The organism is Mycobacterium sp. (assembly GCF_035314905.1).
Classification (GTDB): Bacteria; Actinomycetota; Actinomycetes; order Mycobacteriales; family Mycobacteriaceae; genus Mycobacterium.
In genome coordinates this window covers 1-57443 of sequence record NZ_DATFYW010000096.1, presented here as the reverse complement: position 1 = coordinate 57443, position 57443 = coordinate 1, and the positions used below count along the sequence as shown (strand labels likewise).

The following is a 57443-nucleotide window of genomic DNA, read 5'->3' as shown; positions in this document are numbered from 1 at the left end:
CAGCTCCGGGTGGAACTCGTCACCGAACTGGTAGCCGGGACCGCCGCGGCCCGTGCCGGTCGGGTCGCCACCCTGGATCATGAACCCGTCGATGACGCGGTGAAAGACCGCGCCGTCGTAGAACGGGCCGGAAGTGCCGCCGGAGGCATTCTGGGTGGTGTAGTCGGTGGTGCCCTGCGCGAGGCCGACGAAGTTGGCGACGGTCTTGGGGGCGTGGTTACCGAACAAGGCGATCTTGATGTCCCCGCGATTGGTGTGCAGGGTCGCCGTCGCGGTCTGGATGAGGCTCGTCACGGGATGCCAGTGTGCCACGCCGAGTTGAGCAGTCGACGCGGCACCGTCAGATACGCTCAGGGTCCGGCGGCAGGAAGGTGAAACGTGACTACCAAGACGCGACTGACCCCAAGGCAGCGCCTGACCCGCGGCCTCGCCTACACCGCGGTCGGCCCGCTTGACATCACCTGCGGCACAGTCGGTCTGGGGCTGCAGACCGCGCACTCGGCCGGCAGCGGGCTGCGCCGGCGCTACGCCAAGGCCCGGATCGCGCACCGGGTCAGCGCGGCGCAGGAAACCGTTGCCCGGGAGCTGGCAGCGGCCCAGGAGGTCGTTGCGGGTCTGCCGCAGGCGTTGCAGGAGGCACGCAAGCCGGGGAGCCGGCGGCGCCGCAGGCTGATCATCTTCTCGGCCGCCGCGGTGGTGACGCTGGCGGGCGGCGCGGTGGCGTTCACGATGATCCGGCGGTCGTCTGAACCCGAACCGTCGCCGCGGCCGCCCAGCGTCGAGGTGACGCCCAAACCCTGAGGCGCCCGTTATCGCAGGGGGATGTCCTTGCCGCGGTCCTGCTCCGGGCGCGGACCGAAGTAGCGCCGGTCTGATTCGGCGATGGCGACGTCGTTGATGCTGGCTTCACGTCGGCGCATCAGGCCGTTGTCGTCGAAGTCCCACAGTTCGTTGCCGTAGCTGCGGTACCACTGGCCTGCGCTGTCGTGCCATTCGTATTGGAAGCGCACGGCGATGCGGTTCTCCCGAAACGCCCACAGGCTCTTGCGGAGGACGTAGTCGAGTTCCTTCTCCCATTTGGCGGTGAGGAACTCGACGATCTCGCTGCGGCCGGTGATGAACAGGTCGCGGTTGCGCCAGGCCGAGTCTTCGGTGTAGGCGAGGCTGACTCGGTGCGGGTCTCGCGTGTTCCACGCGTCCTCTGCGGCTTGGGTTTTCGCGACGGCACTGTCGAGGTCGAAGGGCGGGAACGGGGGCCGCGGTTCATCCATCGTGCTTGTGTCCCTCGAGACTGTGTAGCCCTCGAGACTGTGGAGCCCAGGAGACTCGAACCCGACATCTGGCTTGCCCTTCATCTGCCTTGCCCTTCACCGCACACCCGCCAGCCGACGAGGACCTCGCAACCGGCGGGGTCGTCCGTCAGCCCCAACTCTCGTACTCGAAGCAGATGCAGTGATGGTCGCCGGACATGTCATGGCACGCGCCCTCGCCCCGATCATGCAGGTGAGCTTGTTTCGGGTCGCCATGAACATTCAGATTGTGATCCTCTTTCGGGTGACCGCAGTTACGGCAGTATTCCGTCACCTCACTCATGGTCATTCCTTTCTTGTATGAATCGAGCCTATGCCTGTTGTCGACGGTGCCGGCCGCCTCAAGAAATTTGACGGGGAACGTTCATCGAGTGCGCCGCAACTCAGGACCGGGCTTGACCCTGCGGGCGGTAGACACCACCTGTTGTGGAGCCTAGGAGACTCGAACTCCCGACATCTGCCTTGCAAAGGCAGCGCTCTACCAGCTGAGCTAAGGCCCCTCGGTGCGACCAGCGGACTGGTCGACAGCCACATGCCACACCTCGACGCGACGCCGTGAGCGCCATACCAGCACGACGAGCGCGAGCGCGACAATCAGCAGGACCAGCCTCATGGTGTAGCCTTCCGTGGGCCTAGGAGGACTCGAACCTCCGACCTCTTCGTTATCAGCGAAGCGCTCTAACCGCCTGAGCTATAGGCCCGTACTCGCGTACGACCGACCGACGAGACTACCGCAATCGCGGGCCACCCCCAAACGGCTAATCGCGATCGGCCAGCGTCACCTCGACGCCGCCAACAAGGTCAGTGGTCAGGTTGTAGATGAACGCGCCGACGGTCGCCATCGCGCTCAACAGCACGATGTTCACCAGGCCGATCAGCGCCGCGCCGCCGAAGATCGCGCCGCTGGAGACCAGCTCGGTGGTGCTCGTGTTCGTCAGCAGGTCACCGACATTGTTGTTGAGCTTGCTCCACACACCCATCCCGCCAAGGACCAGGTAGAGGAACGCCACCGCGATCATCCAGACGAAGAACAATGCCACCGAGAGCACCAGCGACACCTTGAGAACGCTCCAAGGGTCGACGCGCCTGACCTGCATGCTGGCCCTCAGCGGTCCCCGCGAGCGGCTGCCCACCTGCACGCGGCTCGTCGAGGCCGACGAGCCGGCGGGTTCGTCTCCCTGGCGGTCGGGCTGGGCTTGGCGTGGCACCGCGGGACGGGGGATGGGGCCCGACAAGTCGGGGAGTTCGCTGCGGTAGGTCTCAGTGCGCGACGGAGGCGGCGGGGTGGCATCCGACTCCGAACTCGGCGCCTGAGCCGCCGATCCGGAGATGAACCTGTTGATCCGATCGTCCGTACCGGAACCGGTCGTCGAGGCGTCCGTCGCCGTCCTGCGCGCCTGCTGGGCACGTGCGGCGGGGGTGCGCTGCCACGGGGGCACGTCACCTCGGTCGGCGACGGGGCCGGAGGTCGAGATCGGGCCCGTCCCGGGCGACCGCGGGCCGCCCGGCCGCCCGTTCCCGTTGCCCGGGTCGTTCGGTGAGCTCACTGAAGCTCCTTAATGGTCATGTCGCGTCGGTATCCGGCCGCGCGATGGTGTCCGTACTGTCACCTTCCTCGGCGTTCCGAGCAATGGCAACCAGTGTGTCGCCATCGCCGAGGTTCATCAACCGAACGCCCTTCGTTTGACGCCCGGCTTTGCGAACCTGCCGCGCGGCGGTCCGGATCACGCCGCCAACGGAGGTGATGGCATACAGCTCGGTGTCATCGTCGACAACCTGCGCTCCAACCAGATTGCCACGCCGGCGGTCGTGCTGAATGGTCAGCACGCCTTTGCCCCCGCGGCCCTGCACCGGATACTCCTCGATGGGCGTGCGCTTGGCGTAGCCGCCCGACGTCGCGACCAGCAGATATGTGTCCGCGCGAACGACGTTCAGCGACAGCAGCCGGTCCTCGGCGTTGAACCGCATACCCTGCACGCCGGAGGTGGCCCGGCCCATCGGCCGGAGCGCCTCGTCGCTGGCGGTGAACCGGATCGACTGGCCATTCGCCGACACCAGCAGCAGGTCGTCGTCGGCCGAGCACAGCACCGCCCCGACAAGCTCGTCTCCGTCGCGCAGGTTGATCGCCACGATGCCACCGGAGCGGTTCGAGTCGAAGTCGGTCAGCCGGGACTTCTTGACCAGGCCGTTGCGGGTGGCGAGCACCAGGTACGGCGCGTCGGCGTAACCGCGGATCTGGATGACCTGCGCGATGCGCTCCTCGGGCTGGAACGCCAGCAGGTTGGCAACGTGCTGTCCTCGCGCGGTGCGGGATGCTTCGGGCAGCTCGTAGGCCTTGGCGCGGTAGACCCGGCCCTGCGTGGTGAAGAACAGGATCCAGTCGTGGGTCGAGCAGACGAAGAAGTGCGCGACGATGTCGTCCTGCTTGAGCCCGGCGCCCTGCACGCCCTTTCCGCCGCGCTTCTGGCTGCGGTACAGGTCGGTCTTCGTGCGCTTGGCGTAGCCGGTCTCGGTGATCGTGACGACGACGTCCTCGCGGGCGATCAGGTCCTCGTCGGTGACCTCGCCGTCGGCGGCGATGATGCGGGTGCGCCGGTCGTCGCCGTGCTTGTCGGCGATCTCGGCGAGCTCGTCGCGGACGATGCCGCGCTGACGTTCGGGCTTGGCGAGAATGTCCTCGAGGTCGGCGATCTCGGCCTCGATCTTCGCCAGGTCGTCGATGATGCGCTGCCGCTCCAACGCCGCCAGGCGCCGCAGCTGCATGTCGAGGATCGCCTGTGCCTGGATCTCGTCGATGTCGAGGAGTTCAATCAGGCCGCTCCGCGCCACGTCGACGGTTTCCGACGCACGGATCAGCGCGATGACCTCGTCGAGCGCGTCGAGCGCCTTGACGAGGCCGCGCAGGATGTGGGCACGCTCGTTGGCCTTGCGCAGCCGGTAGGTGGTCCGGCGGACGATCACGTCGAGCTGGTGGTTGACGTACAAGCGGATCAGCTGGTCGAGCCGCAGTGTGCGGGGAACGCCGTCGACGATCGACAGCATGTTGGCGCCGAAGCTCGTCTGCAACTGGGTGTGCTTGTAGAGGTTGTTCAGGACGACCTTCGCGACCGCGTCGCGCTTGAGCTCCACGACAATGCGCACGCCGACCCGTTCGCTGCCCTGGTCCTCAATGTTGGCGATTCCGTTGAGCTTTCCGTCGCGGACCTGGTCGGCGATCGATGTGATGAAGTTGTCGTGGTTGACCTGGTAGGGCAACTCGGTGATCACCAGCGAGGTGCGGCCCTTGTTGTCTTCCTCGATCTCCACCACACCGCGCATGCGGATCGAGCCGCGGCCGGTGGTGTATGCGTCGGTAATCCCCTGTGTGCCAACGATCAACCCTGCGGTTGGGAAGTCGGGGCCCTTGACACATGCGGTCACCGCGGCCAGGGTGGATTCCTCGTCGGCGTCGGGGTTTTCGAGGCACCAGAACACCGCCTCGGCCAGCTCGCGCAGGTTGTGCGGCGGGATGTTGGTAGCCATCCCGACGGCAATGCCGCCGGAACCGTTGGCAAGCAGGTTCGGGAACCGGCTGGGCAGTACGGTCGGCTCCTGGACCCGGCCGTCGTAGTTAGGTATGAAATCGACGGTCTCCTCATCGATTTCACGTAGCATCTCCATCGCCAACGGCGTGAGCCGGGCCTCGGTGTACCTCATCGCCGCCGGCGGGTCATTGCCCGGCGAGCCGAAGTTACCCTGGCCGTCGACCAACGGATAGCGCAGCGACCACGGCTGAGCCATCCGAACCAACGTGTCGTAGATCGATGCGTCGCCGTGGGGGTGGTAATTGCCCATCGTCTCGGCGACCGACCGGGCCGACTTGGCGTGGCTGCGGTCCGGCCGGAAGCCGGAGTCGAACATCGCGTAGAGCACGCGTCTGTGCACCGGCTTCAGGCCATCGCGTACCTCGGGCAGCGCGCGCCCGACGATCACGCTCATCGCGTAATCGATGTAGCTGCGCTGCATCTCCTGCTGGATGTCGACGGGTTCGATCCGGTCGACCGAGTCGTCCGGCGGCAGCGTTGTATCAGTCATGTGATCCTCGTTCGGCTTTCGGCACTAAACGTCCAGGAAGCGGACGTCTTTGGCGTTGCGGGTGATGAAGCTGCGCCGGGCGTCGACGTCTTCGCCCATCAACACCGAGAACAGCTCGTCGGCGGCGGCGGCGTCATCGAGGGTGACCTGGCGCAGCACCCGGGCGGTGGGGTCCATGGTGGTTTCCCACAGTTCCCGGGCGTCCATCTCGCCCAGGCCTTTGTAGCGTTGAATGCCGTCGTCCTTGTTGATCTTCTTGCCGGCTTTGAGGCCTGCCTCGAGCAGTGCGTCCCGCTCGCGGTCGGAGTAGGCGAACTCCGGCTCGGTGCGTTGCCACTTGAGCTTGTACAACGGCGGCTGGGCCAAGAACACGTGACCGTTTTCGATCAATGGTTTCATGAACCGAAACAGCAGCGTGAGCAGCAGCGTCGAAATGTGCTGGCCGTCGACGTCGGCGTCAGCCATCAAGACGATCTTGTGATAGCGCAGCTTGGCGATGTCGAACTCGTCGTGGATGCCGGTACCCAACGCGGTGATGATCGCCTGCACCTCGGTGTTTTTCAGCACCCGGTCGATGCGGGCCTTTTCGACGTTGATGATCTTGCCGCGCAGCGGCAGGATCGCCTGAAACATCGAATCGCGGCCGCTTTTGGCCGACCCGCCGGCTGAATCACCCTCCACGACATACAATTCCGACCTGCGTGGATCGGTGGATCGGCAGTCGGCCAGCTTGCCGGGCAAACCGCCGATGTCAGTGGCGCTCTTGCGACGCACCAACTCACGGGCCTTGCGCGCCGCGATCCGCGCCTGCGCCGACGAGACCGCCTTGTTGACCACCACCTTGGCATCAGCCGGGTTGGACTCAAACCAGTGGTTCAGCTGCTCGTTGCACACCCGCTGCACAAACGACTTCACCTCGGTGTTGCCCAGCCTCGTCTTGGTCTGCCCCTCAAACTGCGGTTCGGCCACCTTCACCGAAATCACCGCCGCCAAACCCTCCCGGATATCATCGCCGGTCAGGTTGGGATCTTTGTCCTTGAGGAGCTTACGGTCCTTGGCGTACTTGTTGACCACCGACGTCAACGCGGCCCGAAATCCCTCCTCGTGAGTGCCGCCCTCGTGGGTGTTGATCGTGTTGGCGAAGGTGTGCACCGACTCCGAATACCCGGCGTTCCACTGCATCGCCACCTCTACCTCGTGACCCGGGCCCTTGCCGGAGAAATCCACCACGCTGCCGTGAATCGGCTGCTTGGTACGGTTGATGTGGCGCACGAAATCCACCAACCCCCCCGGGTATTGGAACTTGCGCTGGCGCACCTTGTGCGGGGCGGCCGCCTCCGCGGCCTGCTCCTGCGCGGACTTGGGCGCATCGGCGGTGTCGCTGACGACCTCGTCGACCACCTCTTCGGGGGCGACCCGTTCATCGGTGAGGGTGATGGTCAGGCCCTTGTTGAGAAACGCCATCTCCTGCAGCCGCCGCGCGACGGTCTCAAAGTCGTACTCGGTGCTCTCGAACACCGTCGGATCGGCCCAGAACCGCACCGTGGTGCCGGTCTTTCTGGTCGCCTCACCCTGCTTGAGGGTGCCCGGCACCGAATGCTCGTAATACTGAAACCACTCATAGCCGTCGCGGCTGACCTCCACCTCCAGCCGGCTGGACAGCGCGTTGACCACCGACACCCCCACCCCATGCAGGCCGCCCGAGACGGCGTACGCATCCGAGTCGAACTTGCCGCCCGCGTGCAGCTGGGTCATCACCACATCCACCGTGGGGATGCCCGAGGCGTGCATCGCCACCGGAATTCCGCGGCCATCATCGGTGACCTCAACCCCACCATCCTCAAGCAGCCGCACCGCGACCCGCGTCGCGTAGCCGGCCATCGCCTCGTCGACGGCGTTGTCGACCACCTCCCAGATCAGATGGTGCAAACCCCGCTCACCGGTCGAGCCGATATACATGCCGGGGCGTTTACGGACGGCCTCCAACCCTTCGAGAATGGTGATGGATTGGGCGCCGTACTCCGCATGTGCTTTCTTCCTCTGGGCAGCCACGGTCGGACAGGTCTCCTCGGGGGTCGCGTGCGAGCGGTAGGTCACCGCGTGCAGGTCTTCCTGGCCAGTCTACCGGGAATTGCGGGCGGCACTGATTCTGTGGCGGCGTTTCCACATACCTATATGCGCCGTGAGCCTGATTTCTCGGCCGTGGCCGCGTCCTGACGCTTGCGAAAGCGATTCGGCGCATTCTCGCGCCTCTCAGCCGACAATCAGCCGTAGGTGTCGCGGGGCCCGCGGCCGGCGATGTGCAGCGGCCCCTTGTGCCACGACGGAACCGCGGGACCGGTGATCTTCACCGACGTGACGACACCGTCACCGACCGCCGCGGCGATCTTCGCCAAGAGCTGCGCCTGCACCATCCGCAGCTGCGTCGCCCATGCCGTGGACTCCGCGGTGATGCTCAACACACCGTCGCGAAGCGCGGTGGGTGCGGCGTGCGCCGCGATCTGCTCACCGACCACCGAGCCCCACTGCCCGAACACCGAACCCTCGGCCACCCGGGTAGACCAGCCCCGGGTCTTGGCGAGGTCCCGGGCCACCGTCCCGAGCGGCTGCGGATCGCGGGAATCCGGGCCGGGGCCCGACCAACTGCGCCGCCGCGCCGCGCCAGCCACTCGGCGCGGGGTGGGGGAGCGGCGACCCTGCCCGACGTTTCTGCCCTGGCCGCGGGCCGCGCCGCGGGCTTCTTCGAGCGTGCGGCGCACCAAATCCATCCCCCGGTCGCTTCGCTGCGGCCCGCCGGAATCGTTCACCACGTCGTCGTCATTCATGCCTGCACCGTCGAAACACGTCCCCCGTCATCGTCGCGCATACCGACCGTCACCCGGCGCACGTCCCAACCGGCCGGGACGTCATCGCCGACCGCCGCGGTCAGGAGGACCTGCTCCGCGGACTCGGCCACGGCGGCGAGCGCGCGGCGGCGCGCCGAATCCAGTTCGGCGAAGACGTCGTCGAGCAGCAGCACCGGATCGGTGCCTTCGGAACGCAGGAGCTCATAGGCCGCCAACCGCAGTGCGAGCGCCATCGACCACGATTCACCGTGGGAGGCAAATCCTTTCGCCGGCTGATCACCGAGGCGCAATTCCAGATCGTCGCGGTGCGGCCCGACCAAACACACCCCGCGCTCGATCTCGGCATCCCGCCGCCCGGCCAAGGCGTCCAGCAGTGTCGCCTCGAGATACTCGACATCCGGGTCGGAGGGATCCAATTCGACACCGGCCCGGTAACAAACGTCGGCGGGACGTGAGGACGGCGCCAGCAGCTGATAGGCCTTCTCCACCTCGGGCCGCAACTCGGTGACCAACTCGAGGCGCGCGGCAAGCAGCCGCGCACCATGCGCGGCCAGGTGGCCATCCCAGACGTCAAGTGTGTCCAGCAGGGTGCGGTCGGGCCGGCCGCGCTGCCCGGCCGCCGTCTTCAACAGAGCCGCGCGCTGGCGCAGCACACGCTCGTAGTCGGCGCGCACACCGGAAACGGTGGGACGACGCAGCGTCGCCAGTTCGTCGAGATAGCGGCGGCGTTCACCGGGTTCCCCGCGAACCAAGGTCAAATCCTCGGGCGCGAACAGCACCGCCCGCAGCACGCCGAGGACCTCCCGGGCGGCGCGCACCGGCGATCGGTTCAATCGCGCCTTGTTGGCTTTGCCCGCGGTTATCTCCAGGTCGACGGCCAGTTCCCGGCCGTCGTTCACCACGATCGTCGACACCACCGCGCGGGCCGCACCTGCCCGCACCAGCGGCGCGTCCGTCGCCACCCGGTGGGAGCTGAGCGTCGACGAATACCACAGCGCCTCAAGCAGGTTCGTTTTGCCGTAACCGTTGGGTGCGAGGAACACGGTCCGCCCCTGCCGCAGGTCGACATCCACCTGGGCCCACGACCGAAAGTCGCGCAGCCCCAGGTGCCGGACGTACAACGCGCCTACCCCGAGAGGGGGACCCGCTTGACAGCGTGGCCACCGAACTGGTTACGCAATGCGGACACGGCTTTCATCGTAGGGGAGTCGTCCTGCCGGGAAAAGAAGCGCGCAAACAGCGACGCCGCGATCACCGGGACGGGGACGCGATGATGGATCGCCTCCTCGACCGTCCACCGTCCTTCGCCGGAATCCTCGGTGTAGCCGCTGATGTCCTTCAGTCCCGGGTCTTCCCTGAGCGCCTTGGCCAGCAGTTGCTGCAGCCAGGACCGAACCACCGTGCCGTTCGTCCAGGCCTGGATGACCGCCTGCGGATCGTTGATCAGTTCCTCGGCGGCGAGGAGCTCATATCCCTCCGCATAGGACGTCATCAAGCCATACTCGACGCCGTTATGCACCATCTTGGCGTAGTGCCCGGCTCCCACCGGTCCGGCGTGGACGAACCCGAGTTCCCGGGGGCCTGCCGGCCGCAGCGTATCGAAGACCGGCATCGCGCGCTGCACATCGGCGTTGCTGCCGCCGACCATCAAGCCATAACCTTCCTTCAGGCCCCAGATCCCGCCGGACACACCAGCGTCAACGAAGGCGATTCCGTTTTCTCCCAATAGTTTCGCGTGCGGGCGGTCCTCGGTGAACCGCGAGTTGCCACCATCGATGACCAGATCGCCGCGGCCCAGGACGTCGGCGAGCGCGGCGATGGTTTCGTGGGTGACAGGCCCGGACGGCACCATCACCCAGACAATGCGCGGCGGCGCAAGTGCCTGGGCCAGTGCCGCCAGCGAGAGCACGTCGGAAACCTCGGGCCGCGGGTCGTACCCGATCACCTCGTGTCCGCCGTCGCGCAGCCGCTCGCGCATGTTGAAGCCCATCTTGCCCAGACCGACCAAACCGAGCTGCATGTATGCCCTCTCTCGATTTCGGGATCAAGAACCGGTCAGCCAGGCAGCCGCACCGGCATCAACAGATAAACGTAGTCGGTGTGCGTCGCCGGGAACGGCACGGTGGCGGACCCGTCGAGATCCCCGCCCTCGCTCGTCGGACGCAGCACCGCGGGCCGACTCGGGGTGGTGAAACCGAAGGTCACCTTTTCGCTGTGCAACGATCCGAGGCCGTCGGTCAGGTAGGTGGGATTGAACGCAATCGTCAGGGGGTCGCCGGCGAACTCCACCGAAAGGTCCTCTTCGGCGCGTCCCACATCGTCCGCCCCGGCCGACAACCGCAACGAGCCGTCTGCGAACTCCATCCGCACCTGCGCCCCGCGATCGGCGACCAACGCGACGCGTTTGATGGCTTCGGTCAGCTCTCCCACGCCGAGCGTGGCCACCGCGGTGTGCTCGGCGGGCAACAACTGACGAAACTTGGGGAAGTCAGCGTCAAGCAGGCGGGTGGTGCTGCGCTTGCCCTCGCTGCGGATTCCGAGCAGCCCTTCCTTGCCGACCGCCGCACCCGCCCCGAGGGCCAGATGCACATCACCGCCGCCGACGCCCGCCTTCGCGGCCTCGGCCAACGTCTTCGCCGGCACCAGGACGGCGGCCTCCATGTCCGCCGCACCGGTCGACCACGTCAGTTCACGTACCGCCAGCCGGAACCGATCGGTAGCCGCCAAAACCACGGTGTCCCCGGAGATCTCGACGCGGATGCCCGTCAGCATCGGCAACGTGTCGTCCCGGCCGGCCGCCACCGCGACCTGGCCGATGGCCTCTGCAAACACCTCGGCGGAGATCACGCCGGTCTCATCGGGCAACTCGGGCAGCGCGGGGTAGTCCTCCACCGCCATCGTCGGCAGCGAGAACCGCGCACTCCCGCACGTCAATGACACGCGGGTCCCGTCGACGCTCACATCGACAGGCTTGGCCGGCAACGCCCTGGTGATGTCGGATAGGAGCCGACCCGATACCAAAACCTTTCCCGGAGAGGCGATTTCGGCTGGGACCGTCACTTCGGCGGATACTTCGTAGTCGAAGCCCGAGATCGTCAGTCCCGACTCGGTGCCGGCCAGCAGCACCCCCGCCAGCACGGGCACCGTCGGCCGCGTCGGCAGGTTGCGCGCCACCCACGCGACCGCGTCAGCGAAGTCCTCGCGGACCAGCCGGAACTTCAGATCGGTCAGACCTACCGTCGTCGCCACTTCAGTGTCTCTCCCAAATCCCCAAGGCCTTACCTGCGGTTACCGCGGTGTGGAACACCCGTGACCGCCACACGCTCCGACGACCGTAAATGGCCTTCGAAGCACCACCGTAGAGCTTTTGGTGGCTTGATCAAAGCTAATCGACCGGGCTGACAGGCGGGCGGTGCGGATCGGGCCCGGGGGTGTGGAGAAGGCCTTCCACAGGGGCTTCTTCTGAAGGATGTATCCGGAGATATTGGAGCAGTAGTAGTAGGCACTGTGCATGCTGTGGAGTAGTGGTCGTTCTCGCTGGATGGCGATTGTCGGCGAGTGTGCGCATCGTGGGGAAGCGGCGGGACCGGACGGTGAACCCGGTGTGCATCGGCGATGCCTCTGCACCGCGATGTTGGCGGCGGCGCACACCGGTCCACCGATTGTGAACAAGTTATGCACAACCCAAATCGGGCGGGATGAAGGTGCCGGAGGAAGGCGGGGAGGAACACCATTCAGCGCTTGGAACGCTGCCGGATCCGTGTCGTGAGCTCCTTCACGTGATCGAACACCTCACGCCGGTGTGCCATCTCGTTGAGGATCTTCTTCTGGGCGTACATCACGGTGGTGTGATCACGGCCGAACGCCTGGCCGATCTTCGGCAGCGAGAGGTCGGTGAGTTCCCGGCAGAGGTACATCGCGATCTGGCGTGACTGGGCCAGGGCGCGGGTCTTGCCGGGACCGCGAAGTTCCTCGACGGTGGTCCCGAAATATTCGGCGGTGGCGGCCATGATCGTCGCCGTGCTGATCTGCATCGTCCCGACGTCGGAAATGAGGTCGCGCAGGACGATCTCTGCCAGGGCGCGGTCGATCGGGGTCTTGTTGAGCGACGCGAACGCGGTCACCCGGATGAGCGCACCCTCGAGCTCGCGGATGTTGCGCTCGATGGCGGTGGCGATGAGCTCGAGCACCTCGTCGGGTACGTCGAGCCGTTCCACTTGGGCTTTCTTACGTAGGATGGCGATCCGGGTCTCGAGCTCAGGGGGCTGCACGTCGGTGATCAAGCCCCACTCGAACCGGGTGCGCAGCCGGTCTTCGAGGGTGGCCAGCTGCTTGGGTGGTCGGTCCGACGAGATCACGATCTGCTTGTTGGCGTTGTGCAGCGTGTTGAAGGTATGGAAGAACTCCTCCTGGATGCCTTCCTTGCCCTCGATGAACTGGATGTCGTCGACCAGCAGGACGTCGATGTCGCGGTAGCTCCGTTTGAACGCGACCTTGCGGTCGTCGCGCAGAGAGTTGATGAAGTCGTTCGTGAACTCCTCGGTCGAAACGTACTTCACGCGCATGCCGGGGAAGAGCCGCTGCGTGTAGTTCCCGGCCGCGTGCAGGAGGTGGGTTTTTCCGAGCCCGGACTCGCCCCAGATGAACAGCGGGTTGTATGCGCGTGCCGGCGCCTCGGCAATCGCCAGCGCGGCGGCGTGAGCAAACCTGTTGGATGCGCCGATGACGAACGTGTCGAAGGTGTAGCGCTTGTTGAGGCTGATGCCTCCGGACGGGCCCGCGTCGCCGTTCTGAGGTTTGTCGGTGAAGTACGACGGCCAGGATTCCTGCGCGCTGGCCAACGCCTCGCTGTCCTCGTCGATCTCGTCGTTGTCGGGTTCGGAGTTAGCTGGAGATTGGCCGGCCGGGTCGGCGTCGGTTTTATCGGGTGGTGCGATCCGGACCGCGAGTTCGACACGGTGACCGAGCTGACGGCTAAGGGCGTCGACGATGCGCGTGCGGAGATGCCCGCGCTCGATCTCGTTCTGGACGAAGCTGCTGGGAACGGACAACAACGCGAAGCCTTCGGCGATCGTCAACGGTTTGACCAGCGTCAACCAGGCACGTTGTTGGGGTGTGAGGTGGGATGACGAGGAGTCACCGTTGACTCCGGACGGCGACCCGTTGTCGCTGTCGCCGTTGAGTTCGGCGACCACGATGCTCCAGACCTCCGCGAAGGGTGAATCGGGCTCGTCCGTCAACGACGAGTACCCCCTTGTCGTCGGTCCGATGTCGACGAACTGCGCGATCGGCGGCTGTCCACATAGTTATCCACAGGTGTGGACAGGACAGCCGTCACCGTCACGTCGTCGCTCGGCTCGGGTGGGTGGTCGGGCCGCTCAGAGCCGTGACACTTTGTCTGGGTCGGATGCCGACCAGGCACCGTTGCTTTCGTTGTCGCGGCCGTTTCGATGTGAAACGGCATTGGCAGAAGCTAACAGTTTTCGACGCTGCGGGCCAACCGTTCGGCAACATTGGCGGCGGCTTCTTGACAAGAGTTCGGGGGGACGTGACGGTTGTGACGGCAGTGAACGCCGCAGGGCAATCCGGAGGTGGTTTGACCGCGCGAAAATGGGTCAGTACCCTCGAACAGTCGCCCGAAAGTCGGCGATACGGCAGCGAACCGGAAACTGTCCCGGGGTACCGCGCCGGTCAGCGAGCGAGACGAAGAGCTTACCAACGGCCACGGTGTCCATTCGCGTCAGCGAGCGGACAGTGCGGCGGGGCCGGCGGGTGCCAGGACGAGGAGAGACAGCCGTGGCCAAGGGCAAGCGCACCTATCAGCCGAACAACCGCCGGCGGGCCCGCGTGCACGGGTTCCGGCTGCGGATGCGTACCCGGGCCGGCCGCGCCGTCGTGTCGAACCGGCGGCGCAAGGGCCGTCGGTCGCTGACTGCCTGATATCGGCGCGGACAGCGACGTGCTCCCGGCGCAGAACCGGATGACGCGGTCGATGGAGTTCGGCGCGACGGTGAAGCACGGGGCGCGGGCGGTCGAACCCGACATCGTCGTGCACGCGCAACGGGCCGTAGTGGACGGCGGGGTCCCCGGCCCGAGGATCGGACTGGTGGTCTCGAAGGCAAGGATCGGACTGGTGGTCTCGAAGGCAGTGGGGTCCGCGGTGCAGCGTCACCGGGTCGCCCGGCGGCTGCGTCACGCGGCGCGTCTGGTCGTCGACGAACTGGAGGCAGGCGATCGGGTGGTGATCCGCGCGCTGCCGAGCAGCAGGGACGCGATCTCCGCACGCCTGGAGCAGCAGCTGCGCGACGGTTTGATCCGAGCGCGGCTACTGCCGGGGGGAGAGGGATGAAAGCGGCAGTGCAACAAACGACTTCGCGGCCGCTGCGGTTGCCGGTGCGGGTGGTGATCTGGCTGATCGAGCTCTACCGGACCTACGTGTCGCCGCTGCGGCTGCCGACGTGCCGATTCACGCCGACATGCAGCCAATACGCGGTCGATGCGCTGAGCGAGTTCGGCTTGTTGCACGGCGGCCGGCTAGCCGTGCTACGCCTGGTGAAGTGCGGGCCGTGGCATCGGGGAGGATGGGACCCGATACCCGAACGCAAAACTGCCGGCCGCACGTCCGCCGCGGCCGACCATGTCAGGAGCACGTCCCGTGTTTAATTGGTTCAGCCTCGACATCATCTACTACCCGGTGTCGGCGATCATGTGGGGCTGGTACAAGCTCTTCGCGTTCCTTCTGGGGCCGTCGAATTTCTTCGCCTGGGCGCTGGCGGTGATGTTCCTCGTATTCACCTTGCGCGCGATCCTCTACAAGCCATTCGTCCGTCAGATCCGCACGACACGGCAGATGCAGGAACTGCAGCCGCAGATCAAGGCGCTGCAGAAGAAGTACGGCAAGGACCGCCAGCGGATGGCGCTGGAGATGCAGAAACTGCAGCGCGAGCACGGGTTCAATCCGGTCCTGGGATGTTTGCCGATGCTTGCGCAGATCCCGGTATTCATCGGCTTATACCACGTCCTGCGCTCGTTCAACCGGACCACCGGGGGGCTCGGCCAACCGCACCTGTCGGTGGCTCAGAACCGTGCCACCGGGAACTATGTGTTCAGCCCGACCGATGTGGCGCACTTCCTGGACGCGAATTTGTTCGGGGCGCCGATCGGCGCGTACATGACGCAGCGGACCGGTTTGGACGCATTCACCCACTTCGACCGCGCCGCGGTGATAGCGGTGGGCGTGCCGGTGATGATCCTGGCCGGCATCGCGACGTACTTCAACAGCCGTGCGTCCGTCGCACGGCAGAGCCCTGAGGCCGCGGCGAACCCGCAGACCGCGCTGATGAACAAGCTCGCGCTGTACGTGTTTCCGCTCGGCGTGGTGGTCGGCGGCCCGTTCCTGCCGCTGGCGATCATCTTGTACTGGTTCTCGAACAACATCTGGACGTTCGCGCAGCAGCACTACGTGTTCGGGAAGATCGAAAAGGAAGACGAGGCCAAACGAGTCGAGGCGATGGAGCGGCGGGCGGCGAACGCGCCGCCGCCGGGTGCCAAACCTTCGCGGCCGGCGCGCAAGGGCGCATCGGGATCCGCGAACGGCGCCGCGGAACCACCCGGTGGCGACGGGGACAAGGGCGCGGCGCAGACCGACGAGCCGGTGTCAAAGGACGACACGGCGGCGGAGAGCGAAGCGACAAAGCCGAATCCGGGACCGCGCCCCAACGGGGCCGGCAGCCGAGCGCCGCGCCCCGGGGCGCGCCCGAAGAAGCGTAAACGTTAGGCCGGACCACTGGCCGCAGAGGGAGAGGGCAGCGATGACCGACGCCGAAACCACCGAGAGGGCTGAGGAGGCCGCGGACGCGGAAGCGGCGCACAAGACGGAGGATCTGGAGGAGCGACTCGTAGCCGAGGGGGAGATCGCCGGCGACTACCTTGAAGAGCTGTTGGACCTGTTGGACTTCGACGGGGACATCGACCTCGACGTCGAGGGCAACCGGGCCGTCGTGAGCATCGATGGGGGCGAGGACCTGACCAAGCTCGTCGGCCGCCATGGCGAAGTACTCGATGCGCTGCAGGAGCTGACGAGGCTGGCGGTCCATCAGAAGACCGGCGAGCGGAGCAGGCTCATGCTCGACATCGCGAGCTGGCGGCGGCGCCGGCGGGACGAACTGGCCGCGCTCGGGGACAAGGTGGCCCGGCGGGTCCTAGAGACCGGTGAGCGCGAACAGCTCGCGCCGATGACGCCGTTCGAGCGCAAGATCCTGCACGACGCGGTGGCGGCGGTTCGGGGTGTGCGCAGCGAAAGCGAGGGCATGGAGCCGTCACGCCGGGTTGTCGTATTGCTGGACTGAGAGTTACAAGCGTGTAGTTCTGCGGGGGAAAGCCGTCCCGCCTTGGGAGCCGGAGAGGATGTTTCACGTGAAACATGTCGGCTCGGACGCGGCGCCGCGGCTGGTCTTCGGCGAGCGGCTCGACGCGGCGAGGCGCTATGCGGAGCTGCTTGCCGACGCGGGGGTGGAGCGGGGACTGCTCGGGCCGCGCGAGGCGGATCGGCTGTGGGAGCGCCACCTCCTCAACAGCGCGGCCGTGGGCGAGCTGATCGGTGAGGGCGAACGGGTGGTCGACGTCGGCAGCGGCGCGGGGCTCCCCGGCGTGCCGCTCGCCCTGGCGAGACCGGACCTGACGATCACGCTGATCGAGCCGCTGTTGCGCCGCAGCGAGTTCTTGCGGGAGGCTGTCGGTCTGCTCGGCCTGGATGTCACCGTCGTGCGCGGGCGGGCGGAGGACGCCGGCGTGCGCGCCGAGGTGGGGGAGGTCGACGTGGCCGTGTCGCGAGCAGTCGCGCCGCTGGACAGACTCACCACGTGGTGTATGCCACTGGTCCGGCCGGGTGGGCGGATGCTGGCAATCAAGGGGGAGCGGGCGTTCGACGAAGTGGAACAACACCGGCGTGTGATGACCTCGTTGGGCGCCGCCGGTGTCAGGGTGATGAGATGTGGCGTGGACTATTTAGATCCGCCCGCCACGGTCGTCGTCGCGAACCGGAGAACAGGCCCAACGAGACGGACAACAGGGCGACGCCGGGCGGCGAGCAGGAGGCAACCATGAGCCCGACCGAGATGCCGGGCGGGGCCGCGCGGGCCCCCGATGTTTCACGTGAAACATGGGACGCGGGCGAACCGTTCGACACGCCCATCGGTGCGGCAGCGGAACGGGCGATGCACGTTCTTCACACGACGCACCGCCGACTACCCAGGCCCGGCCGCCGCCGGCTGTTCACGATCGCGAACCAGAAGGGCGGCGTCGGGAAGACCACCACCGCGGTGAACCTGGCGGCCGCGTTGGCCATCCAAGGGCTGAAGGCATTGGTGATCGACCTCGACCCGCAGGGCAACGCCAGCACCGCATTGGGGATCGAGCACCGGCTGCCGGGCACCCCGTCCTCGTATGAGGTGTTGCTCGGCGAGATGCCGTTGCGGGAGGCTCTGCGAGAGAGTCCGCACAGCGATCGGCTGTTCTGTATCCCGGCCACGATCGACCTGGCGGGCGCCGAGATCGAACTGGTCAGCATGGTGGCGCGCGAGAATCGCCTGCGGACCGCCCTGGCGGATCTGGACGACTTCGACTTCGACTACGTGTTCATCGACTGTCCGCCGTCGCTCGGCCTCCTGACGATCAACGCGCTCGTCGCGGCGCCCGAGGTGCTGATCCCGATCCAGTGCGAGTACTACGCGCTGGAGGGCGTCTCGCAGCTGATGAGCAACATCGAGATGGTGAAGGCTCACCTGAACCCCCAGTTAAGCGTCTCGACCGTAATCCTGACGATGTACGACGGACGCACCAAGCTCGCCGACCAGGTTGCCGACGAGGTACGCCGTTACTTCGGCGACAAGGTGCTGCGCACGGTCATCCCCCGTAGCGTCAAGGTCTCGGAGGCGCCCGGGTACGGCATGACGATCATTGACTACGACCCGGGATCTCGGGGAGCGATGAGCTATCTCGACGCGAGCCGTGAGCTCGCCGAGCGAGGCCGGGCGACAGCAGGGGAGAGGTGATCCAATGTCCCAACCGACGCGCAGGAAGGGTGGCTTGGGCCGTGGCCTGGCGTCGCTGATTCCGACCGGTCCTACCGACATCGGCCTGGGGCCGCGGTTGGGTGACGCCGCCGCCGATGTCGTGCTGGGCGGACCGCCGCCCACCGGCGCGGCGGACGTCGGCGCCGTGTACCGGGAGATCGACCCGGGACTGATCGACCCGAACCCCCGCCAGCCGCGGCAGGTGTTCGACGAGGAGGCGCTCGCCGAGCTCATCCACTCCATCCGTGAGTTCGGCCTCATGCAGCCCATCGTCGTGCGTGCGGTGGACGGCCGCTACCAACTCGTGATGGGGGAGCGGCGCTGGCGCGCGGCGCAGCAGGTCGGCCTCGCGACGATCCCGGCGATCGTGCGCGAGACCGCCGACAACGCCATGCTCCGCAATGCGCTGCTGGAAAACATCCACCGGGTACAGCTGAACCCATTGGAGGAAGCGGCCGCCTACCAGCAACTGCTCGACGAGTTCGGCGTCACCCACGACGAACTTGCCGCCCGCATCGGCCGGTCGCGTCCGCTCATCACGAACATGATCCGGCTGCTGCGCCTGCCGATCGCGGTGCAGCGGCGGGTGGCCGCCGGCGTGCTCTCGGCCGGGCATGCCCGGGCCCTGCTTGCCCTGGAAGGCGGCCCGGAGGCGCAGGAAGAGCTGGCGGCCCGCATCGTCGCCGAGGGGCTGTCGGTGAGGGCGACCGAGGAGGCCGTCACGTTAGCCAACCGGGATGACCCGACACCCTCGCCCGGCCCGCGCCGCAAACCCATCCAGATGCCCGGACTGCAGGAGATCGCCGAACGCCTGTCCGGCACATTCGACACCCGGGTGACGGTCAGCCTCGGCAAGCGGAAGGGCAAGATCGTCGTGGAATTCGGCTCCCTCGACGACCTCCAGCGAATTGTCGCGCTGATGAACGGCACCGCGAACTGAGAAGCCGGGTCCAGCCACACGGGCGGTTTCCGTCACTGTGACACAACATCGGGACGCCGGCCTGTCGGGGAGCAGTCAGGTTGCGGAACAGGATGTGCCGCAATCGTTTTCGGACAATGCCGGCTGCCGCTGCGGTGACTGCTCAGAAACTGGCCCGGAAGGGCCGACCTCTCCTATCCTGGAGTGGCTGCTGCTGGCATCAGCACCGCATGGAGGCCCGAGAATCTAGTGTCGGCACGAATCACGCCGTTGCGGCTCGAGTATTTCGAGCAGCTTCCCAAGCACGCGCGCCGCTGCGTCTTCTGGGAAGTCGACCCCCGGGAATTCAGGGGCGGGGATCATCTCGCCGATCCCGAGTTCGAGAAGGAAGCGTGGCTGTCGATGGTCACGCTGGAGTGGGGATCATGCGGGCAGATCGCGATTCCGGCACCCGCCGGCCATGAGGACGCCGATGCGATCACCGAGGCGCCGTGCATCGGGTACGCGCTGTACGCCCCGCCGGGCGCCGTGCCGCGGGCCGGGTGCTTTCCCACCAAGCCCGTCAGCCCGGACGCGGTGCTGCTGACCACGATGGGGGTGGAACCCGGGCACGCCGAGAACCTCCCGAGGAATCTCATCGCCCAGGCCGTCGCCGACCTCGTTCGCCGCGGTGCCCGGGCGCTCGAGGCGTTCGGCCGCACGCGGGAGGCCGAGCGGGAGCTGATCGGCATCCGCACCCCGCCACCCGACGTCCGCGCGGTGGTGGAGCCGTTCGGGGACTGTTCCTTCGACCAATGCATGATCGACGCCGACTTCCTCATCGGCGTGGGGTTCACGGTGATCGCGGCGCACAGATACTTCCCGCGGCTGCGACTCGAACTCACCCAGGGACTGGGATGGAAGGCCGAGGTCGAGGCGGCACTGGAGCGGCTGCTGCAGAGCGCGCGCCTGGAGCCGGTTGGCGCCGGCTCGTGCTCGGGCGGGGGTGTCAGGGACTGAGCCGACCGGCCTGCTCCACGGACAGCTCGTGGGCGAGCAGCTCGGCGAAGGTGAAAGTTCCTGTGGGGCGGTCGTTCTTGCCCAGCAGGTATAGCCGCTTCACCGCAGCGAGGATGCCCTCGGCGATCGAATCGCGAGTCTGGGTGGTCACCAACATGCCGCGGTCGCGGGGGTTGGTGATGTAGCCGATGTCGACCTGCACCGTGGGCATGCGGGTCAGCCGCAGCAGATCCCACGTGCGGCCGTGGGTGCGGCAGTCCTGTAATCCGGTGCGTGCCACCACTTCTCGCTGGACGAAGTCGGCGAGATTCCGGCCGATCGTGGAGACTGATCCGTGCGAATTGCCGAAGAAGAACGATGCGACGCCGTTGGGCAGGGGGCTGGGCTGGGTGGCGCAGCGCAGGCTGATCATCAGGTCCGCGCCAACGGAATTCGCGGTCGCAGCACGGTCGGTGTCCGACGGGCTTCGACCGGCCGGCCGCGACAGGAACGTCTCCATCCCGATCGCGGTCATCCGCCCCTCGAGGCGCATTCCCAAGTCCCACAAAATGTCTGATTCACTGATCGGACCCGCCGGTCCCTGTGTGATCAGGCCGTGGTCGGAACCGCCACGGCCCGGATCGATGATGATCCGCTTACCCGACAGCCGAGGTCCCGACCGCCGTACCAGCTCTTCTTCGCGGATCGCGTGTGGTGAGCCGCCGGTGACGCGCGAACCCAGAAAATACAAGGAGCGCAACGTTTCCGGGCCGCAGATACCGTCGGGGTTGAGCCCGTACTCGCGCTGGTAGGACATCAGCGCGTTGTGGGTGGTCAGGCCGAAATAGCCGTCCACCAGGCCGGTGTAGAAGCCCAGGTCCTGCAGCCGGGCCTGCAGCGAGGCGACGTCGTCGCCGTACATCGGGGCGCCGAACTGGTGATGGAGGATGCGGGCACCCAGCCGGTAGGAGGCTTCTTTGAGGGCGCGGTAGGTGGCCTCGCCCACGATGCCGTCGACCAACAGGCCGCGGTGCTGCTGGAAGGCCCGCACCGCCTCATCGAGGTCCGCGTCGAACAGATCGGGCACCGCATGTCTGCCGGTGGTCAGATCCGAGTCGGGGTCATCGATCAGCCCCAGGGCCGCCAACGCCGCGCGGATCTCCGTGACCGCACTGCTACGGTCTCCGCGGCGCAGAATCGACATGCCAGGGCCCTTCGGTCACGGTCGTCGCACTGCGTGTACCCAGCGCGGGCTACAACAGGCGATCGCAAGACAAGCTAGCCAGTATTTTCGCAGACTCTTCCCAAAATCGGGAAAACGCCAGGCGGCCCCGCCCGGTCTACAGGATTTCCTCCAGTTCTCGCAGCAGCGCTGCCTTCCCCTTGGCGCCGACTATCCGCTTCACGGCCTCGCCGCCCTTGAACAGGATCATCGTCGGGATCGAGATCACTTGGAAATCGCGCGCGGTCGCCGGGTTGGCGTCGACGTCGATCTTGGCGACGACCAGCTGCTCGGCCTTCTCGGTGGCGATCTCCTCCAGCACCGGCGCCACCATCTTGCAGGGACCGCACCAGGTGGCCCAGAAGTCCACCAGCACGGGCCTGTCGTTGGTCAGTACGTCTTCGGCGAACGAATCGTCGGTGACCGCGACGGTCACGCCGGCTTTGTCGGTTCCTGTCACAGCGGGGCTCCTATCAGGTTGTCGGTGATGTCGGCATCGGCGTTCTCGGCAAGCCACCGTTCGGCGTCGATCGCGGCCGAGCATCCGGTGCCTGCGGCGGTCACGGCCTGGCGGTACGTGCGGTCGACGAGATCCCCGGCCGCGAACACGCCGTCGACCGACGTGTGGGTGCTGCGCCCACGTGTCAGCACGTAGCCGTCGGGGTCCATGTCGACCTGCCCGCGCACCAGGCCGGAGCGTGGATCGTGGCCAATCGCGACGAAGACCCCGGTGACCGCCAGGGTGGTTTCCCCGCCCGTCACGGTGTCGCGCAGGCGCAGGCCGGTGACGCTGGTCCCGCCCTCCACCGCGGTCACCACCTCGTTGGTGAGGAACCGAATCTTGTCGTTGGCCCGGGCGCGGTTGAGCATGATCTTCGATGCCCGGAACTCCTCGCGACGGTGCACGATCGTGACGGTGCGGGCGAAGCGGGTGAGGAACGTGGCCTCCTCCATCGCCGAGTCACCTCCCCCGACCACCGCGATGTCCTGGTCGCGGAAGAAGAAACCGTCGCAGGTGGCGCACGAGCTGACACCGCGGCCGAGCAGGTCGGCCTCCCCCGGAACGCCGAGGTAGCGGGCGGCGGCGCCCATCGCCAGGATCACGGCGCGCGCCCTGTGGGCCTCGCCGCCCACGGTGACCGCCTTGATCGACCCCGTCAGCGACATCTCCTCGACGTCCTCCATGCGCAGGTCGGCCCCGAAGCGAAGCGCCTGTTCGCGCATTTCGTCCATCAGTTCGGGACCGGTGATGCCGTCGCGAAAACCCGGGAAGTTCTCCACCTCGGTGGTGGTCATCAGCGCGCCGCCGAACTGGCTGCCCTCGAAGACAAGGGGTGCAAGCTGGGCGCGCGCGGCGTAGATCGCCGCTGTGTAGCCGGCCGGACCCGACCCGATAACGATCACGTCGTGGACGGTGGATGGAGAGCTCATGCCAGCCTTTCTGCCACGGGGCGAACGACGCGCGCCGGCGTCCTATAAACACCAGGGTAGGCGGAGCTGTTCCCGACGGAGCGGGGCGACCGCTATGGCCGCCGGATTCGGGTGTCGGCGATCAACCCGGTGTCGGCCGAGTTGCAGTTCGGCGGCACGACCAGCACGGCCAAGTCCTGCGGCGTGTCGCCGGCCAGCACGAGCAGCACCCCGGCGCGGCCGTCGGTGTCGATCGGTTCGCCGCCGAGCACCGTTGCCGATGCCGGGTACCCCAGCCCGTTGAGACATGACGCGCGGCGCCGGGCGTCGCTGAAGACGCCGAGATCCGGGCGCTGCCCGAGCAGGCGGACGATCTGCGGGCCAGACAGCGGCACCGTCGGTGACGCCGTCAAGACGGTGATTCGCTGCGCGGTGGGTCCGGTCGCGGCCGCGGGGGTGGGGAACGGCGGCTGAAGAAGCATCGCGGTGCCGAGGCCGGCCGCGATCACCGCGGCGGCGACGCCTGCCATCGCGCCGGCCTTGACCGCGGGGCGACGGGCGCGGTGATCGGCTCCGGCGAAGCCGGTGACCCGGTTGCCCGCCTGCCGCGGGGGCGCGGGCGGCGTCAGGACGTGCCCTCGAGCGTGATCTCGTAGAGGTCCGTTCGGCTCTCGCCGTTGGTGGTCCCCAGCTTGCTGATCCATACCAGCACGTCCGACGTCGGTGCGGCGTTGTTGACAGGGATGTGGTTGTTGCCGGGCTGCACCGGGGTTGGTGGCGTCATTTCGGTGGTGTCGGAGAGTGCGGACGGGGTGGCACTTTGCGACGAGCGGATCTGTATCTCGGTGCCGGTGCTGGACAAGTTGACGTTGACCGCGCTGAGCACAGTCGGTCTTGGAAGCTCGAGCAGCAAACCGACACCATTCTTGAAGTTCGGGAACGGGACGGCGTCGTGGTATGTGTCGGTCGGCCACCCGGTAGACGGGTCGCCGTCGATGGCCAGGTTGGCCTTGTCTGGGTTGTCCGCGCCGCCTCCCGGCGAAAAGACAGTCGCCTTAAGGGGTTTGACGAACTTGGCCGGTGCCGCCTGGCTCGAGCCGCTGCCGGGTACGTTCGCTCCGATCGCGGGCGCGTTGATGGTGCCGTTGCCGACGTCGCCGAACACGCCCTTGAGCGCCCACGCCAAGACGAGCAACGCGACCACGATGATGGCTCCGCCGACTGCGAGACCCGCGAGCAGGCCCTTGCGGCGCCGGGCGCGGGTCTCCTCGTCGACACGGCCCTGCCCACCGAAGTCGGCGCCGCGGAACCGGGACGGGCGCCGGGGAGCGGGCGGTTGGTCGACCGGTGAGATCACCTCGGTGCGGTCCGCTTCCGCGGTGGCCTGCTTCAGCAGGTTCAGAAGTGTTGACGCGCTGCGTATCCCGCCGTCGTTCTGGACGGAATGGGCGGCGGCGGCCGAGATCTGGAAAGGGATGTCCGGCCTGATCGCCCTGGGTTCTCTCGGGTTGCCTTCGGCGTCGAGTTCGGCGGGGGCCAGTCCGCTGGGCACGCCGGACTCGGGCAGCGGCCAGCGGTTGACCAGCAGCGTGTACAACGCCGCCCCGATGCCGCGGATGTCGTCTTCGGGTGTGGCGTGGGGTGTCGTCGCCGGGAACGCCAACGCGACGTCGCCCTCGATGCTGACCCGAACCCGGCTGGGATGGTCGATCGACATCGACACCCCGGCGCGGTGCGCGGCCTCGGCCGCCGCGGCCAACGACTGCATCGCGCGGGCACCGCCGATCGGCGACGGCGACGTGTCGGCGACCTCCTGCAGGGATCCTCCACGGATCCACTCCGCCACCACCAGGCCGCCGGCGCCGCTGCGCGCCACGTCGAGGACGCGCGCGATGCCCGGCATGTCGATCCGGCTCAGCCGCAGCGTCCTGGAGAGGATCTCCTGCACCTCCTCGGCGGGCAGTGCGCCCGCCGGGTCGACGAACGTCAACGCCACCTGCCGGTCCAGTGCGGTGTCGAGCGCCTGCCAGAACTGCAGCCCGTCCGGACCGCCGTGTGACACGAGCAGGCGGTAGCGGCCGTCGGCGATGCTGGCGCCCGGGATGAGGTGGACCCGGTCCGACCGCGAGGAGTCCGCGGTCTCGCGGGGCACCGCAAAGCCCATCGCCTCCCGGGTCGGATCGCCGGCGAAATCGCCCGGCGGGCGGCTGCGCTGCGGAGGCAGGCGAGGGGCGTCGACCGGAGGCTCGGGCGGCACGTCGGGTTGGAATTCGTCGGCGGGCGGGCGCGTCAACCGGGTGGTCGCGTCGGACGGCGCGCCGCCCGAAGTTTCGTCGGTCACCGCCCTCCCTTCCCGCGCGTGGGCTCCGGCGGCTACCGGCCCGGGCCGCGGGTAGTTCGAACCTGGCCGCGGCGTGACCGGAAGCTTGTGTTCAGGGTACGAGGTAGCCGGGCCTGGCCGGTCCGAAACCGCAGTTGCGCGAACCGGCGCCGGCCGGCGCGGGCCCAGCCGCGCACGGACGGCGGCCACCGCCGCCTGCGCTTCCGGCACCCTCGCACCGAGCATGACGGCGGCGATGATCGGCGCCATGATCAGCCCGAGCACCAGCAGCCGCAGCAGCGAGCCCACGCCGCCCGCAGCGCTGGTCAGCGTCTGCAGCCCCAGCCCACGGTCGACCAGGTAGGCGACGAGGCCGGCCAGCAGCGAGGCCGCGATCGTGACCAGCACGGTGCGCAGCACCACCGTAGTGACCAGTTGCCCGCGCGGCGGGTTCAGCGCCGGTCGCAGCAGCAGGTAGCCGACGACGGCCCCGGCCAAAAAACCCAGGCCGTTGGCGAGGCCGAGGTACCCCGCGACCAGCTGGTGGTCGGCGATGACATGCGGCACAACCAGCGACGCGGCGATCTTGACCGCGGTGATCACGACGATGATCACGATCGGTGTCCACGGCTGCTGACGGGCGTAGAAGACCCTCAGCTGCAGCAGCACCAGTGCGTAGGGGATCAGCGTGAACGCCGACAGGGCGATGGCGCTGCCCAGATACCCGGCGTCAACCTCGCCGAACTTGCCGTAGGCGAACAGCGCGGTGCCGATCGCCTTGCCGCCGACGGTCATGAACGCCACGATCGGGATCAACGTGACCATGGTCAGGCGGATCGCCAGCGACAGGTCGTCGATGACAGCGGGAATGTCGTCGGCGGCGGCGTTGCGGCTCAGCCGGGGCATCACCACGGTCAGTACCGTCACGCCGATCATCCCGAACGGCAGCATCAGCACCAGCCACGTGTAGTTGTAGATCGCCGGCCCCGACGCCGCCGCCCCGCTGGCGATCTGGTTGCCCACTACCAGACCGAGCTGGCTGATCAGCACATACAGCACCATGGCCGCGGCCATCGCGCCGAATTGCCTGAGCCGGTCATCGATTCCCCACAAGGGACGAAGGCCGATGCGCTGCCTGGCGATAGCGATCAGCAGCACTGCGGTCTGAGCCGCCACCCCTAGCGTCGTCCCGATGCCGAGGACCAGTAACTTGGCGTTACCCATCTTTACCGGGTCGACCGAAAGTTCGCCCGGCACAACGAGATACAATCCGAGTGTAGCGATGGCCACCACGTTGTTAACTACCGGGGCCCAAGCGGGCGCGCCAAAGACGTTGCGGGTGTTCAAGATTGCCATGAATACCGACGAGAGCCCGTAGAAGATCACCTGCGGTAACAGCAGGTAGGCGAACGCGGTGGTGAGGTGTTCGTTGACCTGGGGTTGGCCGCCGAGCATCAATCTCACCAGCAGCGGCGCGGCGGCCACCGAAAGCGTGGTCGCGACCACGAGCAGCGCGGTGGACAGCGTGACCAGTCGCCGGACGAACGCGGCACCACCGTCGGCGTCGTCGCGTTCGGCGCGGGCCAGCACGGGCACGAAGATCGCGGTGAACGTGGCCTCCAGCACCAGCGCCGCAACCAGGTTCGGCAGCTGATTGGCCACCGAGAACGCGCTCGACAGCGCGGCACCGAGGATCGCGGCCAGCAACACGATGCGGATGAACCCGGTGATGCGGCTGATCAGCGTCGCGAAAGCCATGCCCCACGACCGCGACACCACCGCGGCGTCGGTCAGTTCGGCGCGTTTCGACTCGACGGGCGGGGCGGCTCGCGGGGCGGCGCGGGGTGCTGGCGGCGGCGCGGCTTGTCGGGCGCCGGCCGGCGGAGCGACCGGCCGCCGGGGGACAGCCGGCGGCCGGGGATACCGCCGGGGGTGGGCGGGTTGCCCGGCGGGGTGCCAGCCACCGGTGGTCATTCGGGTTCCGGGCGGTCGAGGTCCGCGGGGTCGGGCTGACCGCGGAACCGATGCCACAGCCGCCGGCCGGTCAGAAGGACCAGCACCGCGGCGGCCGTCAGCGTGATGAAGAACAGCACCTGGCCGTAGGCGTTGGAGTGCACCGACAGCCGCACCGACTCGCCCAGCGGGAGCCCGTCGGGCGTGCGCAGCCCCGCGTCAACAGCGACCCGATGGGTGAAGTGCACTTCCACCGGTACCCGCAGCGGCAGATATCCGGGTGGCAGCTCGATCACGCCCATGTCGGTCACTGTCATCCCCGGCGGCGTATCGACCTGAAGGCGCACCCGGATCGGCACCGCCAGGTTGTTGCGCAGCGCCAGCGGCAATGGGCTGTGCTCCGTGGCCAGGGTGTACGATCCGCCCGGGTTGACCACCGTCACCGCCCCGAACATGTCGTTGATCGTGGTGTCCACGGCGGCCAGCCGCGCGCCGGCCAGCCCGTTGCGGGTGTCCGGCGGCTCCGACTGGCTCAGGGCGCGCAGCATGTCCTCGCGGAGCGGCGCGGTGTACTGGGTGCCCGTCATCCCGGTGCGCTCGTCGGTGGTCAGCGCCGCGGTCAGGCCCCACAGCCGACCGACGTTGCCGGCGATGTCGGCGGTTACCGAATCGTCGATGCGGCCGGGGGTTGCGTCGCCATCCGCCGGGGACGGCACCGGCCCCGGGGCGGCGGTGCCCCGCGCGTCGGCGATCACCGCGGTCAGGGGCCGCGCCACCGTCAGGCCGGCGTGGATGCTGGTGGCCAGGGTGGTCATGAACGACTGTGCGTCGGTGGGCTGCAGGTCCCACATCAGCGGGGGCATCACGATCTGCGTGCGGGGCGCGGTGTCAGGATTCAGCCCCAGCCACAGCATCGCCGACAGTGCGTCCTGACGGCGCGCGGTCGCCGAGTCGTGCTCGAGCGGGACGGTCAGCGTGCGGTCGAGGTATGACGGCGAGGTCGGAGCGCTGCCCGCGGCGGCCAGCGCCGCGCCGACCGTCGGATCGAACGGTGCCGTCACCAGCTGCGGGGACAGCCGGCGCGGGGTCACGTTGGCGGTCTCCGGCTTGCTGGCCGAATCCTGCGCCGAGCACGCGGCGGCGGCGATCGCGACGGTGTCGCCTTCCGCCGTCAAGAGGTCGGCGGCGGCCAGGGTCAGCGGCCCGTCGCCGAGCAGCGTAGCGCCGCGCGTGGAGGTGACCCCGAGGATGTTGTCGACGATGTCGCCGGCGCCGTTGGTGGCAATCCCGGACAGGCCGGGGTCACCGATGCGGTGCAGCGCGTCCAGGTCGGCCTGCGCGTAGTTGACAGGCGCCACGCACATGCGTCGCGCCAGCGCGCGCAGCCGGTCGAGCCATGCCGCAGCCGCGGCCTGACCGGCGCCGGGATGCGTCGGTGAATTGCGGTCGGCGGGGTTGTCGGCGACGACGTAGCCACCCGCCATCGCGTTGACGGTGACGAGCAGGTCCGGATCCACCGCCAGACACAGGGCTTTGGTCATGTCGCCGCCGGGGTCCACCGCGGACCCGGTCGCGAAATCCGCGGACGACAGCAGTGTGTCGAGCCGGCCGCCGGGTGCCAGCGATGCCGCGAGCTCGTCGTCGGTGAGGCGGACGGGCGTGACGCCGCCGGCCCCGCCGGCCGCCAGCCGGGGCCGGTCGGCCAGCGGCCACAGCATCGTGATCTGGACGGGCCTGGACGTGTCGGGCGCGACGACCCCGTTCAGTGCCCCGGCCGGTTGCGCGGCCGTGTCCGGAGGGACGCCGAGAACGGGCAGCAGGAACCGCGCGTCGTCGAGGCGCGCCGCGTCGCCGTAATCCGGCGTGCCGTTGACGTTGACCAGCAGCGGGTATACGCCCGGCTGGTCGATGCCCAGCGACGGCTCGGCCTGCGAACGCAGCGGGTAGGTCAGCGTGAACGCCCCCGCCTGGCCCTGGTCGAGCTCCGGGACAACCGACACGAACGCGCCGACCGCCTGGTACTGGTCTTTGCGACCGTCGAGGTTGGTCCGCAAGCCCGCCGACGACGTGACTGCCGCGGCTCGCTCGAGGCGGACCACGATGTCATGCACCGGGCGGTCGCCGACATTGGTGACGGTGCCCGCGACGGTCACCGTTGCCTCGCTGCCGGTGGTGACGATCTCGGGTGTGACGCGGTCGACGCGGACCTGGAGGAACGGCACGTCGCCGGGCTCCCCGGCCGCCGCCTCAGGTGTGACGGCGCCCACCAGCGTCAGCGCCGCGGCGGCGATGAGCCGCACGGCGAGGCCGGCCCGCCGCGCAGTCACTGTCCCGGTCCGCGACCGTTCGTCCGGCCGGACGAGGGCTCGTCGGGCCGCCGTCGGCGTGTGTGTGAATGTGTCTGCGGGCGTCGCCGCGGCGCGCTGTGCGGCAGCGGCGGCAGCGCCGTCGGCCCGTGGGCGTGCAGGGTGTCGATCAGCTCACCGGCAACCTCGGCCAGCCGGCGTTCGTCGGCGTAGGCCAGCCGCGACGCAAGCTCCTCGAGCGGCACCCACGCGACCTCGCTGACCTCGAGGTCGTGGTCGGACAACTCGCCGCCGAGGAACCGCAACAGGAAGTGGTGCACCGTCTTGTGCACGCGGCGGCCTTCGGTGACGAACCAGTAGTCGATGCTGCCGAGCGCGGCCAGCACGTCACCCCGGATGCCGGTTTCTTCGGCCACCTCGCGGATCGCGGTCTGTTCGGCCGTCTCCCCGACCTCGATGTGGCCCTTCGGCAGCGACCACAGTGTGCGGCCGCGACGGTCGAGCCGCCCGATCAACGCGGCAACCTGGCTGCCGCGCGGGCCGTCGATCCCGTCGACCACCAGACCACCCGCGGAGGTCTCGTGCACGGTGCGCAGCCGGTCCGGTGAGCGGCGGCTGCTCCGCTGCTTCGTGTTGGTCTTCGTGTTGGTCTTCGAGGGTGCCGCGTTGTCGGCCTTGGACCGCTCGGTGTTCGTGTCGAGCGCAGCGGTGGCACGCTGACCACGACGCCGACCCCGGCGCCGTCGCGGTTTTCCGTGTTCGCCGTCCGACACCCAAGCGATAGTAGCTGGCATGAGTTTTCACTCCGGGCCCACGCGCCGGTGGTCGCGGTGTGGGTGCGCATTAGGGTAGTCCAGCGTGCCTGACACCGAGCTGCTGGCGGCCGCCGCGGTCGCGCTCAACCGGCACACCGACGTGCTGCGCGGCCTCGGCGCGTTGTTCGCCGATGCCGGCCACGAGCTGTACCTGGTGGGCGGCAGCGTCCGGGACGCGGTGCTGGGCCGCCTCGGCGGGGTCGGCGGCTCTTCGCCCGACCTCGATTTCGCCACCGACACCCGCCCGGAGCAGGTACAGCAGATCTTGCGGCCATGGGCGGACGCGCTGTGGGAGACCGGAATCGAGTTCGGCACCGTCGGGGCCGCCCGCAACGACCATCGGGTGGAGATCACCACGTTCCGCGCGGACACCTATGACCAGGTGTCGCGCAATCCACAGGTGCGGTTCGGCAGGAGCCTGCGCGAGGACCTGGTGCGCCGGGACTTCACCGTCAACGCGATGGCCGTGCGCATCACCGCCGACGGCGCCGGCGAATTCCTCGACCCGCTGGGCGGTCTGGCGGCCATTCGCAAGCGGGTGCTCGACACGCCTGCGACCCCGGAGGCGTCGTTCGGCGACGATCCGCTGCGTATGCTGCGCGCCGCGCGGTTTGTCTCGCAGCTGGGATTCACCGTGGCGCCGCGGGTGCGCTCCGCGATCGAGACGATGGCGCCGCAGCTGGGCCGGATCACCGCGGAACGGGTGGCCGCAGAACTCGACAAGCTGATGCTGGGCGACGACCCGGTGGCCGGCATCGAGCTCATGGTGGACACCGGCATGGGCGATGTGGTGATGCCAGAGGTCGGCGGGATGAGGCTGGCCATCGACGAGCACCATCAGCACAAGGACGTCTACCGCCATTCGCTGACGGTGCTGCGGCAGGCGATCGTCCTCGAGGACAACGGGCCCGATCTGGTCCTGCGGTGGGCGGCGCTTCTGCACGACATCGGCAAGCCCGCCACGCGGAGGCACGAGCCCGACGGTGGGGTGAGTTTTCACCACCACGAGGTCGTCGGCGCCAAGATGGCCCGTAAGCGGATGCGGGCGCTGAAGTACCCCAAGCAGATGATCGACGACGTGTCGCAGCTGGTGTACCTGCACCTGCGCTTCCACGGCTACGGCGACGGCACGTGGACCGACTCCGCGGTGCGACGCTACGTCACCGACGCCGGGCCGCTGCTGCCGCGGCTGCACAAGCTGGTGCGCGCCGACTGCACGACGCGCAACAGGCGGCGCGCCGCGCGGCTGCAGGCCAACTACGACGACTTGGAGAACCGGATCGCCGAACTGGCCGCGAAAGAAGATCTACAACGGGTGCGTCCGGACCTCGACGGCAACGAGATCATGACGACGCTCGGCATTCCGCCCGGCCCCAGGGTCGGCGAGGCGTGGCGGTACCTCAAGGAGCTGCGGCTGGACCGCGGCCCGCTCAGCAAGGAGGACGCCACGGCCGAGCTGCTGTCGTGGTGGAACGCCAGGCAGCAGTCGGGCAGCTGAGTGCTCACCGCCCCGGGCCGGGAGGTCCCGCGAACGCCTGCGCGATGGTCAGCCATCGCGACGCGTCGTCGCCGGCGGCCTTGATGTCGAGGCTCGCCAGTGCCCGGCGCCGGGTCACGGCATAGCAGAAATCCTCGGCGGAGCCGGTCACCCGTTGCGCCGCATCGGCCGGTCCCCACTCCCAGCCGGAGCCGTCGGGAGCGGTCAGCTCGACGCGGAACGGTTCATCCGGCGGTGTCAGGCCGTTGACCGCGAACGCGTAGTCGCGAGTGCGCACACCCAGGTGCGCGATCGGCCGCAACCGGTCGCTCGGCGGCTTGCGGACGCCCAGCGCGTCGGCTACGTCGAGGCTGTGCGCCCACGTCTCCATCAACCGGGCCGTGGCCATCGACGCGGCGCTCATCGGAGGTCCGAACCACAGCAGCTTGCGACCGGGCGCGACCGCGCGCAGCTCGTCGTGCAGACGGTGGCGGGTGCGACGCCAGTCCTCGAGCAGGTCCGCGGGCCGCCTGCGGGCCTGCTCCCCGGCGCCCGCATCGACGAAGCCGCCCGGGTCGGCGGCGGCCGCGGCCAGCAACTCGCCGAACGCCGCCTCGTCGGTGATCGAGGTCAACGCGACGCGATCGGTCCACAGCAAGTGGCCGACTTGATGGGCGATCGTCCAGCCGACCGCAGGAGTCGAGGTGGCCCAATCGCTTTCAGCCAGAGGCGCTACCAGCTCGTCGAGCTCGTCGCTTTCAGCGCAGAGATCGTCGATGATCGGACCCGCGTCGGCCATGGCGAAAACCTTAACCTGTCGCCCCGGGCGGGCTGCGCAGCCCGACCACGGTGTGCACCGCGAGGCCCGCCAGGTAGACGGCGGCGCCGACGAGCACGAGCGCGGGGGAGCGACCGTCAGCGGGGATGGCCGCCGCCGACAGTGCGATCGCGCCGACGAAGGAGACCCAGAACAGCGAGTCCTGCACCGCGAACACGTGGCCGCGCAGCGCGTCGTCGACGTCGATCTGCATCGCGGTGTCCGCGCACAGCTTGACCACCTGCCCGGCGGCGCCGAGCAGGAAACCGCACACGAGCATCACCGGCAGCACCAGCGCCGCGCCGGCCAGCTGGATCGCCGCCGCGGCCAGCAGCGCCCAGTTGGCGGTCGCGAACCGACTGAACCTCCGCACGGCCCACGGGGTAAGGAAAGTCGCCAGGAACGAGCCGGTGCCGGTCACCGCGACGAACACCACCGCGATGCCCAACCCGGCCACGACGTGCGTCGCGCTGTGCCGCACGATCACGAGTATCAGCAGCGTGTTGATGCCGAAGACGACGCGGTGAGCGGCCAGGCCGGCGAGCGTTCCGGCCACGCTCGGGGTGCTGCTCACCGTCCGTAGGCCGTGCAGCCACCCGGTGGCCAACGCGTATGCCGCCGAACCGTGGATCGTGCGGGCGGTGTCGTCGGGACCGAGGCTGCGGGGCGGAAAGCGCAGCGCGATGAGCAGCGCCAGCAACACCGGCACGGTGACGACGAACATCACCGTGGCAGCGCCGGTGTCGCCGGCACCGAAAAGCCAGCGCGGCACCAACATGAAGTTGGCGCCGAAGAACGTGGCCGCGGCGCCCACGGCGGTTGCCACCGAGTTCATCGTCACCACCTGCTCGCGCGGCACCACGTGCGGGAGCGCCGCCGACAACCCCGAGGTCACGAACCTGGTGAACCCGTTGACGATCAGCGCCCCGGCCAGGACCGGCAAATCGCCTGCGCCGACGGCCAGCATCAGCCCGACGGCCGCGACCAGCAGCAGCCGCGCGCAGTTGGCGCCGACGAGCACGTAGCGACGGTCCCAGCGGTCCAGCAGCGCGCCGGCGAACGGGCCGACCAGGGAGTAGGGCAGGAAAAGCACCGCGAATGACGCCGCGATCGCCCACGGTTGGGCGGCGCGGTCCGGATTGAACAGCATCGCACCCGCCAGCCCGGCCTGAAACAGCCCGTCGCCGAACTGGCTCGCCACGCGTACCGCGAGCAGGCGGCCGAACTCGGGCATGCCCCGCACGGACCGCCAGACGGCCATGGGGACGTGGGTGTCAACCACGGGAAACACTTTCTGTTGCAGCGAAGGGAGCGAGGGGCAACGGCCACCACACTACAAATATTCAGCCATGCACCGCCCGAACGCCCCAATTGCGCTGCGCTGGTGACATGATGGTGACGTGGCCCACTCCGAGGATCCAGAGGAGTACGCACCGACCGCGCATCGGGTGCGGGCCGGCACGCTGCTGTTGGCCAACACGGACCTGCTGGAGCCGACGTTCCGGCGCAGCGTGGTCTATGTCGTCGAGCACAACGACGGCGGCACGCTCGGCGTGGTGCTCAACCGCCCCAGCGAAACCGCGGTCTACAACGTGCTTCCGCAGTGGGCCAAGCTGGCCACCAAGCCGAAGACCATGTTCGTCGGTGGCCCGGTCAAGCGGGATGCGGCGCTGTGCCTGGGGACCCTACGGGTGGGCGTCGACGCGAACGGTGTGCCGGGCCTGCGGCACGTGCAGGGCCGGATGGTGATGGTGGACCTCGACGCCGAACCCGACTCGATCGCGCCGCTGGTCGAAGGGGTGCGGATCTTCGCCGGGTACTCCGGTTGGACGATCGGCCAGCTCGACGGGGAGATCGAGCGTGACGACTGGATCGTATTGTCCGCCTTGCCTTCTGACGTACTCGCAGAACCGAGGGTCGATCTGTGGGCGCGTGTGCTGCGCCGGCAGCCGTTGCCGCTGTCGATGCTTGCGACGCACCCGATCGACATCAGCCGGAACTAACCCCGGCGCGGGACAGCCTGGCCGCGATCACCGCGCACACCAGCAGCTGCAGTTGGTGAAACAGCATCAGCGGCAACATGATCAGGCCGACCGTGGCCGACGGGAACAACACCAGAGCCATCGGGAGACCGGAGGCAAGGCTCTTCTTGGAGCCGCAGAACACCAACACGATCGCGTCGCCCCGCGGAAGGTGTGCCCACCGGCCCATCGCATAGGTCAGCAGCAGCACGACCGCGAGTAGGGCGGCGCTGACCACGGCGACCGCGATCACCCGCCACGGCGTCACGCTGTTCCAGATGTGTTCGGCCATGCCGACCGAGAACGCGGTGTACACCACCAGCAGGATCGAGCCACGGTCGACCGTCCTGGTCAGCACCGTGTGCCGGGCGACGAAGCCGGCGATCCACGGCCGCAGCAATTGCCCGGCGAAGAACGGCACCAGCAGCTGCAGCACGATGTCCACGATCGCGGAGCCGTCCACACGGACGCCTCCGCCGGTCTGCATCAACGCCACCACCAGCAACGGCGTCAGCACAACCCCGATGATGTTGGACAACGACGCGGACACCATCGCGGCCGGCACATTGCCGTGCGCGATCGAGGTGAACGCGATCGACGACTGCACGGTCGACGGGACCAGGCACAGGAACAGCAGTCCGGTGTACAGGTCCGGGGTCAACACCGTCGGCACGAGTGCCCGTGCGGCGAGCCCGAGCAGCGGAAACACCACGAACGTCACCGCCAGCACCATCAGGTGCAGTCGCCATTGCCGCGCCCCGTGCCATGCCTGGCCCGGCGACAGGCGGGCACCATAGAGTGCGAACAGCAGCGCGATCGCGATCCTGGTGGCGACTGACAGCGCGTCGGCCATGACGCCGCGCGCCGGGAACAGCGTCGCGATCCCGACCGTCGCCAGCAGCAGGGGGACGAAGGTATCGATCGGCAGCCGCGGCCACCGGCCTAGCGACACGACAGAGGGCAGTCAGCGCATGCCTGCCGGCCGGAGCGAGCGCACTCCACCGCGTCGCGGCGCTCGGCCGCCTGCGCGAAGCGGGCGCCCTGCCACACACCGGCCGCCACCGTGGCGAGGGCACCCAGCACGCACAAGACCAGGAGTCCCGGTGACGGGCGGGCGGACAGCGCCACGACTCCGCCCGCGGCGAGCATCACGGCCGCGGCGAGCTGGGTGGGGGCGACGGCCCGCAACACCTGCCGGGCCCCACCCGCCGGCGCAGGCCGGGCCAACGCTCGCGCACCCAAGGCGGCCGACGCCACCGCCGCGCACAGACACAGCACCGCCGCGATGAGCATGGGGTCACAATACGAGAGCCCCGGCGATGACGGGGAGTGGGCGCCCGCCGACTACGGCGTGCCCGGAACCACCCGAAATCCGTTGACGATCGCGTCAGTTGCGTTCGCCGCGGCGACGACCTGGTTCAGCGACGTCGTGACCGACAGCGAAACCAGGTACTTGTCCGCGCCCACGGGGACGATCACGTGCCGCCGCGACGTGTTGAGGGTCATGTCGTCCTGCCGGTACGTGCCTTCTATGAGCGACGACGGGAGCCCGTTGAAGTCAGCGAGGGACGCGTTGGTGGTCTGCCACGCCATCAGCGCCTGGCTGTCGAGGTAGCCGTGTGTGATTGCCTCCCTGGGGTCGAAGTCGCCGATCAGCTTGTACACGACCACTTGGGCGTTCGACGTGTAGAGGCCGTCACCGCCGGTGCGGTCCGCGATCACGAGGAAGGCGTCCGGGACATTCGGGTCGGGGACCTGCGTCCAGCCCTGCGGCATCGGCAGCGTGATGTTGACCGCCCGGAAGCCTTGCGGGCTCTGCGGTTCGAGGCGGACGCCTTTGCCCTTGAAGTAGTCGGTCAGCGACCCCGAAGTGGCCGGCACGAGCGTCGGCTGCGTAACGGGCACCGCCGGCTGAACGGCCCGGCCGGCCGGCGCGACCCCCGGCTGTGGCGGGACCTGCGGTGCGACGGGAGCGGCTTGAGCGAGTGGGGCGGCGGGCGCGGCGGTGTTGGCCATCGGGACGCCTGCGGGGGCAACCGGGGCGCCCACGGCCGGCGCCGCCGTGACCGTCTGGGTGACGGTGACCGGCGCCGGAGGCATCGGGAGCACCGGCTGGGCCCCGGCGTCGGTTCCGCCGAAACCGATGACGCCGGCCAGTCCGGCAGCGGTTCCGCCCGCGACCGCCAGCCATGCCCGGGTCTTATCGCGCATTCGTCCCTCTCCATCCCTGAGGCGCCGATAGCAAACGACCCCTGGTCAGACGCGACCGTAACAACTGTCACTCTGGTAACACCAGCCCTGGGACCGACCCCTGATCGCTCCTTAACCCAACCGAGACCTCCGCCGGCGGGCGGCAGTGCCGGGGGAGACGCTGACTACCCTGTTGGCGTGACCGAATCCCCGACCACGCCGCCGGGCGCCGCCGACGCCCCGCAGTTCCGTTACAGCGCGGAACTGGCCGGCGAGATCGAGCGGGCCTGGCAGCAGGCCTGGGAGAAGTGGGGCACCTTCCACGTGCCCAATCCGGTTGGGTCCCTGGCGCCGCGCGACGGCGAGGCGGTGCCCGCCGACAAGATGTTCGTCCAGGACATGTTCCCGTACCCCTCCGGTGAGGGACTGCACGTCGGCCACCCGCTCGGATACATCGCGACCGACGTCTACGCCCGCTACTACCGGATGACGGGTCACAACGTGTTGCATGCGTTGGGTTTCGACGCGTTCGGGCTGCCCGCGGAGCAGTACGCGATCCAGACCGGCACCCATCCGCGCACGCGGACGGAGGCCAACATCGTCAACTTCCGGCGGCAGCTGGGCCGGCTCGGGTTCGGGCACGACAGCCGGCGCAGTTTCTCCACCACCGACACCGAGTTCTACAAGTGGACGCAGTGGATCTTCCTGCAGATTTACAACGCCTGGTATGACACCGCGGCGAACAGGGCCCGCCCGATCGGCGACCTGATCGCCGAATTCGAATCCGGTGCACGCATTTTGGAAGACGGCCGCGATTGGTCGGCACTGTCGCCCGGTGAGCGGGCCGACGTGGTTGATTCGTACCGCCTGGTGTACCGGGCCGACGCGATTGTGAACTGGTGTCCGGGCCTGGGCACCGTGCTGGCCAACGAGGAAGTCACCGCCGACGGCCGCAGTGAGCGCGGGAATTTCCCGGTGTTCCGCAAGCGGTTGCGACAGTGGATGATGCGGATCACCGCCTACTCCGACCGACTGCTCGAGGATCTCGACCTGCTCGATTGGCCCGAGAAGGTCAAGACCATGCAGCGCAACTGGATCGGGCGCTCAACCGGGGCGGCGGCGCTGTTCGGCGCGGTTACCAACGACGGCGACAGCGTCGACATCGAGGTGTTCACCACCCGGCCGGACACGCTGTTCGGGGCGACGTATTTGGTGCTGGCACCCGAGCACCCACTTGTGGAGGTGCTCACCGCCGCGGACTGGCCCGACGCGGTCCAGCCACAATGGACGTTCGGCGCCGCGACACCGGCCGAGGCGGTGACGGCCTACCGGCAGGCCATCGCGTCGAAGTCCGACCTGGAACGCCAAGAGAACAAGACGAAGACCGGTGTTTTCCTCGGCAGCTATGCGACCAATCCGGCCAACGGCGAACGTGTGCCGATCTTCGTCGCCGACTACGTTCTGGTCGGCTACGGCACCGGCGCAATCATGGCTGTGCCCGGCCACGACCAGCGCGACTGGGAATTCGCGACGGAATTCGGATTGCCGATCGTGGAAGTCATCGCCGGCGGAGATGTTTCGCAGGCGGCCTACGTCGGCGACGGTCCGGCGGTGAACTCCGACTACCTCAACGGCCTGGACGTCGCCGCGGCCAAGGAGAAGATCACGGAGCGGCTGCAGGCCGACGGCCGGGGTCGCGCCCGCGTCGAATACAAGCTGCGGGACTGGCTTTTCGCGCGGCAGCGGTACTGGGGCGAGCCGTTCCCTATCGTCTATGACAGCGAAGGCAGGCCGCATCCGCTGCCGGAGTCGGAGCTGCCGGTGGTGCTGCCCGACATAGCCGACTATTCGCCGGTGGTGTTCGATCCGGACGATGCCGGCAGTGAACCCTCGCCGCCGTTGGCCAAGGCGACCGACTGGGTGCACGTCGAGCTGGAGCTCGGGGATGGTCGGAAGCCCTACACGCGTGACACCAACGTGATGCCGCAGTGGGCGGGAAGTTCGTGGTATGAGCTGCGCTACACCGATCCGCACAACTCGGAGCGGTTCTGCGCCAAGGAGAACGAGGCGTACTGGATGGGACCCCGGCCCGACGAGCACGGGCCCGACGATCCCGGCGGGGTGGACCTGTACGTCGGCGGGGTCGAGCATGCGGTGCTGCACCTGCTGTATTCGCGGTTCTGGCACAAGGTGCTCTACGACCTGGGTCACGTCAGTTCGCGGGAGCCCTACCGGCGGTTGGTCAACCAGGGATACATCCAGGCGTACGCCTATACCGACGCGCGCGGCGCCTATGTGCCCGCGGCCGACGTCGTCGAGCGTGACGGCGCGTTCTTCCACCGGGGTCCTGACGGTGAGATCGAGGTGTTTCAGGAGTTCGGCAAGATCGGCAAGAGCCTGAAGAACTCGGTGTCGCCCGACGAGATCTGCGACGACTACGGCGCTGACACGCTGCGGGTCTACGAGATGTCGATGGGTCCGCTGGAAGCGTCCCGACCGTGGGCGACCAAGGACGTGGTCGGTGCGTATCGCTTCCTTGCGCGGGTGTGGCGGCTGGTGGTCGACGAAGACACCGGCGAGCCACGAGTGGAAGACGCCGAGTTGGACCGGGACACGCTGCGGCTGATGCACCGCACCATCGCCGGCGTCGCCGAAGACTATGCGGCACTGCGCAACAACACCGCGGTGGCCAAGCTCATCGAGTACACCAACCACCTGACGAAGCAGCACCGCGGCGCCGTGCCGCGCGCCGCGGTCGAACCGCTGGTGCTGATGGCCGCGCCGGTCGCGCCGCACCTGGCCGAAGAGCTGTGGCAGCGGCTCGGCCACGAGCAGAGCCTCGCTCACGGCCCGTTCCCGCAGGCCGACGCGCAGTACCTCGCCGAGGACACGGTGGAGTATCCGGTGCAGGTCAACGGCAGGGTGCGCGGACACATCACGGTCGCCGCGGATGCCGACGCCGACGCGATCGAGGTCGCCGCGCTGGCCGACGGGAAGGTCCTGGCCTTCCTGGCCGGGGGGAAACCGAAGAAGGTGATCGTCGTGCCCGGCCGCCTGGTCAACCTGGTGGTCTAACCGCGCTGGCGGATGATGACCTGGTGCACGTGCCCGTCGGGCGGTGTGGAAATCACCTGCTCGACGGCATCGGCGACGGTCTCGGGCCTGAGATAGGCGGATTGGTCGTACTCGCCACCTTCGAATTCCCTAAGGCGGCGCTGCATCTGCGTGGCGATCCGGCCGGGGTGCATCGAAGTGACCCGCAGCCGGGGCTCTTCGGCGCGAAGCGAATCGGCGAAGGCGCGCAGGGCGAACTTGCTCGCCGAGTACGACGCCATGCCGGGCAGCACATTGCGCCCGGCGCCCGAATTGATGAAGATCACCTGGCCTTCGGCTGCGCGGAGTGCGGGGAGCAGGGCCTGGGTCAGGGCCACCGCACCAATTACGTTGATTTCGAAGGTCTTGCGCCAGTCGTCGATCCCGGAGTCGGCCAGATGGTCGGGGAACGCGACGCCGGCGTTGTGGACCAAGACATCCAGCTCGTCGATCACTTCGGTGCTCGCGGCCAGCGAGTCGGTGTCGGAGAGGTCAAGCGGCCATGTCGTGGCGCCGAGCAGCTCGGCCACCGCGTCCAGGCGGGGCGACGGCCGGCCGCCGAGCAGCAGGGTGTGAGTGGGAGCGAGGGCGTCGGCGATCGCGGCGCCGAGCCCGCCGGAAGCCCCGGTGATGAGCGCGGTCGGCATGCCGGTCACCCTATCGCCGCGTCGCGCGACGCCCGGCGCCGCCGCACAATAGAAGGGATGGCACCCGACCCCAGCTTTTCGCCGACGCAGCTCGCCGCCCGGGCGGCGTACCTGCTGCGGGGCAATGACCTGGGGGTGATGACGACCGCGGCGCCGCTGCTGTACCCGCACATGTGGAGCTGGGACGCGGCGTTCGTGGCGGTCGGGCTGGCCCCGCTGAGCGTGGAGCGTGCGGTGGTCGAACTGGATACGTTGTTCTCGGCGCAGTGGGACAACGGCATGATCCCGCACATCGTGTTCGCCAAGGGCGCCGACGGGTACTTCCCGGGTCCGGCGCGCTGGGCGTGCTCGGCATTGGCGGCCAAGGCGCCGCGCCATCGGCACACGTCGGGGATCACGCAGCCGCCGGTGCACGCGATCGCGGTGGAGCGGATTCTCGAGCACGCACGCCGGCGCGGGCGGTCCACGAGGCGGGTGGCCGAGGCGTTTCTGGACCGGCGGTGGGAGAACCTGGTCCGCTGGCACCGCTGGCTGGCCGAGGCGCGCGACCAGCAGGGCCATGGCCGGATCGCGCTGTACCACGGCTGGGAATCCGGGATGGACAATTCGCCGCGGTGGGACGCCGCGTACGCCAACGTGCACCCCGGTGTGGTGCCGGAGTACGAGCGCGAAGACAACATGATCGTGATGGACCCGTCGCAGCGGCCATCGGACACCGAGTACGACCGGTACCTGTGGCTGCTGGAGGAGATGAAGTCGGCGCGCTACGACGACGAACTGCTGCCGAAGGTGATGAGCTTCGCCGTGGAGGACGCGCTGGTCTCGGCGATCTTCTCGGTCGCCTGCGAGGTGCTTGCGATCATCGGTGAGGACTACCGCCGGTCGCACGCCGACGTTCGCGACCTGTACTCGTGGGCGGCGCGCTTCCGTGCGGGCGTTGTCGAGACCACCGATGAAAGAACCGGGGCGGCAAAGGACTTCGATGTGCGCGCCGAGAAATGGGTGGCGACGGAGACGGTGGCGCAATTCGCGCCGCTGTTGTGCGGCGGCCTGCCGCACGATCGTGAACGGGCTCTGCTGCGGCTGCTGGAGGGGCCGCGGTTCTGCGGGCATCCGGACCTGAAGTTCGCATTGATTCCGTCGACGTCGCCGGTATCGGGGGACTTCCGCCCGCGGGAGTACTGGCGTGGGCCGGTGTGGCCGGTGATGACGTGGTTGTTCTCGTGGGCGTTCGCGCGCCGCGGCTGGGCCGAGCGGTCGTATCTCCTGCGGCGCGAGGGACTGCGCCAGGCAAGTGACGGCACATTCGCCGAGTACTACGAGCCGTTCACCGGGGAGCCCCTCGGCAGCATGCAGCAGTCATGGACCGCCGCGGCCGTGCTCGACTGGCTCGGCTGAAACTCAGTTCGGCTGTCCCGCCAGGCGATCGAGCGGCGCCAGCGCCTTGGTCAACGTGTCCAGGTCGTCATCGCTGAGCTGCGCGAGCATCGCCGCCAAGGCGGCGCGCCGGTTGGCCAGCGATTCGCGGTGAACGGCGAGGCCCTTCGGGGTGATGTCGACCAGGACGGCCCGCAGGTCGGACGGGTCGCGGGAGCGCTTCACCAGGCCCAGCTTCTCGAGGCGGCGGATCGCCACCGTGGTCGTCGGGGTGCGGACTCGTTCATGAGCCGCCAACTCGGTCATCCGGATCGGCCCGCGGTCGATCAGCGTGACCAGGATCGACAGCTGCGCCAAGGTGAGATCACCGGTGGCGACCCGGCTCGTGTCACCGCGCCGCAGGACGGTCACCAGCTTCGAGAGCACACGGTGCAGCCCTTCGGCGAGCTCCGTGACCTGCGCTTCGGTCTCCACCATAATTCGCCAGTCTAACCTGTCGTCGCCTGACAAGTCGGGATGCTGAACGATTATCGGTGCACTCAAGAGCGGTTGCGCGCCGCGACGGCAACGGCGTAGAAACGCAACGGCTGGTTGCGAAAACCCGGCCGCGGGAATGTGGGTCTCGTACCCTCTCCGCATGACGACAGTCGAGCTTTCCGGCGACTTCTACAACGACGCACCGATGCGCGACGGGCGGACCGCGGCATGTGAATACTGGCGTCGACCGGGCGCGATCAGCGGCGCGATCGCGATGATTCCGATTGCCGTCGATCCCCCGAAACATGCGCACTACCGGCGGATTCTCGATCCGATGCTGGGGCCCAAGCGGGTGGATAGGCTCGAGGACGACCTGCGCGCCCAGGTGCGCGCGCACGTCGACGCGTTCGCCGGGCGGGGCAGCTGAGATGTGGTGGCCGAGCTGGCCTACAAGTTTCCGACGCAGGCGATCCTGACGCTGTTCGGTCTGCCCAAAGACGACTTGCCGCAGTTCCTCGAGTGGGTGACCGGTCTGGTCAAGGACGTCACCGTCAACACGATCGCCGATGAGCCCACGCCGCGGCAGGTCGAGTGCGGCCTGGCGATGTTCGCCTATCTGCAGCAACAGCTGGACAACAAGCGGCAGCACCCCGGCGACGACATGCTCAGCGAGATTCTCTCGCTGAGAGGAGACGACGCCTGGACCGACGCCGAGGTGCTGGGCCTGTGTTTCCTTTTCGTGATCGCCGGCCTCGACACTGTCACAGGCACAATAGGTTTCACGATCATGCGGCTGGCCGAGGATCCCGCGCTGCGGCGGCGGCTGATCGACGATCCCGAGCTGATCCCGCCGTTCGTCGACGAGATGGTGCGGCTGGAAGGGCCCGTCCCCGGGGTGCCGCGGGTGGCGACGCAAGACGTCGAGGTCGCCGGCGTCACGATTCCCGCCGGCGCGCACGTGATGCTGTTGCTGTCCACCGCCAATCGCGAGGTTCCCGGTCCGCGCCACCCGCACACGCTGGATCTGGGCGAGAAGAGCACGCACCTCGGGTTCGGCGGCGGCATCCACCGCTGCCTCGGCTCACATCTCGCCCGCCGCGAATTACGGCTCACCGTCGAGGAATTTCTCGCCCGCATCCCCGACTTCCGGGTCAGTGGCACGCCGCAGATCAGGTGGCCGTCGGGCACGCTGAACCTTGCGACGCTGCCGCTGGAGTTCACCCCGAGTTAGCGGCCGTGCGGCGATCACGCCACCGGCACAGGGCCTCGGCCTGCGTCAGGTCGTAGTCCGGCCCGTTCGCGCCGACGGTCAGCAGCGTCACGCCCAACCCGGTCAGCGCGTCGGCCTCCGACAACAGTGCGTCGAGACCGCCTGCCTGGACGCCGGCGGACCGTTCGATGGTGGCCGGGTCACGCCCAACGGCCGCGCAGTGCCGGGCGAGCACCTCGGCCTTCCCCGGGTAGGACCGACTGTCGACGAAGGCATGCCAGATGTCGGCGCGCTCGGCGACCAGCCGCAACGTCTTCTGTTCGCCCTGCCCGCCGATCAGGATCGGGATCTTGCGCGTCGGTGGGGGATTCAGCTTCGCGAACCGGGATTCGATCCTCGCCAACGCCCGGGACAGGTCGCGCAACCGGCTTCCCGCCGTGCCGAAGTCGTAGCCGTATTCGTCGTAGTCCTTCTGCTTCCAACCGGAGCCGAGGCCCAGGACGAGCCGGCCGCCGGAAATGTGGTCCGTCGTGCGGGCCATGTCGGCCAGCAACTCGGGATTGCGGTAGGAGTTGCAGGTCACCAGCGCGCCGAACTCGATGCGCGACGTCTGCTCGGCCCAGGCCCCCAGCATCGTCCAGCACTCGAAGTGCGGGCCATCGGGGTCGCCGTAGAGCGGGAAGAAATGATCCCAGTTGAACGCGATGTCGACGCCGATGTCCTCGCATCGCCTGACGGCATCGCGGATGTTCTCATACCTCGTTGAGTGTTGCGGCTGTAGCTGTACGCCGATGCGTATCGGAAAGGTCACTCCGCCAACGTTAGCCGAGCTCAGTCCGGGCGAGGATGCGCCGCAAGATGTCGATCAACACGAGCGGCTCGTCGCTTTGGACGGAATGCCCGGAATCGGCGACGACGTGCACGCCGCGAAATCCAGGGGCGAGGCGGGCCAACTCGTCGGCATCCTCGTCGGACACGAACATCGAACGGGCGCCGCGCACCAGCGTGGTCGGCGTCGCGAGGCGGGGGACGTCGTCCCACAATCCCTCGAAGCCGTCGGCCGTGCGGATACTGTCGTAGCGCCACGTCCAGGTGCCGTCGTCGAGCCGCTTCGAGTTGTGGAACACCCCGCGCCGCAGCGATTCCCGGTCGCGATGGGGCGCCGCCGCAATCGTCACGTCGAGCATCGCCCGGAAATCGGGGAAGACGCGGTCGCCCTGCACCAGTGCCACGGTGCCCTGCTGTTGCCGGGTCATCCCGGTGTGCCGGCCGGGTGCCGACGGGGTGACATCGACGAGCACCAACTCAGGCACCAGGTCCGGCGCGGTGACGGCCAACCGGAGGGCGGTCAGCCCGCCCAACGACATTCCGACGACCAGGGCCGCATCGGGCGCCAACTGCCTCAGCACCGGTTCGAGCGTGCCTGCGCTTCGCCGCGGGCCGTAATCGCCGTCATCGCGCCAGGCCGAGCGCCCGTGCCCGGGCAGATCGACGGCCAGCGCCGGTTCGTTGAGTCCGACGATCACGGTATCCCAGGTGTGCGCGTTCTGACCGCCGCCGTGCAGGAACACCACGCGCGGCGGCGCGGATCCCCAGCGCAGCGCGCTGACGTCGCCGACGTCGACGCGCTCGACATGCGGCAGTGGACCGGTGACCCCGGCCTGCCGTGCGTTCTCGTCGAGCAATGCGAACTCGGCCAGCCCGGCCAGCTCGTCGTCGTCCACAACGAGAAGGCTAGCCGGTAATGAACTGCTCCAGCTCAGCGCGCGCGAGGTCGTCGGGCATCTGCCGCGGCGGGCTCTTCATGAGGTAGGCCGAGGCCGCGACGATCGGGCCGCCGAGCCCCCGGTCCTTGGCGACCTTCGCGGCGCGCACCGCGTCGATGATCACGCCGGCCGAGTTCGGGGAATCCCACACCTCGAGTTTGTACTCGAGGTTCAGCGGCACGTCTCCGAAGGCGCGGCCCTCCAGCCGCACGTACGCCCACTTGCGGTCGTCGAGCCAGCCGACGTGGTCGGACGGACCGATGTGAACGTCCTTGGTCCTGAACTCCTTCTGGAGGTTCGACGTCACGGCCTGCGTCTTGGAGATCTTCTTGGACTCCAGGCGCTCGCGCTCGAGCATGTTGAGGAAGTCCATGTTGCCGCCGACGTTGAGTTGCATGGTGCGGTCCAGTTGCACGCCGCGGTCCTCGAACAGCTTGGCCATCACCCGGTGGGTGATCGTCGCACCGACCTGGCTCTTGATGTCGTCGCCGACGATCGGCACACCGGCGTCGGAGAACTTCGTGGCCCACACCGGGTCGGACGCGATGAACACCGGGAGCGCGTTCACGAACGCCACCCCGGCGTCGATCGCGCACTGCGCGTAGAACTTGTCGGCCTCTTCCGAGCCGACCGGCAGGTAGGACACCAGGACGTCGACCTGCGCATCGCGAAGCGTCTTGACCACGTCCACCGGCCCGGCGTCGGAGAGCTCGATGGTGTCCGCGTAATACTTGCCGATCCCGTCGAGGGTCGGGCCCCGCTGCACCACCACGTCGGTGGGCGGCACGTCGGCGATCTTGATGGTGTTGTTCTCGGAGGCGAAGATGGCCTCCGACAGGTCGAAGCCGACCTTCTTGGCGTCGACGTCGAAGGCGGCGACGAATTTCACGTCGCGCACGTGGTACTGGCCGAAGCGCACATGCATCAAGCCGGGCACTGACGAGTTCTCATCGGCGTCCTGGTAGTACTGAACACCTTGAACCAGCGATGAGGCGCAGTTGCCGACGCCGACGATGGCGACGCGCACTGTCGGTGCGGCACCGGTCTTGTTCCCAGTCATGTGCGGTTCTCCTAACTCCTACCCATGGTCGTGATGTTCACCAACTCGCGGCGGTCTACTGCTCAGCGCGGCCCTGCGCAAACCGTTCCGCGGCAATCAACTCGTTGAGCCATTTCACTTCGCGCTCGCTGGACTCCAGCCCGAGCTGGTGAAGCTGGCGGGTGTAGCGATCGAATGAGCTGCCGGCCCGCGCCACCGCTTCACGCAGGCCTTCCCGCCGTTCCTCGACCTGGCGGCGCCGCCCCTCCAAGATCCGCATCCGCGCTTCGGCGGGGGTGCGGTTGAAAAAGGCGAGGTGTACGCCGAAGCCGTCGTCGGTGTAGTTCTGCGGACCGGTGTCGGCGACGAGTTCGGCGAAGCGCTGCCTGCCGGCGTCGGTGAGGCGGTAGACCCGTCGGCCCCGCCGCCTGACCGGGGTGCCTTCCGGCGCAGCGTCCTCGGCGATCAACGCGTCCAGCTGCATCCGGCGAAGAGCCGGGTACAGCGAACCGTAGGAGAACGCGCGGAATGCACCGAGTAAACCTGTCAAGCGTTTGCGCAGCTCGTAGCCGTGCATCGGCGACTCGAGCAGAAGTCCGAGGATGGCGAGCTCCAGCACCGAGTCACCTCCTTTGCTCAGCCGTTACGACGCTTCGACACCTCGCACTATAGTATCGCGCCGATATATTCGGCGCACCGGGTGATGAACAGCGGCCGTACCGCGGTGACGCTCAGGACGGCGGATGAACCCCGCTCACGTTGCCCTGACCGTCGAGCTCCATGTATCCGCTGCCGAAGTCACTGGACACATACACCGACAGGGCCAGGGCGCCCGGTGTCGTCGGATCCTTCGTGGGCTCGACTATCAGATACGTGCTCGTGACGTCGCTGGCCTTGATGCCGAGGGTTTGCGGCGCGCCGCGCAACACGCCGACGACCGTGGCGGCGTCGAACTTGCTCAGGTCGACGAGCACGTCGTCGGTGCCCGCGGCGCCGTCGCTGGACGGGCTGCCCCATCCTCCGCGGTACGTGTAGCTGAGCTTGCGCCGGTTGTCGTTCGGGTCCGTGCGGTCCAGCACGGCGTAATCCGGGTAGACCACCACGCGGTAGCCGAAGGTGTCACCGAACTTCCTGCGCGCCTGTTCGATCAGCCCGGTCAATCCGTTCAGCGACTGCAACTGCTTCGGCGGTGTCAGCACGATCGGGGCGATGCCGTCCGGCTTGGCCCCGGGATCGGAAGTGAAGCTCAGGGGCGAACTCGTGTTGCCGTAGACCCCCCGGCCGATGCCGATGCCGAGCAGCACGAGGACGACGCCGACGGCGATGCGCGTGCCCCAGCCGCCGGTGGGAATCCGGTTCGGGCGCTTGCGCTGCACCGGCGCATTGGCCGTCTGCAGATCCGACACCAACGACTGCAGTTCGCCCAGGGTGGTCGCGTTGGTCGCGGCGCCGACCCGCTGCCGGTGTTCCTCCATGGACAACTGGCCCTCGCTGAGCGCGCTGTCGAGCACCTGACAGGTGTCGTTACGGTCGCTGTCCTTGGCCCGGGTATCCGTTGACTGCCGCGTCGCCACCGGAAGATCCTAAGAGTTGGCTGCGAAATTTGACCCGACAACAGCGCAGACCAGACGCCAAAGCGAGCCCGACAACAGCGCACACCGGACGCCGAAGCGAGCCGCGCAGCCATACCGTCCCCGGGTCGGCGGTCGGGGCAGGGACGTACTCTGGTCAACGTGCGACTGCAGCGACAGGTGGTGGATTACGCGCTTCGGCGCCGCTCACTGCTGGCCGAGGTGTACTCCGGGCGCACCGGTGTCACGGAGGTCTGCGATGCCAACCCCTACCTGCTGCGGGCTGCGAAGTACCACGGCAAGCCCAGCTCGGTGATGTGCCCGATCTGTCGCAAGGAGCAACTGACATTGGTGTCGTGGGTGTTCGGCGATCACCTCGGCGCGGTTTCGGGTTCGGCCCGTACCGCGGAGGAATTGGTGATGCTGGCCGCCCGCTACGAAGAGTTTTCGGTACACGTGGTGGAGGTATGCCGGACCTGCAGCTGGAATCACCTGGTCAAGTCGTATGTGCTCGGCGCGTTGCGTCCCCCCGAGGGATCGCGGCGCACCCGGACGGCGCGAAACGGCGCGCGCACGGCCAGTGAGTAGCGGCGAACGCCCAGACCGGTCAGCCACCGACATCCACAACGAGGGTGGGGCTGACCGCGCCCCTGCGCGCCCTGGCGATCGGGCCAACGAGGATCGGGTCAACGAGCCCCCACCCGTGATGCGTCGCCCGGCGCCGCCGCGCGGTCCGGCGCCCGACGCGCGGCCGACGGCCGTCATCCCTGCGATCACCGATGACACGATCCCGCTGCGCGACCCGATCGAGGAGGTCAAGGCCGCCCTCGACGGAGCGCCTCCGCCGCCCAGGCCACCGCGAGGTGGCGGGCGCGGCGGTCCACCGCCGGGCGGCGGCGGTGCAGGGGGCCGGTTGCCCGCCAGAGGGCAGATCAACTGGAAGTGGGTCCGCCGTGGGTTGATCGTCGCCGTTGCGGCCATCGTGTTGCTGCCGCTGGTGACGTTCAGCATGGCCTACTTCATCGTCGACGTGCCCAAACCCGGCGACATCCGCACCAACCAGGTGTCGACGATCCTGGCCAGTGACGGGACCACCGAACTCGGCAAGATCGTGCCGCCCGAGGGCAACCGCGTCGATGTGGACATCAGCCAGGTACCCCAGCACGTCCGCGCCGCCGTGATGGCCGCCGAGGACCGAAACTTCTATACCAACCCGGGATTCTCGTTCAGCGGCTTCGCCCGCGCCGTCAAGAACAACATCTTCGGAAGCGGCGACACCCAAGGCGGATCGACAATAACGCAGCAGTACGTCAAGAACGCGTTGGTCGGCTCGGAACGCGCCGGCGTCGGGGGGCTGGTCCGCAAGGCCAAGGAGCTCGTCATCTCGACCAAGATGTCCAACGAGTGGTCCAAGGACCAGGTGCTGCAGTCCTACCTCAACATCATCTATTTCGGTCGCGGCGCGTACGGCATCGGCGCCGCGTCGCAGGCGTACTTCAACAAGCCCGTCGACCAGTTGAGCGTCGCGGAGGGCGCCCTGCTCGGGGCGCTGATCCAGCGGCCGTCGACACTGGACCCGGCGGTAGATCCGGTCGCCGCCGAGAAGCGCTGGAACTGGGTGCTCGACGGCATGGTCACCATCGGCGCGCTGTCACCAAGCGACCGCGCCCAGCAGGTCTTCCCGCAGACGGTGCCGCCGTACCAGGCGCGGGCAGAGAACCAGACCAACGGACCCAACGGCCTGATCGAACGGCAGGTCACCAAGGAGCTGCTCGACCTGTTCAACATCGACGAGCGGACGCTGAACACCGAAGGGCTGCAAGTCACCACCACCATCGACCCGAAGGCGCAGCAGGCTGCCCAGAACGCGGTGTCGAAGTACATGAAGGGGCAGGATCCCGACATGCGCGCGGCAATGGTGTCGGTCGATCCGCACACGGGCGCGGTGAAGGCGTACTACGGCGGCGACGATGCCAACGGATTCGACTTCGCCGGGGCGGGGCTGCAGACCGGATCCTCGTTCAAGGTGTTCGCGCTGATCGCCGCGCTCGAGCAGAACATCGGGCTCGGGTATCAGGTCGACAGCTCACCGCTGACCGTGAACGGCATCAACATCACCAACGTGGACGGCGAAAGCTGCGGCACGTGCAACATCGCCCAAGCGCTCAAGCAGTCGCTGAACACCAGCTACTACCGCCTGATGCTGAAGCTGAAGAACGGCCCGGTCGATGTCGCCGCGACGGCGCATGCGGCAGGCATACCGGAAAGCTTCCCCGGCGTGGACCACACGCTCTCCGAGGACGGTAAGGGCGGCCCGCCCAACGACGGAATCGTGTTGGGCCAGTACCTGGTCCGCCCGCTCGACATGGCCTCGGCATACGCGACGATCGCTTCCTCGGGCACCTACCACGCGCCCCACTTCGTGCAGAAGGTCGTCAACTCCCAGGGTCAGGTGCTCTTCGACGTAACCCAGCAGAACAACGCCGGGGAGAAACGCATCCCCGACCCGGTGGCCAACAACACGATCGCCGCGATGCAGCCGATCGCCAGCTACTCCAACGGGCACGGCCTGGCCGGTGGTCGACCGTCGGGCGCGAAGACCGGTACCACGCAGCTCGGTGACACCGGCGCGAACAAGGACGCCTGGATGATCGGCTTCACCCCGTCGCTGTCGACGGCGGTCTGGGTCGGCACCACCAAGGGCGACAAGCCGCTGGAGAACAAGTACGGCTCACCGGTTTACGGCTCGGGTCTGCCGTCGGACATCTGGAAGTCGACGATGGACAACGCATTGGATGGCACTTCGAACGAGACGTTCCCGAAGCCAACCGAGATCGGCGGTTACGCCGGCGTGCCCGCGGCGCCGCCACCGCCACCGAAACCGGTGGAGACGCCCAACGTCATTCAACCCAGTATCGAAGTGGCGCCGGGCATCACGATCCCGATCGGCCCGCCGCAGACGGTGCCGGCGGGACCGCCGCCGCCCGGAGATGCGGGTGGGCCTCCGCCGCCTCCGCCGCCGCCTCCGCTGTTCCCGCCGCCGCCGTGACGGTCCCCCGCAAGCGGGAGTCCCCCGCAAACGGGAGGGGCCCGTCGCCCCCAGATGACGGCAGCGCGCTGACCGTATCGCCGCTGCCGCTGGCCGCGGATCGGCGCAGTGCCGACGACCGCGACCTGCCAAGCCGCACAGACGTCATCGGCGCCGCCCTGTCGCAGACCATCGGTGGCCCGGTGGGAAGGCACGCGCTGATCGGCCGCGCCAGGCTGCTGACGCCGCTGCGGGCGATGTTCTTGATCGCGCTGGTGTTGCTGGCGCTCGGGTGGTCGACGAAGGCCGCCTGCCTGCAGAACTCGGGTACCGGCAGCGGTGATCAGCGCGTGGCCAACTGGCAGAACCAGCGGGCGTACTACGAGTTGTGCTACTCGGACACGGTGCCGCTGTACGGCGCGGAGTTGTTGAACCAGGGCAAGTTTCCGTACAAGTCGAGCTGGCTGGAGACCGACGGCACCGGCGCGCCGAAGACGCAGTTCGACGGCCGCCCGGCGGTGCGCTACATGGAGTATCCGGTGCTGACCGGGGTGTACCAGTACACCGCGATGGCCCTGGCCAAGACATACACGGCGCTTTCCAAGGTGATCCCGTTGCCGATCGTCGCCGAGGTCGTGATGTTCTTCAACATCTCGGCGCTGGGCCTGGCGCTGGCATGGCTGGCCACGGTGTGGGCCAGCGCCCGGCTGTCGGGCCGGCGGATATGGGATGCGGCGCTGGTCGCCGCGTCGCCGATCTTGATCTTCCAGATCTTCACCAATTTCGACGCGCTGGCGGTGGCTCCGGCGACCGGGTCGATGCTGGCGTGGGCGCGCCGGCGTCCCGTGCTGGCAGGCGTGCTGATCGGCCTCGGTGTCGCCGCCAAGCTGTATCCGGCGTTGTTGTTGATCCCGCTGTTGCTGCTCGGCGTGCGCACCGGGCGGCTGCGTGATGTGGGCCGGACCGCGGCGTCCGCCGTGGTGAGCTGGTTTGTGGTGAACCTGCCGGTTCTCGTGCTGTTCCCGCGCGGATGGTCGGAGTTCTTCCGGCTCAACGCCCGTCGCGGTGACGACATGGACTCGCTGTACAACGTGGTGAAGTCGTTCACCGGCTGGGGGGGATTCGACCCCAACCGCGGTTACTGGCAGCCACCGGTGATGCTGAACACAATGTTCGTGGTTCTGTTCGTATTATGCTGCGGGGCAATCGGATACATCGCGCTCACGGCGCCGCGACGCCCGCGTGTAGCGCAGCTGGCGTTCCTCGTGGTGGCGGTGTTCCTGTTGACCAACAAGGTGTGGAGCCCGCAGTTCTCGCTGTGGCTGGTGCCGTTGGCGGTGCTGGCGTTGCCGCACAGGCGGATCCTGCTGGCGTGGATGACCGTCGACGCGCTGGTGTGGGTGCCGCGCATGCTCTATCTGTACGGCGACCAGAATCGCGGACTGCCCGAACAGTGGTTCACCGCGACGGTGTTGCTCCGCGACCTCGCGGTGATCGCGCTGTGCGGGCTGGTGGTCTGGCAGATCTACCGCCCCGAGCGCGACCTGGTGCGATGGAAGGGGCGCATCGACGACCCCGCCGGCGGCACCTTCGAGGACGCGCCCGACGCGGCGCCCGGCCGGCTGGCGCCGTGGCTGCGTCCGCGGGCCGGTGCGCAGCAACCTGACCGCGAGCCGGAGAGGTCGCCGGATGCAAGTCGCGATTCCGCTGTTCCCGCGTAACACGTCGCTGGATGCGGTCGGCCCGTACGAGGTGCTGCAGCGGGTCCCGTCGATCGACGTCGTGTTCGTCGGCCACCGCCGCGGCGAGGTGCGCGCGGACAACGGCATGCTGGGGCTGATCTGCGACGTGACGTTCGACGAGCTGACCCGGCCGGACGTCGTCGTCTTTCCGGGCGGCATCGGCACCAGAACGTTGATCAACGACGCGGCGGTGCTGGACTGGGTGCGCGGGGCGCACCAGCACACACTGTTCACCACGTCGGTGTGCACCGGCGCGTTGGTACTCGCGGCCGCCGGGCTGCTCAACGGCCTGACAGGCACCACGCACTGGCGGGCCCGGGAGTTGTTCAACTCCCTTGGCGGGACGTACGTCCCGCAGCGGATCGTCGAACATCTGCCGGAACGGATCATCACCGCCGCGGGTGTGTCGAGCGGAATCGACATGGGGCTGCGGCTGGTCGAGTTGCTGGTCGGTCGGGACGCTGCGCAGGCGAGCCAGCTGATGATCGAGTACGACCCCGCGCCGCCGTTCGACTCGGGCAGCCCGGCCAAGGCGTCGGAGGACACTCGTCGGCTGGCGCTCCAGTTCTATCGGCAGCGCAATTGACGGCGGCAGCGCAATTGACGGCGGCAGCCCCGGTTTAGCGGCTCGGCGCGTTTTGCTGTAGCCTGGGCCGGTTGCCGACGCAGGCGACCCTCCTGCCACGGAAAGGCCGTGGCCGCGTAGCCCATAGGAGGTGATGAGGTTTCATGCGTCCATACGAAATCATGGTCATCCTCGACCCGACCCTGGACGAGCGCACGGTGGCGCCGTCGCTGGAGACCTTCCTCAACGTGATCCGCGCCGATGGCGGCACCGTCGAGAAGGTGGACATCTGGGGCCGGCGCCGGCTGGCCTACGAGATCGCCAAGCACTCCGAAGGCATCTACGCGGTGATCGACGTCAAGGCCGAGCCGAAGACGGTGTCCGAACTGGACCGCCAGCTCAGCCTGAACGAGTCCGTGCTTCGGACCAAGGTGCTTCGCACCGACAAGCACTAGTGGCGGAACACCGCCGTGCGTCAGAGGTGCTGCGTAGGCTCGCCCGCAGCTACAGACACGCCGATTCCAGGAGGACCCCGTGGCCGGTGACACGACCATCACGGTTGTCGGAAACCTGACTGCCGACCCCGAACTGCGCTTCACCCCGTCCGGCGCCGCCGTCGCCAATTTCACGGTGGCGTCGACGCCGAGGATCTACGACCGCCAAAGCGGGGAATGGAAAGACGGCGAAGCGCTGTTCTTGAGGTGCAACATCTGGCGAGAGGCCGCCGAGAACGTGGCCGAAAGCCTGACCCGCGGCTCGCGGGTGATCGTGACCGGACGGCTCAAGCAACGCTCGTTCGAAACCCGTGAGGGCGAGAAGCGCACCGTGGTCGAAGTCGAGGTCGACGAGATCGGCCCGTCGCTGCGCTACGCCACGGCCAAGGTCAACAAGGCCAGCCGCAGCGGCGGTGGTGGCGGCGGCTTCGGCAGCGGCGGTGGTGGCGGCGGATCATCGCGCGCAGCGGCCAGCGCCAATGCGACCTCCGACGATCCGTGGGGCAGCGCACCGGCGTCGGGCTCCTTCGGCGGCAGCGACGACGAACCGCCGTTCTGACCAACTCCCGTAACGAATTCCAGAAAGAGACAGACCATGGCGAAGTCCAACAAACGACGCCCCGCGCCCGAGAAGCCGGTCAAGACACGCAAGTGCGTGTTCTGCGCCAAGAAGGGGCAGGTGATCGACTACAAGGACACCGCGCTGTTGCGCACGTACATCAGCGAGCGCGGCAAGATCCGCGCCCGCCGGGTGACCGGCAACTGTGTGCAGCACCAGCGCGACATCGCGACCGCGGTGAAGAACGCGCGCGAGGTTGCGCTGCTGCCGTTCACCTCCTCGACGCGCTGAGCCGGAAAGACAGGGACGACAAGTGAAGCTGATTCTGACCGCCGAGGTCGACCATCTCGGCACGGCGGGTGACCTCGTCGAGGTTCGCGACGGCTACGGGCGCAACTACCTGCTGCCCCGCGGGCTGGCCGTTCCGGCCACACGTGGGGCGGAGCGCCAGGCCGATGACATCCGGCGGGCCCGCGCGGCCAAGACGGTGCGCGGCCTCGAACACGCGAACGAGCTCAAGGACGCGATCGAGGGCCTCGGCGCGGTGGCGCTGCCCGCCCGGACCGCCGGCGATTCCGGCCGACTGTTCGGTTCAATCACCGGGGCGGACGTCGTCTCGGCCGTCAAGAAGGCCGGCGGACCGAATCTGGACAAGCGCACGGTCCAGATGCCAAAGGCGCACGTCAAGTCCATCGGGACGCACCTCATTTCGGTGCGCCTGCATCCGGAAGTGGACGCCACGCTGACGCTGGACGTGGTCGCCGAAAATTAGCTTGCGGCGTCAATCTGCGGGTGGGAGCCGGTTTCGGTTCCCACCTGCGCGTTTGCTGTGCGGTTTTTGGCGAACTGATGCCGCCCGCGGGTGCGGAGCGAATCTAACGTCCCGTTAACCTGCCGCATAAGCCCCCGCAACACAACACGCCCGAGATCGCAACCCGGCGAGACACGCCGAGGCGATTCCCATCCACAGCCTGTTGACCTGCGTATGGTGCGCCTAGCAGCGCAAACATCACGCAGATATTGAAGATTCCACAGGTTTTCCCCAACCACTCAACATAACCGAACGCGGATATCCACACATGGTGCACAGCTTCATCAACAAGTGGGTTTTACGGGTCTGTCAGCAACGTTTACCGTCGATCCGTCCAGTGGTCGGTTCGACATCCGGGGGTGGCGTGTTGTCGGTGCTCTGACTTATCGTCGGGACAGCGGAAGCGAACGTACGTTCGAGAGCGCGGAGGGAGGTGGAACGCCCGGTGGCCGTCGTCGACGATCTCGGACATTCGGGCATGGACGCCTCGCCTCCCACTGAAGATTTCGGCCGGCAGCCGCCCCAGGATCTCGTCGCCGAGCAATCCGTGCTCGGCGGGATGCTGCTGAGCAAGGACGCCATCGCGGACGTGCTCGAGCGGCTGCGTCCCGGCGACTTCTACCGTCCCGCCCATCAGAACGTCTACGACGCGATCCTCGATCTCTACGGTCGCGGCGAACCGGCCGACGCGGTCACGGTTGCCGCGGAGCTCGATCGGCGTGGGTTGCTGCGCCGCATCGGCGGGGCGCCGTATCTGCACACCCTGATCTCGACGGTGCCGACGGCGGCCAACGCCGGGTACTACGCGGGCATCGTCGCGGAGAAGGCGGTGCTGCGGCGGCTGGTCGAGGCCGGCACACGGGTGGTGCAGTACGGCTACGCCGGCGCGGAGGGCTCCGACGTCGCCGAGGTGGTCGACCGGGCGCAGGCCGAGATCTACGACGTGACCGACAGGCGGCTGTCGGACGACTTCGTCGCGCTCGAGGATCTGCTGCAGCCCACGATGGACGAGATCGACGCGATCGCGTCGAACGGCGGGCTGGCCCGGGGGGTGCCGACGGGTTTCACCGAGCTCGACGACGTGACCAACGGGTTGCACCCCGGGCAGATGGTCATCATTGCGGCGCGACCCGGTGTCGGGAAAGCACTGGCGCTGGACACGCCGCTGCCGACCCCGACCGGGTGGACCACGATGGCCGACGTAGCCGTCGGCGACGAGCTCCTCGGCGCGGACGGGGGGCGAACGCGGGTGGTCGCGGCGACGGACGTCATGGTGGGCCGGCCGTGCTACGAGGTCGAGTTCGCCGACGGCACACACATCGTCGCCGACGCCATGCATCGGTGGCCGACGCGTCGCGGTGTGCAGACCACGACTCGACTTCGGCCGGGGGCGGACATCATCACCGCGGCCAGGCTGCCGGTTCTCTCGACGACGGGCGGCGCGAGGCAGCCGGCCTGCGGCATTGATGCAGTGCGACGTATCGACACCGTTGCCGTACGTTGCGTCGAGGTCGACAACTCCGCGCACCTATATCTCGCGGGGCCCGGCATGGTGCCGACGCACAACTCGACGCTCGGGCTGGACTTTCTGAGGTCATGCTCCATCAAGCACCGGATGGCGAGCGTCATCTTCTCGCTGGAGATGAGCAAGTCCGAGATCGTGATGCGGCTGTTGTCCGCCGAGGCGAAAATCAAGCTGTCCGATATGCGTTCAGGCCGGATGAGCGACGACGACTGGACGCGCCTGGCCCGACGGATGAGCGAGATCAGCGAGGCGCCGCTCTACATCGACGACTCCCCGAACCTGACGATGATGGAGATCCGAGCCAAAGCGCGTCGGCTGCGGCAGAAGGCGGATCTCAAACTCATTGTCGTCGACTACCTGCAGCTGATGACGTCCGGCAAGAAGTCCGAGTCGCGCCAGGTAGAGGTCTCGGAATTCTCGCGGAGCCTGAAGCTGTTGGCGAAGGAAGTCGACGTCCCGGTGGTGGCGATCAGCCAGCTCAACCGAGGACCCGAGCAGCGCACCGATAAGAAGCCGATGATCTCCGACCTTCGGGAGTCAGGCTGCTTGACAGCCGGCACCCGTATTCTGCGCGCGGACAACGGTTGCGAGGTGACGCTGGGGGACCTGCTGCACAGCGGCGAGCGGCCACTGGTGTGGTCGCTCGACGAGCGGATGCGGATGGTGGCGCGGCCGATGACCAACGTGTTCCCGAGCGGACGCAAGGAGGTGTTCCGAGTTCGGCTGGCCTCGGGGCGCGAAGTGGAGGCGACGGGCAATCATCCGTTCATGACGATCGACGGCTGGGTTCCGCTCGAGCGCCTGGGGG

The 57443-nt window shown here is 68.0% G+C and carries 55 protein-coding genes and 2 tRNA genes (1 of these 57 running past the window's edge); 25 read left to right on the top strand and 32 right to left on the bottom strand.

Going from position 1 to position 57443, the window contains the following annotated elements; all coding sequences use genetic code 11:
• A protein-coding gene (locus tag VKG81_RS07710) for a peptidylprolyl isomerase (RefSeq protein ID WP_324395241.1) crosses the window boundary here: on the bottom strand, window positions 1-294 show its 5' portion. 237 nt of this gene lie to the left of the window's left edge; the window shows 294 of its 531 coding nt (coding positions 1-294); the start codon lies at window positions 292-294; its stop codon lies off the left edge, out of view.
• Window positions 295-378: 84 nt separating this feature from the next.
• Between VKG81_RS07710 and cwsA the strand changes: the two genes are divergently transcribed.
• Window positions 379-801, top strand: coding sequence for a cell wall synthesis protein CwsA (cwsA, locus tag VKG81_RS07705; protein ID WP_324395240.1), 423 nt, complete (start codon window positions 379-381; stop codon window positions 799-801).
• Between the two features lie 8 nt (window positions 802-809).
• Here the strand turns inward: cwsA and VKG81_RS07700 are convergent, their stop codons facing one another.
• The 12 genes from VKG81_RS07700 to dnaA form a co-directional block, all read right to left on the bottom strand.
• The gene (locus VKG81_RS07700; RefSeq protein ID WP_324395239.1) at window positions 810-1271 is read right to left on the bottom strand and encodes a nuclear transport factor 2 family protein; all 462 of its coding nucleotides are present in this window, start codon (window positions 1269-1271) and stop codon (window positions 810-812) included.
• A 466-nt stretch (window positions 1272-1737) separates the two neighbouring features.
• Window positions 1738-1810: transfer RNA gene (locus VKG81_RS07695), tRNA-Ala, on the bottom strand.
• Window positions 1801-1923, bottom strand: a complete 123-nt coding sequence (locus VKG81_RS07690) for a hypothetical protein (RefSeq protein WP_324395238.1) — start codon at window positions 1921-1923, stop codon at window positions 1801-1803. Before VKG81_RS07690 ends, VKG81_RS07695 begins: the two co-directional genes overlap by 10 nt.
• 14 nt (window positions 1924-1937) lie before the next feature.
• Window positions 1938-2011: transfer RNA gene (locus VKG81_RS07685), tRNA-Ile, on the bottom strand.
• A gap of 57 nt (window positions 2012-2068) precedes the next feature.
• Window positions 2069-2857 carry a DUF3566 domain-containing protein gene (locus VKG81_RS07680; protein ID WP_324395237.1) on the bottom strand — a complete coding sequence of 263 codons (789 nt, stop codon included), beginning with the start codon at window positions 2855-2857 and terminating at the stop codon, window positions 2069-2071.
• A gap of 16 nt (window positions 2858-2873) precedes the next feature.
• Window positions 2874-5384, bottom strand: a complete 2511-nt coding sequence (gyrA, locus tag VKG81_RS07675) for a DNA gyrase subunit A (RefSeq protein ID WP_324395236.1) — start codon at window positions 5382-5384, stop codon at window positions 2874-2876.
• Between the two features lie 24 nt (window positions 5385-5408).
• On the bottom strand, window positions 5409-7436 hold the full coding sequence (gyrB, locus tag VKG81_RS07670) for a DNA topoisomerase (ATP-hydrolyzing) subunit B (RefSeq protein ID WP_324395235.1): 2028 nt from the start codon (window positions 7434-7436) through the stop codon (window positions 5409-5411).
• Window positions 7437-7648: 212 nt separating this feature from the next.
• A complete protein-coding gene (locus VKG81_RS07665) occupies window positions 7649-8209 on the bottom strand; it encodes a DUF721 family protein (RefSeq protein WP_324395234.1) in 561 nt (186 codons plus the stop codon).
• Entirely contained in the window at window positions 8206-9351 is a 1146-nt protein-coding gene (gene recF / locus VKG81_RS07660; protein WP_324395233.1) for a DNA replication/repair protein RecF, read from the bottom strand. Before recF ends, VKG81_RS07665 begins: the two co-directional genes overlap by 4 nt.
• Window positions 9352-9356: 5 nt before the next feature.
• Entirely contained in the window at window positions 9357-10250 is an 894-nt protein-coding gene (gnd, locus tag VKG81_RS07655; RefSeq protein WP_324395232.1) for a phosphogluconate dehydrogenase (NAD(+)-dependent, decarboxylating), read from the bottom strand.
• 35 nt (window positions 10251-10285) lie between these two features.
• Window positions 10286-11479: a DNA polymerase III subunit beta gene (gene dnaN / locus VKG81_RS07650; protein WP_324395231.1), complete on the bottom strand. Its 1194-nt coding sequence runs from the start codon at window positions 11477-11479 to the stop codon at window positions 10286-10288.
• 485 nt (window positions 11480-11964) lie between these two features.
• Complete coding sequence (gene dnaA, locus VKG81_RS07645) at window positions 11965-13470, bottom strand: chromosomal replication initiator protein DnaA (RefSeq protein ID WP_324395230.1); 1506 nt, start codon at window positions 13468-13470, stop codon at window positions 11965-11967.
• A 556-nt stretch (window positions 13471-14026) separates the two neighbouring features.
• On the opposite strand from dnaA, the gene rpmH reads away from it, so the two are divergent.
• The 9 genes from rpmH (at window position 14027) to VKG81_RS07600 (ending at window position 20221) form a co-directional block, all read left to right on the top strand.
• Window positions 14027-14170: a 50S ribosomal protein L34 gene (rpmH, locus tag VKG81_RS07640; RefSeq protein ID WP_324395229.1), complete on the top strand. Its 144-nt coding sequence runs from the start codon at window positions 14027-14029 to the stop codon at window positions 14168-14170.
• Window positions 14171-14189: 19 nt separating this feature from the next.
• Window positions 14190-14579, top strand: coding sequence for a ribonuclease P protein component (gene rnpA / locus VKG81_RS07635; protein WP_324395228.1), 390 nt, complete (start codon window positions 14190-14192; stop codon window positions 14577-14579).
• Window positions 14576-14893: a membrane protein insertion efficiency factor YidD gene (gene yidD, locus VKG81_RS07630; RefSeq protein WP_414685193.1), complete on the top strand. Its 318-nt coding sequence runs from the start codon at window positions 14576-14578 to the stop codon at window positions 14891-14893. The genes rnpA and yidD overlap by 4 nt, the downstream gene beginning before the upstream one ends.
• 43 nt (window positions 14894-14936) lie before the next feature.
• Window positions 14937-16007 (top strand): membrane protein insertase YidC, encoded by a 1071-nt coding sequence (yidC, locus tag VKG81_RS07625; RefSeq protein WP_414685195.1) that lies wholly within the window; start codon window positions 14937-14939, stop codon window positions 16005-16007.
• Window positions 16008-16041: 34 nt separating this feature from the next.
• Window positions 16042-16578, top strand: coding sequence for a protein jag (locus VKG81_RS07620; RefSeq protein ID WP_324395225.1), 537 nt, complete (start codon window positions 16042-16044; stop codon window positions 16576-16578).
• Window positions 16579-16636: 58 nt separating this feature from the next.
• The gene (gene rsmG / locus VKG81_RS07615) at window positions 16637-17335 is read left to right on the top strand and encodes a 16S rRNA (guanine(527)-N(7))-methyltransferase RsmG (protein ID WP_324395224.1); all 699 of its coding nucleotides are present in this window, start codon (window positions 16637-16639) and stop codon (window positions 17333-17335) included.
• Complete coding sequence (locus VKG81_RS07610) at window positions 17332-18282, top strand: ParA family protein (protein ID WP_324395223.1); 951 nt, start codon at window positions 17332-17334, stop codon at window positions 18280-18282. Before rsmG ends, VKG81_RS07610 begins: the two co-directional genes overlap by 4 nt.
• Window positions 18283-18286: 4 nt before the next feature.
• On the top strand, window positions 18287-19243 hold the full coding sequence (locus tag VKG81_RS07605; RefSeq protein ID WP_324395222.1) for a ParB/RepB/Spo0J family partition protein: 957 nt from the start codon (window positions 18287-18289) through the stop codon (window positions 19241-19243).
• Window positions 19244-19471: 228 nt separating this feature from the next.
• Window positions 19472-20221, top strand: coding sequence for an acetyltransferase (locus VKG81_RS07600; RefSeq protein ID WP_324395221.1), 750 nt, complete (start codon window positions 19472-19474; stop codon window positions 20219-20221).
• Here VKG81_RS07600 and VKG81_RS07595 read toward each other — a convergent pair.
• The 7 genes from VKG81_RS07595 to VKG81_RS07565 all read right to left on the bottom strand — a co-directional run bounded on the left by VKG81_RS07595 (window position 20211) and on the right by VKG81_RS07565 (window position 30184).
• On the bottom strand, window positions 20211-21404 hold the full coding sequence (locus tag VKG81_RS07595; RefSeq protein ID WP_324395220.1) for an N-acetylmuramoyl-L-alanine amidase: 1194 nt from the start codon (window positions 21402-21404) through the stop codon (window positions 20211-20213). The genes VKG81_RS07600 and VKG81_RS07595 overlap by 11 nt on opposite strands.
• A 136-nt stretch (window positions 21405-21540) precedes the next feature.
• On the bottom strand, window positions 21541-21858 hold the full coding sequence (trxA, locus tag VKG81_RS07590; protein WP_414685194.1) for a thioredoxin: 318 nt from the start codon (window positions 21856-21858) through the stop codon (window positions 21541-21543).
• Between the two features lie 20 nt (window positions 21859-21878).
• Window positions 21879-22853, bottom strand: a complete 975-nt coding sequence (trxB, locus tag VKG81_RS07585; protein WP_324395218.1) for a thioredoxin-disulfide reductase — start codon at window positions 22851-22853, stop codon at window positions 21879-21881.
• A 92-nt stretch (window positions 22854-22945) separates the two neighbouring features.
• Window positions 22946-23362: a hypothetical protein gene (locus tag VKG81_RS07580; RefSeq protein ID WP_324395217.1), complete on the bottom strand. Its 417-nt coding sequence runs from the start codon at window positions 23360-23362 to the stop codon at window positions 22946-22948.
• Between the two features lie 95 nt (window positions 23363-23457).
• A complete protein-coding gene (gene murJ / locus VKG81_RS07575; RefSeq protein WP_324395216.1) occupies window positions 23458-27126 on the bottom strand; it encodes a murein biosynthesis integral membrane protein MurJ in 3669 nt (1222 codons plus the stop codon).
• The gene (locus tag VKG81_RS07570; RefSeq protein WP_324395215.1) at window positions 27123-29432 is read right to left on the bottom strand and encodes a hypothetical protein; all 2310 of its coding nucleotides are present in this window, start codon (window positions 29430-29432) and stop codon (window positions 27123-27125) included. The genes murJ and VKG81_RS07570 overlap by 4 nt, the downstream gene beginning before the upstream one ends.
• Window positions 29429-30184 carry an NUDIX hydrolase gene (locus tag VKG81_RS07565; RefSeq protein WP_324395214.1) on the bottom strand — a complete coding sequence of 252 codons (756 nt, stop codon included), beginning with the start codon at window positions 30182-30184 and terminating at the stop codon, window positions 29429-29431. Before VKG81_RS07565 ends, VKG81_RS07570 begins: the two co-directional genes overlap by 4 nt.
• An 85-nt stretch (window positions 30185-30269) precedes the next feature.
• Here VKG81_RS07565 and VKG81_RS07560 point away from each other — a divergent pair, with 85 nt between their 5' ends.
• Window positions 30270-31724 (top strand): CCA tRNA nucleotidyltransferase, encoded by a 1455-nt coding sequence (locus VKG81_RS07560; protein ID WP_324395213.1) that lies wholly within the window; start codon window positions 30270-30272, stop codon window positions 31722-31724.
• Window positions 31725-31728: 4 nt separating this feature from the next.
• Here the strand turns inward: VKG81_RS07560 and VKG81_RS07555 are convergent, their stop codons facing one another.
• Window positions 31729-32502, bottom strand: coding sequence for a TIGR03084 family metal-binding protein (locus tag VKG81_RS07555; RefSeq protein ID WP_324395212.1), 774 nt, complete (start codon window positions 32500-32502; stop codon window positions 31729-31731).
• A gap of 10 nt (window positions 32503-32512) precedes the next feature.
• Window positions 32513-33781 (bottom strand): MFS transporter, encoded by a 1269-nt coding sequence (locus tag VKG81_RS07550; protein WP_324395211.1) that lies wholly within the window; start codon window positions 33779-33781, stop codon window positions 32513-32515.
• Window positions 33782-33920: 139 nt separating this feature from the next.
• Here VKG81_RS07550 and VKG81_RS07545 point away from each other — a divergent pair, with 139 nt between their 5' ends.
• Window positions 33921-34523, top strand: coding sequence for a YqgE/AlgH family protein (locus VKG81_RS07545; RefSeq protein ID WP_324395210.1), 603 nt, complete (start codon window positions 33921-33923; stop codon window positions 34521-34523).
• On the opposite strand, the gene VKG81_RS07540 is transcribed toward VKG81_RS07545, so the two are convergent.
• Genes VKG81_RS07540 through VKG81_RS07530 form a run of 3 tightly spaced genes read right to left on the bottom strand, consistent with a single transcriptional unit; the run spans window position 34510 to window position 36752 of the window.
• A complete protein-coding gene (locus tag VKG81_RS07540) occupies window positions 34510-35493 on the bottom strand; it encodes a bile acid:sodium symporter family protein (RefSeq protein WP_324395209.1) in 984 nt (327 codons plus the stop codon). The two genes, VKG81_RS07545 and VKG81_RS07540, sit on opposite strands and share 14 nt — an antisense overlap.
• Window positions 35484-35834, bottom strand: coding sequence for a hypothetical protein (locus VKG81_RS07535; protein ID WP_324395208.1), 351 nt, complete (start codon window positions 35832-35834; stop codon window positions 35484-35486). Before VKG81_RS07535 ends, VKG81_RS07540 begins: the two co-directional genes overlap by 10 nt.
• 51 nt (window positions 35835-35885) lie before the next feature.
• Window positions 35886-36752 carry an LpqN/LpqT family lipoprotein gene (locus tag VKG81_RS07530; RefSeq protein WP_324395207.1) on the bottom strand — a complete coding sequence of 289 codons (867 nt, stop codon included), beginning with the start codon at window positions 36750-36752 and terminating at the stop codon, window positions 35886-35888.
• 177 nt (window positions 36753-36929) lie between these two features.
• Between VKG81_RS07530 and leuS the strand changes: the two genes are divergently transcribed.
• Window positions 36930-39806, top strand: a complete 2877-nt coding sequence (gene leuS / locus VKG81_RS07525) for a leucine--tRNA ligase (RefSeq protein ID WP_324395206.1) — start codon at window positions 36930-36932, stop codon at window positions 39804-39806.
• On the opposite strand, the gene VKG81_RS07520 is transcribed toward leuS, so the two are convergent.
• Window positions 39803-40471 carry an SDR family oxidoreductase gene (locus VKG81_RS07520; RefSeq protein WP_324395205.1) on the bottom strand — a complete coding sequence of 223 codons (669 nt, stop codon included), beginning with the start codon at window positions 40469-40471 and terminating at the stop codon, window positions 39803-39805. The two genes, leuS and VKG81_RS07520, sit on opposite strands and share 4 nt — an antisense overlap.
• A 57-nt stretch (window positions 40472-40528) precedes the next feature.
• Between VKG81_RS07520 and ggh the strand changes: the two genes are divergently transcribed.
• Complete coding sequence (gene ggh, locus VKG81_RS07515; protein ID WP_324395204.1) at window positions 40529-41869, top strand: glucosylglycerate hydrolase; 1341 nt, start codon at window positions 40529-40531, stop codon at window positions 41867-41869.
• A 3-nt stretch (window positions 41870-41872) separates the two neighbouring features.
• Here ggh and VKG81_RS07510 read toward each other — a convergent pair whose 3' ends face one another.
• Window positions 41873-42325 carry a MarR family winged helix-turn-helix transcriptional regulator gene (locus VKG81_RS07510; RefSeq protein ID WP_324395203.1) on the bottom strand — a complete coding sequence of 151 codons (453 nt, stop codon included), beginning with the start codon at window positions 42323-42325 and terminating at the stop codon, window positions 41873-41875.
• A 160-nt stretch (window positions 42326-42485) separates the two neighbouring features.
• Here VKG81_RS07510 and VKG81_RS07505 point away from each other — a divergent pair, with 160 nt between their 5' ends.
• Window positions 42486-42752 carry a hypothetical protein gene (locus VKG81_RS07505; RefSeq protein ID WP_324395202.1) on the top strand — a complete coding sequence of 89 codons (267 nt, stop codon included), beginning with the start codon at window positions 42486-42488 and terminating at the stop codon, window positions 42750-42752.
• Between the two features lie 6 nt (window positions 42753-42758).
• Window positions 42759-43556 (top strand): cytochrome P450, encoded by a 798-nt coding sequence (locus VKG81_RS07500; protein ID WP_324395201.1) that lies wholly within the window; start codon window positions 42759-42761, stop codon window positions 43554-43556.
• On the opposite strand, the gene VKG81_RS07495 is transcribed toward VKG81_RS07500, so the two are convergent.
• The 5 genes from VKG81_RS07495 to VKG81_RS07475 all read right to left on the bottom strand — a co-directional run bounded on the left by VKG81_RS07495 (window position 43543) and on the right by VKG81_RS07475 (window position 47914).
• A complete protein-coding gene (locus tag VKG81_RS07495; protein WP_324395200.1) occupies window positions 43543-44346 on the bottom strand; it encodes an LLM class F420-dependent oxidoreductase in 804 nt (267 codons plus the stop codon). The genes VKG81_RS07500 and VKG81_RS07495 overlap by 14 nt on opposite strands.
• Before the next feature lie 10 nt (window positions 44347-44356).
• Window positions 44357-45259, bottom strand: a complete 903-nt coding sequence (locus VKG81_RS07490) for an alpha/beta hydrolase (protein WP_324395199.1) — start codon at window positions 45257-45259, stop codon at window positions 44357-44359.
• Window positions 45260-45269: 10 nt separating this feature from the next.
• Window positions 45270-46361: an inositol-3-phosphate synthase gene (locus tag VKG81_RS07485; protein WP_324395198.1), complete on the bottom strand. Its 1092-nt coding sequence runs from the start codon at window positions 46359-46361 to the stop codon at window positions 45270-45272.
• A gap of 55 nt (window positions 46362-46416) precedes the next feature.
• A complete protein-coding gene (locus tag VKG81_RS07480) occupies window positions 46417-46959 on the bottom strand; it encodes a PadR family transcriptional regulator (RefSeq protein WP_324395197.1) in 543 nt (180 codons plus the stop codon).
• A 112-nt stretch (window positions 46960-47071) separates the two neighbouring features.
• Window positions 47072-47914, bottom strand: a complete 843-nt coding sequence (locus VKG81_RS07475; protein WP_324395196.1) for a DUF1707 domain-containing protein — start codon at window positions 47912-47914, stop codon at window positions 47072-47074.
• A 159-nt stretch (window positions 47915-48073) separates the two neighbouring features.
• On the opposite strand from VKG81_RS07475, the gene VKG81_RS07470 reads away from it, so the two are divergent.
• From VKG81_RS07470 to dnaB, 9 genes are all read left to right on the top strand, one after another.
• Window positions 48074-48499 carry a DUF5318 family protein gene (locus VKG81_RS07470; protein ID WP_324395195.1) on the top strand — a complete coding sequence of 142 codons (426 nt, stop codon included), beginning with the start codon at window positions 48074-48076 and terminating at the stop codon, window positions 48497-48499.
• A gap of 118 nt (window positions 48500-48617) precedes the next feature.
• Window positions 48618-50960 (top strand): transglycosylase domain-containing protein, encoded by a 2343-nt coding sequence (locus tag VKG81_RS07465; protein WP_324395256.1) that lies wholly within the window; start codon window positions 48618-48620, stop codon window positions 50958-50960.
• Between the two features lie 68 nt (window positions 50961-51028).
• Complete coding sequence (locus tag VKG81_RS07460; RefSeq protein WP_324395255.1) at window positions 51029-52660, top strand: glycosyltransferase family 87 protein; 1632 nt, start codon at window positions 51029-51031, stop codon at window positions 52658-52660.
• On the top strand, window positions 52629-53267 hold the full coding sequence (locus tag VKG81_RS07455) for a DJ-1/PfpI family protein (protein WP_324395194.1): 639 nt from the start codon (window positions 52629-52631) through the stop codon (window positions 53265-53267). The genes VKG81_RS07460 and VKG81_RS07455 overlap by 32 nt, the downstream gene beginning before the upstream one ends.
• A 143-nt stretch (window positions 53268-53410) precedes the next feature.
• Window positions 53411-53701, top strand: coding sequence for a 30S ribosomal protein S6 (gene rpsF, locus VKG81_RS07450; protein WP_324395193.1), 291 nt, complete (start codon window positions 53411-53413; stop codon window positions 53699-53701).
• Between the two features lie 79 nt (window positions 53702-53780).
• Entirely contained in the window at window positions 53781-54299 is a 519-nt protein-coding gene (locus VKG81_RS07445; RefSeq protein ID WP_324395192.1) for a single-stranded DNA-binding protein, read from the top strand.
• A gap of 36 nt (window positions 54300-54335) precedes the next feature.
• Complete coding sequence (gene rpsR / locus VKG81_RS07440; protein WP_324395191.1) at window positions 54336-54590, top strand: 30S ribosomal protein S18; 255 nt, start codon at window positions 54336-54338, stop codon at window positions 54588-54590.
• Window positions 54591-54612: 22 nt separating this feature from the next.
• The gene (rplI, locus tag VKG81_RS07435) at window positions 54613-55071 is read left to right on the top strand and encodes a 50S ribosomal protein L9 (protein WP_324395190.1); all 459 of its coding nucleotides are present in this window, start codon (window positions 54613-54615) and stop codon (window positions 55069-55071) included.
• Between the two features lie 484 nt (window positions 55072-55555).
• Window positions 55556-57443 (top strand): replicative DNA helicase (dnaB, locus tag VKG81_RS07430; RefSeq protein WP_324395254.1); only part of this gene is annotated, 1888 nt, incomplete at its 3' end.

What these genes read in the sequence shown, in the direction of transcription:
- VKG81_RS07700 (WP_324395239.1), bottom strand. Translation starts at nt 1,271, where the DNA reads ATGGATGAACCGCGGCCCCCGTTCCCGCCCTTCGACCTCGACAGTGCC.
- VKG81_RS07690 (WP_324395238.1), bottom strand. Translation starts at nt 1,923, where the DNA reads ATGAGGCTGGTCCTGCTGATTGTCGCGCTCGCGCTCGTCGTGCTGGTA.
- gyrA (WP_324395236.1), bottom strand. Translation starts at nt 5,384, where the DNA reads ATGACTGATACAACGCTGCCGCCGGACGACTCGGTCGACCGGATCGAA.
- VKG81_RS07665 (WP_324395234.1), bottom strand. Translation starts at nt 8,209, where the DNA reads ATGAATGACGACGACGTGGTGAACGATTCCGGCGGGCCGCAGCGAAGC.
- gnd (WP_324395232.1), bottom strand. Translation starts at nt 10,250, where the DNA reads ATGCAGCTCGGTTTGGTCGGTCTGGGCAAGATGGGCTTCAACATGCGC.
- yidD (WP_414685193.1), top strand. Translation starts at nt 14,576, where the DNA reads ATGAAAGCGGCAGTGCAACAAACGACTTCGCGGCCGCTGCGGTTGCCG.
- yidC (WP_414685195.1), top strand. Translation starts at nt 14,937, where the DNA reads ATGTGGGGCTGGTACAAGCTCTTCGCGTTCCTTCTGGGGCCGTCGAAT.
- VKG81_RS07620 (WP_324395225.1), top strand. Translation starts at nt 16,042, where the DNA reads ATGACCGACGCCGAAACCACCGAGAGGGCTGAGGAGGCCGCGGACGCG.
- rsmG (WP_324395224.1), top strand. Translation starts at nt 16,637, where the DNA reads ATGTTTCACGTGAAACATGTCGGCTCGGACGCGGCGCCGCGGCTGGTC.
- VKG81_RS07610 (WP_324395223.1), top strand. Translation starts at nt 17,332, where the DNA reads ATGAGCCCGACCGAGATGCCGGGCGGGGCCGCGCGGGCCCCCGATGTT.
- VKG81_RS07605 (WP_324395222.1), top strand. Translation starts at nt 18,287, where the DNA reads ATGTCCCAACCGACGCGCAGGAAGGGTGGCTTGGGCCGTGGCCTGGCG.
- VKG81_RS07595 (WP_324395220.1), bottom strand. Translation starts at nt 21,404, where the DNA reads ATGTCGATTCTGCGCCGCGGAGACCGTAGCAGTGCGGTCACGGAGATC.
- trxB (WP_324395218.1), bottom strand. Translation starts at nt 22,853, where the DNA reads ATGAGCTCTCCATCCACCGTCCACGACGTGATCGTTATCGGGTCGGGT.
- VKG81_RS07580 (WP_324395217.1), bottom strand. Translation starts at nt 23,362, where the DNA reads ATGGCAGGCGTCGCCGCCGCGGTGATCGCGGCCGGCCTCGGCACCGCG.
- murJ (WP_324395216.1), bottom strand. Translation starts at nt 27,126, where the DNA reads ATGACCACCGGTGGCTGGCACCCCGCCGGGCAACCCGCCCACCCCCGG.
- VKG81_RS07555 (WP_324395212.1), bottom strand. Translation starts at nt 32,502, where the DNA reads ATGGCCGACGCGGGTCCGATCATCGACGATCTCTGCGCTGAAAGCGAC.
- VKG81_RS07550 (WP_324395211.1), bottom strand. Translation starts at nt 33,781, where the DNA reads ATGGCCGTCTGGCGGTCCGTGCGGGGCATGCCCGAGTTCGGCCGCCTG.
- VKG81_RS07535 (WP_324395208.1), bottom strand. Translation starts at nt 35,834, where the DNA reads ATGCTCATCGCGGCGGTGCTGTGTCTGTGCGCGGCGGTGGCGTCGGCC.
- VKG81_RS07530 (WP_324395207.1), bottom strand. Translation starts at nt 36,752, where the DNA reads ATGCGCGATAAGACCCGGGCATGGCTGGCGGTCGCGGGCGGAACCGCT.
- VKG81_RS07520 (WP_324395205.1), bottom strand. Translation starts at nt 40,471, where the DNA reads ATGCCGACCGCGCTCATCACCGGGGCTTCCGGCGGGCTCGGCGCCGCG.
- ggh (WP_324395204.1), top strand. Translation starts at nt 40,529, where the DNA reads ATGGCACCCGACCCCAGCTTTTCGCCGACGCAGCTCGCCGCCCGGGCG.
- VKG81_RS07510 (WP_324395203.1), bottom strand. Translation starts at nt 42,325, where the DNA reads ATGGTGGAGACCGAAGCGCAGGTCACGGAGCTCGCCGAAGGGCTGCAC.
- VKG81_RS07505 (WP_324395202.1), top strand. Translation starts at nt 42,486, where the DNA reads ATGACGACAGTCGAGCTTTCCGGCGACTTCTACAACGACGCACCGATG.
- VKG81_RS07485 (WP_324395198.1), bottom strand. Translation starts at nt 46,361, where the DNA reads ATGACTGGGAACAAGACCGGTGCCGCACCGACAGTGCGCGTCGCCATC.
- VKG81_RS07465 (WP_324395256.1), top strand. Translation starts at nt 48,618, where the DNA reads ATGCGTCGCCCGGCGCCGCCGCGCGGTCCGGCGCCCGACGCGCGGCCG.
- VKG81_RS07455 (WP_324395194.1), top strand. Translation starts at nt 52,629, where the DNA reads ATGCAAGTCGCGATTCCGCTGTTCCCGCGTAACACGTCGCTGGATGCG.
- rpsF (WP_324395193.1), top strand. Translation starts at nt 53,411, where the DNA reads ATGCGTCCATACGAAATCATGGTCATCCTCGACCCGACCCTGGACGAG.
- rpsR (WP_324395191.1), top strand. Translation starts at nt 54,336, where the DNA reads ATGGCGAAGTCCAACAAACGACGCCCCGCGCCCGAGAAGCCGGTCAAG.